Raw genomic sequence first — 42,008 nt, 5'->3', positions numbered from 1 at the left:
CAGTCCTCCTGGTTGTCAAACATTCCCACCATCAGGGCGTTGGTAATAATTACTCTGGGGGCTTCCGGCTTGGACGGGAAAAGGCCTACAGGATGGCCGGATTGCATCACCAGTGTCTGGTGGTCGGTCATTGTCTCAAGATATTTTTTAATTAACCTGTACTGCAGCCAGTTCTGGCAGACGCTGCCGGTCTCACCGTAAGTCACCAGCTCATAGGGATAAAGAGCCACTTCGAAGTCCAGGTTATTGTCAATCATTACCTGAAAGGCTTTCCCTTCGGGGCAGTTTCCTTTATATTCATCTATCGGCCGGGCATAGATACGGCCTTCCGGGCGAAAGCGGTAGGCGTAGACCCTGCCTCTGGTCAGCAGCTCATTTAGAAATTCCGGCGCCAGTTGTTCATGCAGTTCTTCCGGCACGTAACGCAATGCGTTTTTTAAGGCTACTTTGGTTTGTTCAGGTGTCAGGCGAAAACCCCTGTCAGGGGCTCTTCTGATGCCTGCAACGAATTCGGGCATTGTGGGGAGAACATTATCCAGCTTCACCGTCATGGCCCCCGCTATATCCTTGTTGCTCAGCATTTGCTATCTCTCCCATCGTTTAATTAATTTGCCTCGATCAACTTTACTCAGGAATATACACACCTCCTGAAAAAATACGGCTACCATTCAACCATGTAAATTAATTTTTTCTGCACCAGGGTCTGGATACCGGCATAAAGGTGGCTCGCTTCGGACATTATTCTGTCCCTCTCCGCCTTTGCCTGCTGTGCAAAGACAGGGTCCTTGATCCCTTCCAGATTTATCGCAACATTAAACATGGCGCCGGTTATGCCGCTGTAGGCCATAAGTGAGGCCACTCCGGCGTCGCTCAGCGCATTGGGGTTGCCTATAGCCACAACCTCCATACACAATACTAAAACCTGCAGGCATTCTTCGGCTACCATCAGCGGGTGGTTGGCTGCACCTTTCAGTGCTTCTTGAATTGCCGCAGCCCTTTGCTCTTTTTCAGCCTCTGTTTGTTTGGGCAGCCGGTAAGCCTGCATTACCAGGCTAAAAGCTGCGGTATCCTCATCCACATGCCGGTTTAGTTTTTCCATAAGGTCACCGGCCTGCCCCTGTATTCCCCGCATGCCTTCGTTATCTCCTTCGGTCCCGGTCAGCCGCGCCACCATGGCAACCAGCGCTGCAGCCAGTGAACCGGCCAGGGCGGAAACGCTGCCGCCACCGGGGGCGGGGGATTTTGAGGCCAGTTCAGCTAAAAAGCCTTTTACGGTCATCTCCATCAACATTTGCCAAGTCATCCTTTCTTATTGATCCAGCAGTCGTTTTTCCAACACCTGGTTAAGACTAAAGCCCTCCAGGCGCAGGTAAAAATCCGCTGCGTCAAGCAGCGCTTCCATGGGCAAAAGACCGACAATTTCACTGCCGATCACATTTACTCCGTAACGGGCGGCTTCAGTTTTAACGGTTTCAAATACCCGGTGCAGGGATACTTCCTTGTAGTTGCATACATTAATCGTAACCTGGGCGACCTGACGGTCTTCCAGCATCACTCCCAGCGCTTTAATGCTCGGGTACCCTCCGCTGCTGCCCCGGATTGATTTGGCAATAGCCTTGGCTATGGCCACGTCTGCAGTGCCGAGGTTAATGTTATACGCCACCAGGGGCGGGCGGGCCCCAACGGCAGTGGCGCCGGCGGTCGGGTGCAGGTGCGGCGGGCCGAAGTCGGGCTGCCGCTCAGGCCGGGTTATTGCTGTTTTTAGTCCTTCATATTCTCCCTTGCGCACCGCGGACAGGTTTTTCCGTTCCGGGCGGGTTGACGCAGCCTCATACAGATAAACGGGAATACCTAGTTTATACCCAATTTCCCGGCCCAGTTCCCGAGCCAGTTCCACACATTCCTCCATGGTTGATTCTCCGATGGGAATAAAGGGAATCACATCAGTGGCCCCGATACGCGGGTGCGCCCCTTGATGCTCCTCCATATTGATTAATTCCGCAGCCCTGGCGGCCGCCAGAAAGGCTGCGTTTTTGACCGGACCGGGCTCCCCCAGAAAGGTGACCACCGCCCGGTTGTGGCTGGCATCCGTTGATGCGTCAAGTACTCTGACACCTTCCACGCCCTTGATTGTATCAAGTATTTGGGCCACTACCTCAGGGCGGCGGCCTTCACTGAAATTCGGTACGCATTCCACCAGTTTAGCCATTGCATTTACCTCCTATAACAACTTGACCTGCTTTAACTACAGTTTCAACCAGGTTTGTGCCAAAACGATACATTAAATACCGGTAATCGGGAGCGTCAAACACTACCAGGTCGGCCTTTTTACCTTTTTCCAGACTGCCTACCTCCGCAGCTCGGCCGATGGCATGGGCAGAGTTGATAGTGACCGCCGAAATTACTTCGGCCGGATTCATTTTCAATTGACGGCAAGCAATACCCATAACAATTTGCATTGAATTAACCGGGCTGCTTCCGGGGTTAAAGTCACTGGCCAGGGCTACAGCTACTCCGCTATCGATCATTGCGCGGGCCGGGGCATATTTTTTGCCCATTAAGCAAAAAGTAGTAGCCGGCAGAAGTACGGCAACTGTTTTAGATTGCCCCAGCAGCCTGATACTCTTATCCGATGCCTCCATCAAGTGATCGGCAGATGTTGCTTTCAGTTCCACGGCAAGCTCTGCACCACCTAGAGACACAATTTCGTCGGCATGTATTTTTAACTTCAGCCCCAGCTTGCGTGCCTCCAGCAGGATCTGCCGGGTCTGTTCCACCGAGAAAACTCCTTCCTCGCAAAAAACATCACAGAATTCAGCCAATCCCTCCCGGGCCACCCGGGGCAACATTTCAGCCATAACCAGACGCACAAACCCGTCAGGTTCACCTTTGTATTCGGCAGGTATGGCGTGAGCACCCAGGAAAGTCGCCACCAGATCAACAGGGTGGGTAGTGTTTAATTCCTGAATTGCTTTAAGTGTCTTTATTTCATCCTCCACCGTTAAGCCATAACCGCTCTTGGCCTCGGCGGTAGTTGTTCCCTGAGCCAGCATTTGATCAAGGTATTTCCTGCCGGCTTGAACCAGTTCCTCACGACCGGCAGCCCTGGTGGCCCTAACGGTATCAAGAATACCGCCACCCCGGGCCAGTATCTCCAGGTACCCCATCCCGGCAATCTTCATTTCCAACTCGTGCTCCCTGGACCCGGCAAACACCAGGTGAGTATGAGGATCAACCAGCCCCGGTAAAACCACCTTGCCGTCGGCATTTATGATTTTGCAGGAATCATCAATTTCAAGCTGCTCTTCCACTTCGGCTGTTGGCCCTATTGCAATAATCACTCCATCACTAACAGCCACCGCGCCGTCACTGATGATTCCTATTTCCGTCAGTTCCTGGCCGCGTTTGGGGTGCACGGAATGCCCCGCCACTGTTACTAATTGACCGGCGTGGCGAACAAGCAAATCCGCTTTTTTCCCACTCATATAAAGCACATCCCTTCAGACCTAAAAAATAAAAAGGAGTAGCGCAAGAATTAACACTCTCGCCTCTACTCCCTCATACCTAATTTCTCTGAGTAGCTTATTTAACAGCTATAGCATATTAATTTTTATAAATTTTATCACGTAATCTAAATTATTGCAATGAGTATCAAGCATGCGGAGGGAACCACCGGAGCGCCAGTTAAAAGTAATGTGAAAGCTTATAAAAATAGGTAGCCTTACACAAAAAGTTTTGGTTAAACCGGATTGATACCCAAGCCGATGACTTCATGTTCAAAACCTTTGATGGGAGCCCCCATATTTCCGTACAAGGCGACTGCTATCCATTCCCCGTCCTCGTAATCACCCGGTATTCTGGGCCCCCGGACAATGCTGAACACAAGTCCGACACTTCTTAAAACATTACCCAGACCAAGCTGCCCCCGGCAGATAGCGTTATAGGCTTCAAGAACAGAGTGGTAGATGGCGTGTTCTTCCCGATAAAGAGCTTTTACCAGACCTTCTTTTTTAGCAGCGGTTTCCACGGCGGCAAATATTTTAGTTGAATCCATAGAGCCGACTTTACCTTTATATAATTTATAACCAAGATCAGCACCAATTTGATATATTTCTTTTTCATCTTCCGCAGAACTTAATGCCAGTAAAGAGGCGATTTTACCGAGCTTCATTGATCCGTTCATCTCACAAGCCTCCCCTTTTCTCAAACAAAAAAGACAAACTCAAAATTGAGCTTGCCCCCTTTTATCTAGTAACTTTAGGCAAGTTATTGCTCTTTATCATGTTCATAGTCTATTAAATCCTAGCACAAATAATTCTACACATAAGCTTAAAATCCTGGTTTTCTTGCTTAAAAAATATTTACTAAGTTAATTTGTAACCCCAGCAGCAACGAGGATGTTAAAACCCCATCTTGACCATACGCTTCAACGAGATTCCAGTTTTTCTCTCCGGGGGAAAAAACCTCTATAACTTTGGCATCCGGGTCAACAATCCAGAATTCTTTAACACCGTGGGTATAATACATCTTACTTTTCCCCACTCTGTCCCGGCTGGTAGTGGACGGTGACAGTATTTCTATCACTAAATCCGGCGCGCCTTTGATGTTATCTTCGGCAATAATATCCAAACGGCTGGCAGAAATAAAAAGTATATCGGGCTGTGGTTTTTCTGTTTCACTTAGCACGACATCAGTGGGCGCGTATAATAACTCCCCCAAATCATTTTTGTCAATAAAATTGGCCAAGATTTTATATAATCTACCGCTTATCCGCTGATGGCCGGTTTTGGGAGATGGAACCAATATCAACTCACCCCCGATTAGCTCATATTGATTGTCGTCATTGATTTTCAAGTAATCTTCATAAGTATATAGCTTGTTAGGAGTTTCTTGCATATCACCAAGTCTCCTTTTTACTTTTCTTCTAAAGCCAGCCTAATCACATTATAACCTAAATAGCTAACTATTAAAACTCAAGGTGCTCTGTGCTGTTCAGCAGTTTCAAACGGTAACGTTCCTTGTCCCGGCACAGGTCACGGCAAAGGATATTGAGGCAGGCGTAATCCTGGCAAATTTGAAAGATGTTATTTAGCGGCATACCCAGCAGATGACTGATAATAGCGCGGTTAACCCCGGCATGACCGACAAAAAGCAAATCCCCGTCAGTCCCGGCCACCAAACGATTAAACGCCGCCATAATCCGATCGCTAAAATCGGCGAAACTTTCACCGCCCGTTGGAACGTACCCGGCCAGGTTCGCACCGCGCCTGGCAAATTCAACAGGAAAATTCCGGCGTATTTCCTCAAAACTGCGCCCTTCCCATTCACCCAGGCTAATTTCCCGCAAATCAACGCTCGCCACAGGGGAAATCTGGTGCGCCAGGGCGATTATTTTTGCTGTAATAAATGACCGGTTCAGATCACTGCAGTATATCCCTGCCAGTTTGACCCCGGCCAGCCGGTCCCTCAGTTTCATGGTTTGCTCTATCCCGGTGCTTGTCAGCGGCAAGTCAACCTGCCCGATGTAACGTTTGCTTTTGCCGGTATCAATTTCACCGTGCCGCACCAGATAAATCATCATGTAATCCCGCACCCACTCTCTTTTTCCCCTCTCTGCCGCCACTCTTCAAGCCATTGGTCCAATTGAACGCCCAACTCCTGTTCCACCCGCTGCTTGATCGATTCAGCAAGGCTCCGGCGCGCCCGCACCGCTTGTTGAATTTCAGGCTCGCCGGCAAAACACTGCATCGAACGGCTAAATCTCTCCGTCAGGGTAACCGGCTTATCGCCGCGCAAAAGCTTGTCCGCCAGGTAAACCAGCTCTTTTTCACCAATCCCGGCGCCGGGCTCCAAACCATCCCCCATGTGGCAGGCTATAATTCGGGCCACCCCGGAAAACCCCATGTTGGTGATCAGTTCCGCTCCCGCCGCGGCATGGCCCGGCAAGCCCTTTGCCACGTCATGCAGCAATCCCGCTGCGGCAATCATTTCCAGCTGCAGAGCATACCCGAACTGATTCAGCTCTGAAGCCAACCCACAAGCCAGCGCCGCCACGGCCCGGCTATGAACAATCACCCCGGGCGGAGTGCCGGCCAGACGCAAAACAGCCTCGCATTCCAGCCTGTCCGGCAGATCAATGGAAGCTGCCCGCTGCAACAAGTTGCGGTAATCTTCAGGTGTATCCATATCCAATACAACTCCCCGGTCGGGCACCTCAACATTAAGGGCATCATCCTCGTGCCGGGCAAGAATCTGCCGCAAGCCGCCACCCGCTGAATAGTTTAAGATTTCGTCTTTATATCCGGATGAAATAACAGGCGGATGGCCCCGCTCACCCTCAAAACAGGGGTAAATAATCCCCGCCCGGCTCTTTTGCCGGGCATCGATCAATAATTTGATGGTTTGCGGCCTAACCAGGGGGTAATCAGCGGGCAGCAGCAAGAAAGCTTCCACCTGGGGCGGAAGACTGTTTACGCCGGCTTGTATGGAAGAAAACATGCCCTGAGCGTATCCGGCGTTAAACACCTCCTGCACCTTAAGTTCCGTCAGCGCAGGCCGCAGATCACCGGCCCGGTGGCCAACCACCACCAGCACCCGGCGTAAACCGGCGGTAAAAAATGTGTTAACAGTTCTGGCAATCACCGTGGTCTCCCCCAGCGGCAAAAGCGGCTTAAACACGTTCATGCGGGAGGAATAGCCTGCCGCCGGTACCAGCGCAGCCAGGCCGCTCATTGCACATGTTCCGCCCTGACTTTAATCAGTTCCGCCATAATGCTCACGGCAATCTCTTCCGGGGTTTCAGCGTTGATGGACAAGCCGATGGGGCTGTGCACCCGGGCCAGTTCTGAGCGGCTGAAACCTTCGTTCTCCAAAGCTTCGTAGATGGTGTCCCTTTTCCTTTTACTGCCGATCATGCCAATATAGCAAGCTTTTGCGCGCAACGCCCGGGCTAAAACCGTTTTATCATGGGCGTGGCCGCGGGTGACAATAACCACATAACTGTCCTCGTCAACGCCAAGTTCTGCAAGCTCTTGATCAAAAGACGGCAGCACCTCAACCCTGTCAGCCAGAGGAAAACGTGCTTTGTTGGCAAACTCGGCCCTGTCGTCAAGCACCACCGTAACGAAATCTACCGTTTTAGCCAATCTGGCCACCTGAAGTGATACGTGACCGGCGCCGAAAATATAGACCGTGCCGTAATCGCTGATTTGTTCCACCAGATAACTGCGCCCACCCGCCACCACAACCTGCGGATAGCGGCTATTGGCCGCACGCAGCAGTTCATCCAGCACGGCAGGCTCAAGTATAAAAGTAGCCGCCCTTCGCCCACCTTCCACCACCAGGCACTGCCGGCCGGCGAAAGCGGCAGCGTCTCCATCAGGCACGGGGCTGACCAGCACGGCCTTTCGCCTTGCTGCCACGGCGTCGCCCAGTGCACGGTAAATATCGTGCAAAATAGCTTCTTCAGCGCTGATATAATCCAGCAGCACCTTGAGATGACCGCCGCAAATCATGTCCATTTGACCGGCTATCTCACTATTCAGGTTAAACTCCCTGACCAGCGCATTTTGTGTTTTCATAACCTGGGGAGCCATTTCAATAACCCTGGCTTCCACAAGACCGCCGCCAATTGTGCCGATTATGGAGCCGTCCCTGCGAACAATCATTTTAGATCCGGCCGTGCGCGGAGTTGAACCGTAATTGGCAAGAATAGTGGCCAAAACAAAACTTTCGCCCTGTTCCAGCAAACGTAAAATATCCTGATAAATCTTAATCATCTATTATCACACTCCCGATTGGCTTAAAGCCGGTTCTCGCTTATCGATAATCGTCCTTTTGGCAGTTCCGGTCAAATAATCACCCTGCCATTCCAGCACATTCAGGTTAAATTCAATTTTTTTCCGCCGCACTCGCCTGACAACTCCGCTGTATTCAACTACACGTCTGGCCGCTTTCAACGCATCCGGCGGCGAAACCATTCGATTCGTTTTGATTTCCAACTGCAGCAGGTTTCCCGGTCCTATGACCGCCCGGAAATCCAACAGGCCCGGCAGCGCGAAAAGAGCTTCATCCAGATCCGCCATGGACAGGTATTCTCCGTGCCCCAGCATTATCCTGCCCTGCAGCCGTTCCCGCACCGGGGTCATCCTGGCCAGCACCGTTCCGCACGGGCAGGGTTCGGGGATAAACCTGGCCAGATCGCCGGTCCTGTATCTTATCAACGGCATTCCCCGCCGGGTCAGGGTGGTAAACACCACTTCCCCCGCCTCACCTTCCGGCGCGGGTGCACCGGTAACCGGATTGATGATTTCAAAGTACAAATCCGCCTCCCGCAGATGATACCCGGCCACAGCCTCACATTCCACGCCTCCGCCCAAGCCCATCTCGGTCATGCCGTAATGGTTGAAAACCCGGCAGCCCCAGGTATTCCGGAGCGTTTCTTTGATAGCGTCCGGCACATGGTCGGTGGTTAATAATACGTTTCTAGCCGGAGGCCGCTGATCGCTAAAATTACTGTCCCCGCAGCAGCGGGCCAGGGCCAGCACCTGGGTTGGCGCGCCTACTATGGCGGTAACTTTTTGCTCAAAAATCAAGCGCAAAGTGGCCGGCGCATCAAGTACCGGCCCATGCGTAATGCTTGCCGCCCCCAGCCTTTGCAGCGCCGCAGACAACAAATCGCCGACACTGCCGGGGCTCCGTCCGGGCAGGAGAATCAGCACCCGGTCGCCCGCACCCACCAGGGTGCTCATGCCATGGGCAAAAAAGTCTATAATAAGTTCCTGTTCACCGCCGGTAAAAAAAATACGCTTTGGCTCACCGCTGGTACCGGAGCTTTGCAGGGTAACCACCCGGCTGATTTCACTTTGTGATACACATACAAACCGCGCGCCCTGCCGCCGCAGGTCCCCGGCGGTGGTAAACGGCACTCTGCCCAGGTCATTAAGTGATTGTATTTCCACATCCTGCAAATGCTTGCGATAAAAGGCGCTCCTGCTGCGGGCCCAGGAGAAGGTTTCCTTTAATTTGGCCAGTTGGTATTTTTTTATTTCTTCCCTGCTAAGCCTGGTCTGTCCGTCACCCCGACCAGTATCTTTACCCCTTATTTTTTGTTTGACCCAGTCCTCCAGCGGAGTAATGCGCAATGCTATTGCCTCCCTGTTCTTTTCCTGAAAAAAGTTTTCACGTTACTTATATCTGGCGCTCCGGTGGTTCCCTCCGTGCGCTGCGCAATTTTCCTTGTAGTTCGTGATTTACTTATATATAACGCTTGCAACAGACACCCTGACGTTGCTTTACGCCCTTACGGGGTCAAGCTTTGGGGATTTGACGGGCTATTGTCCGCATCCAGTGCTCCGCTTACTCCGGAAAGCCACCGGATCACCTTCCCTACGGTGTCTTTTTTTCATCCTCTAATGGTGCCGCGACAGCGGCATGGGGTCTGTATAAAGAGCGTCCCCTTTGATCCGTCAGGTTATAGGCGCAAAAGGGGATCAGCATCCCTTCGGGACTGATCACATGAATACAGCAATCGCGCAGGCGCTCCAGGTCTAAATTCCAGGCATCCTGAAAGGCCATGCCGGAAATGGTGAAAGTATGGGTGCGCAGGCGGGCCAGAAAATTGTCCAACTCCTCCCAGCCGGGCGTGGTTTCAGCCGGAGCCGCGCTACAGGAGCAGGCCTCAGCCGGTTTGGCCCAGTGACGGGCCACAAAATCCCGGGTCTTGGCAGCGCCCAGAGCGGCTATCTGGGGTTTGCAAGAGCATTGGGCGGGATCATGCTTGGTCCAGGGAGACAGGCTGCCATCCTGCATCAGCACGAAATTGCCGTGGAAGGAGCAAAAAGCGTTTTCACAGCCCGGGGGCTCGAAATTATGCGCCTTGACCAGCCCCCGGGTCTGCATTTCAATGGCATTGATAATCTCCGGTATCGTTATTCTGTCCTTGTCCGCGGGCACACCGGGATAGCGGCCGAAGTAGCTTACCGGCTGAAAATGCACCCCGCGCACAGCCGGCGCATGTTCCACGGCAAATTTAATAATTTCACCTATCTGCTGGTCATTTACCCCCGGCACCAGCGTTGGCACCAGCACCACCCCGATATCGTCGGCGGCGCATTGTTCAATGGCCTTGATCTTCTCTTCAAGCAGCGGGCGCCCCCGCAGCGCGGCATGAACTTCATCAGTAACGCCGTCAAATTGCATAAATGCGGAAGCCAGCCCGGCTTCCTTCAGCTTAACCACAAAATTCGGGTCGCGCGCCAGCCGCAAGCCATTGGTATTAATCTGGATAAATTTAAACCCCAGCGAGACGCCCAGCGCGATTATCTCCGGCAAATCGTCCCTGAGCGTGGGCTCGCCGCCTGACAGCTGGATATTAAACGGTCCGCCCGCCGCCAATATTTTTTCATACCAACCCTTGATTACCTGAAAATCAGGATCGGGCAATTGGCTGCCGCCCGCCCCGGCAAAACAAAAGCTGCATTGCAGATTGCAGCGCTGTGTAATTTCCAGCAGAGCGGTACAGGTGTGCTGGCGGTGCGCTTCGCAAAGGCCGCAGTCAAAGGGGCATCCTTTATCGATACCGGTAAAACAAACCGGCGGCTGTGACGGTATTTTGGGCCGGACCCAGGATTCATACGCAGGCTGACCGCGCCAGACAACCGTTTCAAAATGACCGTGCTCCGGGCAGTCCTTGACCAGGAAAACATCGTTTCCCCGCTTTACCCGCCAGGCCGGGATTCTACCAAGACACCGGGGGCAAATGCTTTCGGTGACCATAACTACTTCCCCGGCAGTTGTTTCAGGGGCTCCCCCAATGGAGGCTCCGCATTTACAGATATCGTTCATTCGCGCCCACCTGCCGGATCAATCCCGTTGGCTTCTAAAATTTCCTGTATTTTATCATAAGTGGCCGCAACAATATTGCCGCATTTGACTGATACTTGTTTATGTTCCAGATCATCGCCCAAAATCTGTGCACATTCAAAGTTTCCCTGCATGTGCTCGCCAAACCACTCCACCAGTTCGTTAACCATAGATTCGAACCGGTCATGTTCCTTCTCGCCGGGTTTGCCGCGGCCGGCGTACAGCCCGAGCAAACAAACCCCGCCCACCAGGGCACCGCAGGTCTTGCCGGAAAAGCCCAGCCCCCCGGCCAGACCGTTCATGGCCCTGACCAGCTCCGGGTTGGTTTGGCCCTGCGCTTCCAAACCCATCAACATCAGCACTTGAGCACAGGAAAATCCTTGCTGGGCCAGCTCAAACATGCGAAAAACACTGTCGTTCATGGCAAACTCCTTTCCAAATTAGGGGACGGCACTTTGAGCCAGCACCAGGCAGTAGCCCGGCCTGGCGGCAGCAACCGCCTCGCTCACCCCGGCCGATTGAACTTGCCCCGCGGTTACGCAGCCCCAGAAGGCGGCCAGGGAACCATGCTCCCAGATCAGCCGGGCCGTAAATTCCTTCAGCTGCGGAGTGTGGTCTTCCCAAAGAACCGGCGTAAAGCCCCGGTCCTTTAGTTTTTCCCACAGGGCCTCCCGGGTCAGGGCGCCCGTGAAGCAGCAATGCAGCGGCAGCAGGCGCAATCCGGCCGCCCCGGCCGGATTGCGCAGGTAAACATCGCTAATCACCAGCCACCCGTCCTGTCGTAGTACCCGGTGCATTTCACCCAGGGCGCGGTCTACATCATCCATTAAAGATAACGTGCACTCGGCAAAGATACCATCCATTGCCCCATCGGCAAAAGGCAATGCTTCCCCCCGCCCCCCGACCAGGGCCAGTGACGGGTTTCTCCGCCTGCCGGCGGCCAGCAGCACCTCCGAAGGGTCCACCCCCACCGCGTCATAACCGCGATTAACCAGGTATTCCACCGTCATACCGGCGCCGCAGCCCACATCCAATATTTTGGCCCGGCCCGCCAGGCCGCAGCGGTGCAAAGCCCGCTCCGTCAGTTTCATGCCGCCCGGTCTGAGCACATCGCCGGTGGGGCCGCGGACAGCGCCCTGCTCGTAAACCCGGCACACCTCCGATGTCCGGGCGTTAATATCAAACCGTGTCCCCGGCGCCATTTACTTGTCCTCCAAGGCTTTTTCCACTTCCAGCATTTTGCCCAGGGCCAAATCTTCTGTAATCAAAACCAGCCCGCACTTTTTGCACTTTAACAGTTGAACCGGAAAGCTGCTGCCCAGATAAGAGACCGTAGCCTTGCCCGGCTCCATTGGAATGCCGCATTTAGAACATTCGAAAACATTTGCTGCTGGCGTATCTTTGCCGGCCATCCTTTTCACATCCTTAATTATTACCTTCTACTACCATCCGGTGCGAATAAGCATTGTGGACAACAAAACCGTCCCCCTGCGGAGTGTATTCCACCCAGTAAGTAACGCTTACCGGCCTGTGATAGGCCAGAATGTGACCGTTATTGCGGTTGATGACTTTATTGCCTGTCTGTTCGGCATGTTCAATCACTTTCTGGATATCTTCCAGCAGGATCAGACGTTCCTCCATAACCTCGCTCACTTCATTAGGAATACGCAATTTGATTGTTGCATAAGTTTCTTTTGCTTCTTCCACCTGATCACCCCAAACATCTTTGATCAGTTTATTTTTAAGCCTGGCTCTGTTTTCACGCCTCTGGGAGTAACCAGGCCCTTTTTTTGCCACTGAAGCGTTGTCTGCCTTGCCATAAATCAAATCCAGGAGATGGTAGGTTTTTTTGCCCCTGGCGGCAAAATTGTCCCGGCACATGGCGCAGTAGGCAACATAGTCGGCGGGACTTTCGCTGATGCGCCGTCTGATCATGTCATCTGCCAGCTTCCGGTTGGCAAACTGCACCATCCCTCCGTACCCGCAGCATTCCGTTGTCTCGCGGCTGGTGGGCAATTCTTCAATTGCGCAGCCCAGCTTGTGCAATATACTCCGGACACTGGTGTGAATCTGCCGCTCATGCCTGGTGGTGCAGGCATCATGCACGGCAACCGGCAGTAACGTTTGAGGCCTGCCGGCCCCGGGCAGCCCCAGCTGGTCGTATAATTCCCAAAGAGATACCAGTTCAATCTCGGGCAGGTATTTTTTAAACATCTGGTAGCAGGTCGAGCAGGCCAGAATCAGGCGCGGCCTGCCCATTTCTTGCCACTGGTCGATAATCTCCCGCAAACCCGCCTGGAACAGCTCGGTTCGCCCGGACCATTCCGCCGGGGCGCCGCAGCACCGCAGCATCAGGCCGACCCCGCCGGCAACCTTCTCCGTTAAATAAGCATAAGCCTTGACCACATTATCGGGCGCGGAAGCGGTCAACTGGCAACCCGGAAAGAAAAGATGGCTGCTGGTCTCGTGCCCCGGCTGGTGGCGGGTCATCACGCACAGCTCGCTGTTGCTGAAATCCATGTCGCGAATGGGGAAATCATGGGCGGAAGGCGGCATCTTTCCTTTTTTGACCATTTCCCGGCGGGCCTCCAGGCACAGCTCTCCCATGTGGAAGCTTTCCGGGCAAACTTCCTGGCAGAGGCCGCACAGACTGCAGGAATTAATCAAAGTGTTGGCCTCGTGCCGTCCCATGATCATTTTCAAGTTATGATTGATCTGGCGGACATATTGTTTAGGGTAGCTTTTAAAGTGGTCCAGGTAGGTGCAGGCCTTGACGCACTCCAGGCACTGGCACTGGAGGCAGCGTCCGGCCTCCCGGATGGCTTCCTCCCGGGTGAAACCTTGCACGGGATCACCTGCCGCAACGGCAGGCAGCGGCTCTACCCCCCGCGTGCTGGTAAAAAGCCGAGTTTGGTAAGGCCCCTCGTTCTCCCGGACAGCGGTCAGTGAAACCTGCTGCAGGTAGCGGTCGATGGATATGGCGGCCCGCCTGCCGTCGGAAAGAGACCCGATGGGAGAATACGCCGGAGCATGGCGCAGCCCGCCCCCGGCAAAAACACCTTCCCGGCCGGTGGCAAAAGTAACCGGGTCAATCCAAATCCGCCCTTCTTGATCCAACTGCAGGTCGATAGAATTCGTAGCATCCGTGGAATTTTTACCGGTGCCAAGGTAAACGGCGGCAAATTCCCGGCATAAATCCGGAAGGGAAAGCGCCTGCCCCACAGCGGTGTTAAACCTGATTTCCACGTCCAGGTCATTCAGCACAGCGGTTTCCGCCGCGATAATTTCCCTCGGCAAAACCTCCTCCGATATTTCCCAAAGGCTGCCTCCCAGGCGATCTGTGGCCTCGAAAACAACCACGGGATAACCTTTCCCGGCCAGGCTAAAGGCTGCCGTCAAGCCACTCAGCCCCCCGCCGACCACGGCCACCCGCCGGTCTTTTTTAGGCGGGGCGGTAAGCGGGACTGGCGGGGAGGAACTCAGCCGCACACAGGATTGCTCCAGGGCGGCGATGGAGATGGCGTCCCCCGCCTCACCCCGTTTGCAGGCGGCCTGGCAGGGATGGTCGCAGATACGGCCGATGATTCCGGGGAAGGGAACGTTTTTCCTGTAAATATTGAAGGCATCGTTAAACTTACCGGCCTGCATTGCCGCCACGAAACTTCTAACGTCCACATGAACGGGACAGGCCGTAGAACAGGCCGGGGGGTGCTCCTGGGTACATTTTTCTTCAAATTCAACTATTCGTCGATGATCCATATTACCCCACCCATTTCTATGTTTGATAAAACAAAAGTAACCTAAAACGAACATTTTGACGGTAGATGGTTTGTGGTTACCACCAACCACTATTAGCCAGCCGCCAAAACGTTCGTTTTAGGCAAAATCCACTTCAGTACAATATTAATCTATCAAAATTAATCTAATAAAGCTACAACCTTTTAATTCCTAGAAAGCAGGGTTTTTAACGGGCCGTTTGACCACCGGGATTTCTTTCCCCTGCAATCCGGCCAGCACTTTCTCCGGCAGGGCCGGGAGCTGGGTGATGCGCACGCCGCAGGCGTTGTAAATGGCGTTGCCGATAGCGGCATGCGGCGAAGTCAGGGGCAGTTCTCCCACGCCGGCGGCGCCGTGCGGTCCCATCTTACGGGATTTGTTTACATAGATGATCTCCAGATCATCCGGAACATCCTTGATGTACGGGATACCGCAGGCTTTCATGCTGGTGTGCTTTTTCAGGTCTTCGAAATCTTCGGTCAGCGCCAGGCCGATACCCTGGGCCAAGCCGCCGTAAATTTGCCCGTCGAGCACAGTCTGGTTGATAACTTCTCCGACGTCGGCAGCCAGAGTCATCTTGACCACCCTGGTTTTACCGGTCTTGGTATCGACTTCCACTTCCGCCAGGAAAACGCCGTACATGTAAACGGCAAAGGGTTTGCCCTGGCCTTTTTCATCGCAGGCGGTGCAGTTATCCGCAGCTGTGCTCCATTTGCCTTCATATTTAAGCGGTATATTGGCGGCCACTGCCTCGTCATAGGTCATATAGGTCCCGTCGGCCTTCTTCAGTGCCTCCACCAGCTGCTCACAGCCGTTCACCGCAGCGTTGCCGACAACCACCTGGGAGCGGCTGCCGCCGGCCGGGCCACCGGCCGGGGCCAGGTTCATGTCGTTCATGACCAGCTTAATTTGCTCCGGCTTGATGCCCATCTTGCGCAAGACTTCATGGGAGGTGGCCAAGAGACCCATGTCCGCGCCCTGGCCGTGGTCCTGCCAGTTGGTGCTCACCTGGATCCTGCCGTCGGCCAGCAGTTCCACCCACACTTCAGCGCCGTCCACGCCGTCCAGGCCGCAGCCGTAAACGCCGACGGACAAACCGACACCGCGCTTTTTCTCAGGCGTGGAGAGTTTTTTGGCCTGTTCCAGGGCAGCCTGGTACTTGGGCCGGATCGCTTCAATCATATCGGTCATGGAGTATACCTCGGGCTCGTGGCCGGAGGGGTTAGTGTCGCCGGGGCGGTAGGCGTTAATGTAACGCAGCTCCAGCGGGTCCATATTCAGTTTCTCAGCCAGAACGTCCATCAGCGTTTCAGAAGCAAATAAGCTCTGGGGCGAGCCGTAACCCCGAAAGGCGGAGCCCCAGCCGTGGTTGGTGCAGACCGTGTAGCCGGCGCCCTTGATATTGGGAATGCTGTAGCCCGCGCCAATGAACTGGGCGCCCCGCAAGGTCAGCAGGTCACCGAACTCGGAGTAGGGGCCGTGGTCCACCGCCCAGTTGCTTTCCATGGCTATAATCTTGCCGTCCTTATTGGCGCCGTACTTCAGGTCCATAAAGAACGGCGACCGTTTGCCGGTGTATATAATCTGCTGGTAGTAATCGAAGTTCAAGAAGCAGGGCTTGCCGGTGGCCATAGTCGCGGCGCCCACCAGCGCTTCAATGGTGGGGCTGAACTTGTAGCCGAAGGTGCCGCCTATGCCCGGGAACTGGGACAGAAACAGGTTTTTGCCGGCCTCCAGGCCAAGTCCTTCAGCAATCATTAAAGCATGCAGGTCCAGACCGATACTCTTGGACATAATTTGCAGGTTGTCGTTTTCATCATAGTAAGCCGCGGCCACGTCCGGCTCAATGGGCAGGTGAGGCTGGCGGCCGACAAATAAATCTTCCATGGACACTACAACATCCGCTTTTTCCATCAGCGGCGCGGTGTCTTCGCCTTTTTCAATCGGCTGCTTGTAATAAACGTTGGGAGTGCCGGGGTGAATCTCGATGGCGTCGGGGGCCATGGCGGCCGGAGCGCTCATGTAAGCCGGCAGCACTTCCAATTCGAAATTGACTTTTTCCACCGCGGCCTGAGCGTGTGCTTCCGTATCGGCGCAAACAATGGCTATGGCGTCACCGAACTGGAAGACCTTTTCATCGCACAGGATCGGACGGTCATAGCTGTCCCCCTTGTTGCTCGGGAAGTTCAAACCGTTGACGCGGTTTTTGCCCTTGACGTCCTTGTGGGTGACAACTTTATAAACGCCGGGCATTTTTTCAGCTTCAGTCGTATCTATAGACAGAATCTTGGCGTGGGATACCTGGGCCTGAACCAGCTTGAGCTGCAAAGTGCCGGGCGGCATTTTGAGGCCGAGGTCAGCGCCGTAATCAATGGTGCCGGTAACCTTGCCCACAGCCGAAGGACGCGGGTAGTCTGTGCCCAGGATTTTCCCGTCGGCCGGCATTTTAAAGCTCAGGTCCTCCACGGTGATTTCGCCGCGCATCAGTCGGGCGGCGTCCATCACCGCGTCCACGATGGGCTTGTACCCCGTGCAGCGGCACACATTCTTATGTTTTTGGAACCAGTCACGCACTTCTTCCCTGGTGGGATTGAGATTTTCGTCCAGCAGTGCCTTGGCGGAGACAATAAAGCCGGAGGCGCAAAAGCCGCACTGGGCGGCGCCGTGTTTAACCCAGGACAACTGCAGGGCGTGCAGGTTGGTGGGGGTGCCGACGCCTTCAATGGTGGTGATGATGGCATCGTCGGGAACCTTTTTCATTTTGGTGGCGCAAGATAAGGTAACCTTACCGTTCATAATGACCGAGCAGGCACCACACTGGGCCTTGCCGCAACCGACCTTGGTACCGGTCAGGTGCAGCTGCCCGCGGAGGACATCCACCAGTTTGGTTTCCGGGTCGACAACCAGAGTTACATTGGCGCCATTAATGTTGACTTTTTTCTTAATCATTCGTTCATCTCCTTTAGATTAAATGTTTATTTTAAATTTAATTGCCTTTACCGAAGCTGCAATCCGGGAAACGGCATTCACGGCAGTTGGAGCAAAGCCCGCCATAGCCCAGAGCAGCAATATCCCTACGCGTTATTTTCTCACCGGCCAAAACCCGCGGTGCTATTAGGTCAAAAACACTGTTTCTGTGGTACATCACACACCCGGGCAAGCCCATCACAGGCAGTTCGTCAATGTAAGCCATCATAAACATGGCTCCCGGTAAAATGGGCGCCCCGTAGCTGACAATCCGCCCCCCGGCTGCAACCACACCCGCCGGAGTTACATCATCGGGATCGACCGACATGCCGCCGGTAACCATGATCATATCTACCCCCTCTCCAATAAGTTCTTTAATTGCAGCCACAATCATCTCTATACTGTCGGAAACCAGAATTTGCCTCGCTACTTCACTGCCCCATTCCACCAGTTTACCTGCCACCACCGGCCCAAACTTGTCCTTGATACGCCCGTGGTAAACTTCGCTGCCGGTGGTAACCAGCCCGACCCGCATGGTCTTGAGGGGTTTTATTTGTAGCAGGGGATAATACTCACGGCACATGTTTTCAACGTTTATCACAATTTTTTCATCTATAACCAATGGAATGCTGCGTGTTCCGGCCACAACTTTGTTCTTTTTTACCAGCTGATTCGAATGCAAGGTAGCGAACATTACCTGTTCCTGATCGTTAATCGAAAACAAAACCTCTTTATTTATTTTCAGCAGACCGTCCTCTGCAGCTACAATGTTCACCTTCCCCTCACAGGGTTCCGTTAAGATGAGACCATGACCGGCAGCCGCACTGGCCATGCGTATGGCTGCCTCATTTTCGTGCAGGATTCCTTCACGCATTTCCCAAACGTAAAGGTGTTCCTTGCCAATATCCAGCAGCCGGGGAATGTCCTCCGGCATGACAACATGCCCCTTTTTAAATAAAGGTTTTTTAACTTGGCCCGGTATAATCTGTGTTAGGTCGTGGCAAAGCACCATCCCCACCGCTTCCTGAACCGGTACAGCCTTCATGCTTCCAGCCCCTTTCTCAATCAAGGTGCGTTAAATGAGCTCATTAAATGCGCCTTACATTAGTGCTTTACGCCATGGGGACGGTTCCATCGTCCCCGTGGCTCCGCTAACTTTTAAATTAGTTCTGGTATTAACCTGGAACAAAAAAAAACCGGGGTGCGGTAAAAAATACAGCACCCCGATCCTCTAAGACCAAGTTACATACTGTACTCCTTTCCACACTGGGAGGCGTGACAGTTTCCCATCACACCCTATCGGCTGGGTCATCATAGTTTTGCCTTAGATAAACCAACTCGGAGTAATACACATGTATATTGTTCATCAATAATATATAGCAAGATATATGCTAATCTTCTAACAAAACGTGTAATGTTAACAGAGATAGTAAAACAGTATTTATTGTCAATAAAATAATGTGACTTAAGCTATCTAATATGTTCGAATTTTGCCCATACTAATGCCCCGTTTTAGAACAGTTGCCCCTAAATGGAACAAAAATATACAGATGCTTATTGGCGCATGCAGCTATAAATTCCTTCTAGTTATAACCTTATTGTGGACAATTAAATATTTTTTTATAAATTTTCCATCATTAAATAATTCCTTTATTAAATTGGAACACATCAGGATAATTCGCTCTGTCCCATCCATAACTAAATTAAAGCGAACCTTGCCCTTAATTGGCTTCCAAAGAAGGTCAAGACACAAATCAGCGGTACACAAAACATCTTTTTTGTACAACCCACCAATAGGCCAAGGACTCCGAAATGATGACGAAAGATGTAGGGCGGTTTGGAAGAATTGTCGGATTCCTGGTGTAGCTTTTTAACCCCCGGCATCCTTTCTGCTTTCTTGGCTATTTTAATTCCGTCGCCGATAAGCAGGAAGGCGTCACCAATAGTAATCGCCGGGCATTGTGATTGTACATCTGCAACCAGCGCCGCTGAATCCGTTTCAATTTCCACGAGGATGCTCTGAAAAAGTTCAGGTAAGTAGCGTAGAAGGAAGGCTTTATGCCGAGCCAGCGAATCATTGAGGTAACTCCGTAACCATCATTACGTACTATAAATCCAATGACCGTGATCACAAACCAGGAAAACGATGCATGCCGGTTAAAACACGAGCGGAACTCCAGCAGAAGATTGCTTACTTCCTGGATCATAGCCGAAGTCCATTTCTTAACGAAAAAGTGTTGGGGGCAGTTCGAACAAATATTTGTTCCGATTTAACTTTCTTGACCAAAGCAGAGACAACGGAGTTACGTTCCAAATCAACTTAAAAATCTCTTTTGGCAATATCAATGATTTAGGATATATGCAGAGGTCTGCCTGCCGCCCTAAGTATATCCTCTACCAACTCTATTCTTGACGTACGTTTTAACTTTGCAGTATCTTTACTTTGCAACTCTGATACTTCTTGATTGTTTAGAACTTTAAACCCAGTAAGCAGAAACGTAAACGTAAACCCAAGAAGGGAAAGAAAGGTGAAAAAGCTCCTACCACTACGCCTGGCCGTATTAAGCGCTTACCCAAATGGATGCTGCGTCATTTGGATACGCATAAAAATTTACCAATGGATCGCCTGTTCCATTTCTTCCAATCTCAATTTCTTGCGGTATCAGCCAGGCTCGGTTTACTCGGGGATATAGGCGCGTTTAGTATCGCCAGTGACCGGCACTCCTGTCATCACCGCAGCCTATCCCCGCAGTAAACTGTGTTGTGATTGTCACGCCCAAGGTCTTGCGAAATGCAACCATCCCCGTTTCTATTCCCAGCCTGACTGTAATACCGGCTGGGATAGTGCACGTGAACGTTATTTTAAACGGCTACCACCTGTATATGCTGACTGACGCCAACAGTCATTATGATTTGCCGTTGTATCCCCGCCTGCACCCTGCTTCCCGACACGATGCAGTTAGTTTTGTCGTCAGTTCGGTTGAGTTCTCGCAACGTTTTAACTTGGGCATGGTGGATAAGTTCCTGCTTGATGCCGCCCATGATGCCGGACCTATTTATGATCTGTTACTTCACCAGAATATTGAGCCGTTTATTGATCTCAATGTGCGCGGTAAGAAGAACACTGAAACCAACTGTGATATTCAGAACTTTTGGTATTAATGCGTAATATTTTGCTCAATATTGGTTTCACCTCCCGTTTTAGGCCTTACCGTCAACACTACAGGTTCCCATTAAATGCTTTAATGTAAAGGTCTTTCATATCCTGTAAGCTGGGCACCCGGGGATTACAGAAAACGCAAATGTCATTAATGGCACTTTGGGCTAAATCGTTTAATTTAGTGTTAAATTCCTCTTCACCAATTCCTCTGCCTTGAATGGTTTGCGGCTGGCCTATATCTTTTTGCAGCTGGAAAATGGCTTCAATTAACTTATCAACTGCATCTTTCTCACCGTCAAATTTTAAATTAAGTGCGTTAGCTATTTCCATATATTTATCTGACACGGCAATGGAGTTAAATTTAATGCCATAAGGCAGCATTAAAGAGTTGGCATCCCCGTGTGGAACTCCAAACTGTGACCCCAGTTGGTGGGCCACGGAGTGTACAATGCCCAGGAAGGAATTAGTGAAGGCCATACCTGCCATAAGTGAGGCAGTGTGCATATCCTCCCTGGCTATTTGGTTACGACCATCGGCATAGGCTTTGGGAAGGCTTCTAAAAACCATTTGGATGGCCCTTATGGCAAGTGCCCGGTCGATTTCTGTGGCAGCTATAGATGTGTAAGACTCAATGGCGTGGGTTAAAACATCCATGCCTGTGGCGGCAGTCACCCGGGGCGACATACTTGCAGCCAGTTCAGGGTCGGTTATGGCAATATCCGGTGTTATTTCGTTGCTGGCTATGACATCCTTAACAGCAGGATTGGCGTTACGGTTGGTTATTACGGCGGCACAGGTAACTTCCGAGCCCGTACCGCTGGTTGTGGCGATGGCAATAAAGCGGGCCTTATTTCTGAGCTTGGGTGTTTCTGCAAAAGCTTTCTCCCAACTGATATCCGGGTATTCGTAAAATACCCACATAGCTTTAGCGGCATCCATTGAGGAGCCCCCACCCAATGATATAATCCAGTCGGGGCCAAAAGCGTGCATCAGTTTAACGCCTGCTGCGACTGTCTCCCGAGAAGGATCAGGCTCAACATCCACGAAAGTTTGTGTTTCAAGACCAGCCTCTTGAAGATAATCTTTAACTTTATTAACTATTCCAACTTCATCCATGGTTTTGTCTGAAACAATAAATGCTTTGCTGCCATCTACTTGTTTTAGATAATCTAATGCCCCCCACCCGAAGACAATGTTCTTTGGTACTCTAAAAGTTTTCATTAGCAAACCTCCTTTTTAAATTTGGTATAATTTACTAAGTGCAATTTTGGTGCCAACTAGATAGGTAAGGGGGTTCTGTGAAACATTTTAAAAACTGAATTTTTCTTACTCAATCTGTATTTAAACGTGATAAATAATTAGGTTGGGAAATCCTACAGTATAAGATTTCAGTATAAGATTTTCACTATAATGTTCCTTTTTTAGGGGGTTCTTTTGATATACATGATCTTCATTGCATCGTCTGCAAAACACCTGTATCAACAATGTGTTTCATCTTTGATGCAGTACAACAAAAACCAACTGACCGGTGGTAATGGTATAGGAAAACAAATTTAATCCAAATGATTTTAAACCATGAAAATTATGAAATACGGGATGGAGAAATTATGCAAATAAAATAGTAAAAGTTGAAGATTAAATGGTAAGTCGGCTGAGGTGGTAATGAACCTTAACAGATTTTTAAGGGCATGGAATCAATTATTAAAGGAAATTAGGAACATTTGACGAATATGTATTAGCAACCAATGCTAGTTTACAGCGTAATTCTTGTTGAAAATTATCCGGTATTCAAGAGTTTCATCTTTGTTCTACGATGAGACCGGTAAGCAATGAAATTACGTCTCATATGATACATTAATTCTGACAGTGCTTTACGCATCTTCTCGGGATCTTGGGTTAAAGCTGCTCCAACTAGACGATAGGCTTGCGGCATAGTGAGGAGAGGAGTTTTTTTAAACCTTAATCATATCTCGGCGAGAAAGAGATGGGTATGAACACAAAAAGCATATGCCGATGCCAGGCATTCCAAGAACGTCGGCACTACTCATTAACGGGGGTTTTGTCGGAAATGTTGGCGGTACCCCAATAGATCACCTAAAACCCGTATCTACAGGCCGTACTATATTATATTTATTTAGTTTTCTATGTAACGTGGCACGGCCGATACCCAGTAACCTTGCTGCTCCCGAAGCATTCCACTTGGTTTGTTCCAGTGCATTTAGAATGGTAGCGCGTTCTGTCTTTTCTGTATGCAGTGTTAGAGTTTCTCTACTTGTTGCAGCTTGCATTATTTCTGTATTCTTTAACTCCTTTGGCAGTAATTCATAGGTTATCATTGGCCCGTCTGTCAGAGCAACCATGCTTTCAATACTATTTTCCAATTCCCGAACATTCCCTGGCCAGTGATAGCTTAAAAAATATTTGTAAATGTCTTCGTTGATTTGAACCTCTTGTTTTTTAAAGGTGTAACGGAATTTATCTAAAAAATAAGGCACAAGGTCGTAAATATCCTCAAGCCGCTCCCGAAGTGGGCTTATTTCGATACAAATTACCTTAAGTCGGTAGTACAAATCTAATCGGAATTGTTTTTTTTCAACCATTTCCGAACAATTTCGATTAGTGGCTGCTATCACCCGAACATCCACCGGCCGTGCTTTTCCTTCACCAATACGGTATACCTCCCGGGTCTGCAAGACCCGCAGCAATACTGATTGGACAGAAAAGGGCATGTCCCCAATTTCGTCTAGAAATATGGTGCCTCCATGGGCCAGCTCGAATTTACCTGCCTGGCCGCCACGCCGGGCTCCGCTAAAGGCGCCCTCTGCATAACCGAATAATTCACTTTCGATAAGAGTGCTGGGAATGGCCGCACAGTTTATGGCTATGAAGGGCTTATTCCGGCGAGCACTCTGATTATGAATAATACGAGCGATATTTTCTTTGCCGGTACCACTTTCTCCTTGAATAAATATTGTTGAGTCGGTTCTGGAAGCCTTGATTGCTAATTTTAATATTGCACGGGTTTGCGGGCTGCGACCAATCCAACCGCTTTCATATACCCATTTTTCAGTCCCGCTATTATTAGACTCAATTTTTTTGAGGATCGGCGTAATCCTGCCGGCAATAACTTCTGAAAAATGTTTACCAATCATATCCTTACTATCATATCCCAGTTTTAAAGCTTCGGCCTTGTTTACGTCAATGATAAATCCATTTTCATTAAGTGAGGCTATGCCGGTCGATATTATATCTTCAACTGCTCTTTTACTTTGTTGGTTGTTACAATACTTTCTTTCAAAGTCGTTTATTAGTAAATTTTGCTCGATCATCCTTGCCCCCATTATGGCCAGGGTCAACATTTGATCGCTATTCTGGAACGAAGCGCTGGATATGTCTAAGACCCCGGCAATAGTTTTATCCGGGTAAAAGATGGGAGCACCCCAGCAATTTAAAAACTGAATCGGCTGGACATAATGTTGCCATCCTGGAATAACGATGGGGGACTTTTCAAATAAAATAGTTCCCACAGTACTTGTTCCCTTTATGTCTTCCCGCCAGTTGGAACCTGATGAAAGAGAGATTTTTTGCACTTTATTTAAAAAAGTCGGGTCACCCATAGTTATGAGTATAACACCATCTTTATCACTTACCAGCACCAGGTGCTCTGAGTCCTTAAGGAAATTAATAATGTATTGCAAAACTATCTTGCTTATACGCACAAAATCTTCATGGGCCTGAAGAAGCTCATTAAACCGATTAGATGGTAAAATATCGTAATTACTAATTTGTTGGTGGTTTATCTGCCGATCTCTGCATCGTTTCCAGGAAAGATAAATTGGGGGGCTAAGTTGTTTAATAACATTTTCCTCATTGCCGTTTATAAAGTTTTTCCACACGGCGTTATTCATAATATCTTCCTTTCCCAGTAATTAGAAATCTGCAAAGAAAAAGCTTCTGGCTAATATCATAATAAACAAAACATAAAAAGGAATTATAAAAAATATTTAAAAATATTTGACGTATTGATTAAAAATCTTTTTTGAGCTGACTGAAATTTCAGCTATTTCTGGTAAGATTTTAATTTGGACAAAATAACATATGTTACTATTAAGACTTCTCTTTCAAAGAGTAACTGTAGAAAGCACCAGGCAATTATACGGGTTGACCATAGCCAGCGAGAGGGAAAAACACCGGTTGTATGAGCAATGGCAGCCACTGGGCCCTGTTGGAATAATCACAGCTTTTAATCTTCCGGTCGCGGTGTGGTCCTGGAACGCTCTAATTGCCGCTGTCGCCGGTGACGCAATGATTTGGAAACCCTCCAGCGTTACCCCGTTGACTGCAATAGCCGTACAGAAAATCGTTGATAAAGTTATTAAAGAGCAGGGAGTGCCTGAAGGCATTTTTAATTTATTAGTAAGTCAAGGCTCTACAGTAGGACAGCATCCGGTATTAACCTGGAACAAAAAAAACCGGGGTGCGGCAAAAAATACAGCACCCCGATCCTCTCAGACCAAGTTACATACTGTACTCCTTTCCACACTGGGAGGCGTGACAGTTTCCCACCACACCCTATCGGCTGGTTCATCATAGCTTGGCCTTAAACAAACCAATCGGAGTAATACACATGTATATGTTCATCAATAACATATAGCAAGATATATGCTAATCTTATAACGAAACGTGTAATGTTAACAGAGATAGTAAAACAGTATTTATTGTCAATAAAATAATGCGACTTAAGCTATTAATATGTTCGAATTTTGCCCATACTAATGCACTTTTTTGGAACAACTGATTCTAAATGGAACAAAATATGCAGCAGGCTTATTGGCGCATGTAGTTACAATTCCATCTATTTATAACCTTTTCTAACCTTATTGTGGACAATTAAATATTTTTTTATAAATTTTCCATCATTGAAATAATTCCTTTATCAAATAATGTCGAATCAGGATAAGCCATGGTCGAACCGGGGTTTGCCGTCAAATGAAATTAATTTAATATTTTTTATCAAAGATGAAGGAATTTAATAAATAGGCAAGAAATAAATATTTAACGTAAAATCACTAAAATTTAATACCTCCGAGCCATATATCCTAAAGTTATAGCTATGGATACACGGCCATTAGGGTGCGTTTGGAAACGATCGTGCCTCCCAGTGTGGAAAGGAGGGTTGACAATCAACAAACAAAGCTAGTATTCGCGTTGATACTTGATTTAAATTTGTTTTGTTAACCGGCATTTTCTGCCGGTTTTTTTAGTGAGCCAAGGTTTTTTTTTAGCCCGATGCGGTATTACATGGTCCTACCAATTTTCAACACAGCCATATAGCTATTCCATTTAGCTATGATTTAAGGACAGGTTAATATCAAACAAGGTTGCAAAAAAAATTAAAAGAGGTGTTTGAAAATGATGAATAACAATCTAACAATTTTGCATGAATTTGGCATTGAAGATCAACATGCCGGTGTGTATTGTGGTGAATGGCTACAGAATCAAAATGCACCTTTAATAGAATCGGTATCACCAGTCACCGGGGATACAATTGCCTCGGTTTACCAGGCAACGAAAGAAGATTACGAATTAGTCATTAATAAGGCGCAGCTGGCATTTAACATATGGAGAAATGTACCAGCGCCAAAGAGAGGCGAGATCGTTCGCCTGATAGGAATTGAATTACGTAAATACAAACATTTGTTAGGCCAGCTTGTAACGTTGGAAATGGGTAAATTGCTGGCTGAAGGAGAAGGCGAAGTACAGGAAATGATTGACATTGCAGACTTCGCTGTAGGGTTGTCCCGGCAATTATACGGGTTAACCATAGCCAGTGAGAGGGAAAAACACCGGTTATATGAGCAATGGCAGCCACTGGGCCCTGTTGGAATTATAACAGCTTTTAATTTTCCTGTCGCAGTGTGGTCTTGGAACGCTCTGATTGCCGCTATTGCCGGTGACGTAATGATTTGGAAACCTTCCAGCGTTACCCCGTTAACTGCCATAGCTGTACAGAAAATCGTGAATAAAGTTGTGAAAGAGCAGGGACTGCCTGAAGGCATTTTTAATTTATTAATAAGTCAAGGCTCTACAGTAGGACAGGAGATGCTGCAGGACAAAAGAATTCCTTTAATCAGCTTTACCGGCAGCATTCCCACGGGCCGGCGGGTTGCGGAACAAGTGGCGGGCCGCCTTGGCAAAACAATACTTGAACTTGGTGGCAATAACGCCATTATTATAACGGAAAATGCCAATTTAGACCTGGCTATTCGAGCTGTATTATTTGGAGCTGTAGGCACCTCGGGACAGAGATGTACTACCACACGGCGCTTAATTATTCATGACTCTATCTATGACACCTTTATCAGTAAATTAACTGCTGCCTACAAACAGGTTAAAATCGGCAACCCGTTTAACCAGGATACTGTTATGGGACCGTTGGTTAATAAAACTGCAGTTGACGACATGATGGCGGCCCTGGAGAATCTAAAACGCCAAGGAGGCAAAGTCCTCTATGGCGGAGAGATTTTGCAAGGTGAAGAGTATCAGAGCGGGTGCTATGTTACACCGTGCATTGCAGAAGCTGAAAACCACTACGACATTGTTCAAAAAGAAACCTTTGCTCCAATATTATATGTTATGAAATATGCGTCGTTGGAAGAAGCTTTGAATGCTCATAACAATGTGCCGCAGGGGCTATCCTCGGCTATTTTCTCATCAAACATGTACGAAATAGAGCATTTTTTAGGTCCTGAAGGATCCGATTGCGGTATCGCCAACGTTAATATCGGCACTTCCGGCGCGGAAATCGGCGGAGCCTTTGGCGGTGAAAAGGAAACCGGCGGTGGTCGTGAATCCGGCTCCGATGCCTGGAAAGCATATATGAGAAGACAAACGGTTACAATCAACTGGGGCTCAAGCCTACCCTTGGCGCAAGGAATTACGTTCGGCGAATTTTAATTGACCAAATGACATAAAAATAATTATCGGAAAAAAGCCTTTACATTATACAAAGTCCGTATATTGTAAAGGCTTTTTAGATGGCATCTATTTTCAATTTTCTGATGGTGCCGCCACCAAAATTCCCTCAAATTAAGTTTGGATGCATTTTCCCAATAGCCTCCATGGCCTCCAGCGCCCGGTCTATATCTTCGTTGGTATTGAACCGGCCGGGACTGAAACGTACGGCGCCATTAGTGTCCGTCCCCAGGTCGGCGTGCACCAGGGGGGCGCAATGCAACCCGGTCCTGACCGCGATCCCGTAGTCGCCATCTAAAATAGCGCCCACATCCTCGGCTGCCAACCCCCTGACCGTGCAAGTGAGTACCGGCACATCATGCTCCGCGGGCATCGGGCTGTGAATTACCACCCGGGAAATTGAGCTTAGACCTGCATACAGTCGCTTGATCATGGCCATCTCCTTTTGATGGCCGCGTTCCAGGCTTTCATTTACCAGGTAGTCGAGCCCGGCTGAAAGGCCGAAAACGCCAAGAAGATTCAGCGTACCGGCTTCAAGCCTGTCAGGGAACGTCTGCGTATGCATGAGATTGCGCGAATCAATGCCTGTTCCGCCAAACCGGGTGGATTTGATTTCCAGTTGGGGAGAAAGAACCAGGCCGCCGATACCGCTCGGTCCCAGAAGAGCCTTATGGCCGGTAAAAGCAACGGCACTTACGTTCCATTTCCCCATATCAACAGGAACGTGTCCCGCGCTCTGGGCCGTATCTATCAACAGCGGAACTCCGCGTTCGGCGCATACACGGGCTATATCGGACACCGGCTGTACGGTTCCCAGGACGTTGGAGGCGTGGCTGCAGATTACCAGCCTGGTGTTGGGTCTTATAGTCTTGGCTACTTCACCCGGTTCGATATGTCCGTACTCATTGAAGCCAACCAGATCATATTTAATCCCGCTTTGCTGTGCCAGGTGGAATAGCGGCCGGAGTACGGAGTTGTGCTCCAGCCGCGTGGCAACTACGTGATCACCCGGGGCAACCAGTCCCTGAATGGCCAGGTTTAGGGCATCTGTTGCATTGGCCGTGAAAATGACCCGGTCCGGGTCGGGAGCCCCAAAAAAACGGGCCAGCTTCTGTCTGGTTTGCCAAACGAGCTCAGCAGCTTCCATCGCCAGATCATAACTGCCCCGGCCGGGTGAAACTCCCAGACGGGTATAGGTCTCCACCATCCAGTCAATTACTTTTTGAGGCTTAGGGAATGATGTCGCCGCATTATCCAAATAAATTAATTTGTTGTCCATGGCCTCCACCTACAAACAGGCTTTTGGATTGGGTAAGCCGGCAATACGGCGGGCACCGCGTTTAATCCCACCGGGAAAAAGCGCCTCAATGGCCAGCATACTCATTTCCGTACCCTGCACCAACTGGCGGTTTAACGGAGCCCTGCCGTTTTGGAAATAAAAATCGCGTAGAAACCTGATTACTTTCCAGTGTTCAGCGCTGAGACACGCAAGGCCGCACTCACGGGCCAGGGCCTCGGCGATATCTTCACGCCAGTCGCCGGGATGCCAGAAGAAATCTTCTTCATCAAACAGTACTTGATGCCCGGCAATCAAACGATATTTGCGACCGGTTCCGGCAGGCTGATTAGAGCTGCTCATTGACGTGCTGTTATCCTCAACCACGTTGTTGCAAAGCCGCCTTGATCTTTTCCGGTGTTGCCGGCAAGTCGCAGATCCAAACGCCGATAGCGTCCTTAATAGCGCTAATGATCGCCGGGGCGGTGGGAACCATGGTCATCTCGCCGACTCCCGTAGAGCCCTTCCCGGTACCCCGCAGCCTTGGTGTTTCCCTGATAATCGACTCCATTTCAAAGGCAGTTCTAATACTGGGGAACTTAAACGTTATCCAGTCCTTGGTTTGGCCTGCAATATATTGCTCGCGCAGGGCAAAGCCGGCACCCATATCCGCCCCGCCTTCAAGCTGTCCCTCGAAGTTTTTCGGGTTAATCACCGGTCCGCTGTCCACCGCGGTGGTCATCTTGAGCACCTTAACCTCGCCCGTTTCGGTATTCACTTCCACCTCGGCCAATTGTAACGCATGCACCACAGATTCAAAGGAGGGTCCCTGGCCGGTCTCAGGATCCAGCGGTCCGGCTTCCAGTGTGGTCTTGGTTCCGGTATACCGGACCGGGCGCCCGGTTGCTATGAGTTCCTGATACGTGGCCGCACCGGCGTCTCTCATGGCCTGCTTCAGCTGCTCAACGGCGTTTACCAGAGCTCCTCCCACCATATAAGTCATCCGGCTGCCGGCGGCGGGTCCGGTAGCGGTAGTCTGGTCCGTATTCTTGGTCATTAACCGGATTTTGTCCAGAGGCAAGCCCAGGCCGTCGGCAGCCAACTGGGTAAGCATTGAATCGTTGCCCTCACCGGGGTCGGCAACAGCGGCGTAGATGGTCACTCCGTCGTCGGGATCAAGCTCTATGGCAACAATGGCCTGATCACCGGGCCCTCCGATACCAAATGCGCCGGCACCCAGTCCAACACCTCGCCGAACTACTCCCTTTTTGTGCTCCCGGGATTCAAGGAGACTGCGTTCATAGTGAGGACGCATGGCTGCACAAAGTTCGGGGAAAGGCCACTGTTCCACCACACTGCCGGTGGATTTGGACTGCCCGGGCTGCAGCGAGTTGAGTATCCGCATTTCCAACGGGTCCAGGCCCAACTTATCCGCCAGCATATTGACAGCACACTCAAGGGCGAAATGAGCTTGCGGAGGGCCGGCCCCCCGCGCCGCAGATCCCCAGGGATTGTTGGTGTAAACCAGTTTGCTGACAGCGTGAAGATGGGGTATATTGTACGCGCCCGAAAGCATCTGCATGGCCCGGTTGATAATAACATCACCATTGGAGTGATAGGCGCCGTTATCCACTACTATATCAATATCATAGGCAGTAATGCGCCCTTCGCTGTCTGCGCCAAGCTTCACCTTCATGTCGAAGGGATGGCGCTTCGGCGTCATCAGCATGGACTCGGCTATACCGGGGATGTAACGAACCGGTCGTTTGAAGTGCAGAGCGGCTCCCGCGGCAATGCCCTCGGACGAGATTTCCAATTTCATGCCGAACTGCCCGCCCGTGTAGGCTTCCTCGTAGCGCATATTCTCCCAGCCAAGGGCCTCTTGCAGCATATCCAGGTGCTTGTGGATATTAATGCTGCGTCCAATTACCACGAGCTGGGCATCCTCACCCCCGCCTTCAAAATAGGCTACACACGCCTCCGGCTCGAGCGGGGCCTGGTGGTTGATCTGAGTGGTGAAGTGGCTTTCAATAACTGTTGCTGATTCAGCCAGTGCCTTTGCCGCGTCACCCTTGATCTGGGGTTGGATAAAGCACAGGTTGGGTCTGTCGTCGTACAGTTGAAGTGCTCCTTCGGCCATCGCCTCTCCCGGCGAACTCAACACCGGAAGCAGTTCATACTCCACTTCCACCGCTTTGGCCGCCTCTACCGCCTGCTGCCGGGTTAGCGCCGCGATAACCGCCACAGCATCGCCGATATAGCGAACTTTATCTTCGCAAAGAACAGGACGGTCGGCGACAGAGTATTTCAAACGGTTGGTGCCCAAAATATCCTTTGCCGTCATAACGCCGATCACACCCGGCATTTGCTCGGCGGCGGCAAAGTCTATCTTTTTAATCAAAGCATGGGGATGCGGGCTGCGCACAGTAGCCAGCTCCAATGCTCCGGGAACGATAATGTCCGCCGTAAATTGCGCTGTGCCGCATGCTTTGGCCAGTCCCGAGGGGCGGGGGTGCGAAACGCCGTACTTGGGGCCGTCAGGATCAGGGCGGACATCATCAGGTGAAATTTCATTGCGGATAAACCGGCCAGCCAGTTTGACGGCATCAATGATTTTGGCGTAACCCGTACAGCGGCACAGGTTGTGGCGCAGAGCTTTTTTGATCTCTTCCGTGTCTGGATCAGGATTAACATCCAGCAGCGCTTTGGCGGACATGATGATGCCGGGTGTGCAGAAACCGCACTGCACGGCCCCCGCCAACACCATGGCTTCCTGAATCAGATGTGGGTTTTCCGGTGTGCCCAGACCCTCCACGGTGATCACCTCGGCCCCATCCAGTTTGGCCACTTTCAGCAAGCAGGATCTGACCGCCTTGCCATTTACGATGACCGTGCAAGCGCCGCATTGGCCTGCCTTGTCGCATGATTGCTTGGCTCCGGTCAAATGAAGAACGTCCCGGAGCAGGTCAAGCAGTGTTAAACTCGGATCGGCCACCACCTGCTGTAATCTTCCGTTAACTTTAAGCTTTATTTTCATTATGATTTCCCTCCGATGTACATTAAAAGCCTCTCGGCAAGCTAAAGCTTCCTCTCAATTTGCTTTGATCAAGCACTGTGACTTGTTTGCAACTATTTCAATAATCCCAAGGATTACAGGAAGGTAAAAGTATTATCGATACCTCTTGCCTTTCTTCAACCGGGGGGTGTCCGGCAGGCAGATCTATTAATGCGTTATAATTGATTAATGACCGCAACATGCTTGATTTTTGCCCCGGTCCAAAAGACACCTGCCATTTATTTTGGTGCCAGAAAGCATTTCCCCTGACAAACCTGCGCGGGCCGCCTTTTTTAAGCAAGGTGTTTTTACACACGGCCACAAGGCGCACCGGCTCCGGATTGAGGCCCTGCAGGGCTCGTAAAGAGGGGGTGGCCAGCAAATGATACCCAGTAGCACAGGCGGCGGGATTGCCCGATAAAGCAATGATCAGCTTGGATTTAAGAACTGCGGCGCCGCTGTGGCTGCCAGGTTTAATCTTTATCCCCCAAAACAGCGGCCGTGCCCCTGTCAGTCTTATGGCATTAAGGGCTTGATCACAAACCCCTGAGGCCGCCCCTCCGGTCGTCAGCACCACATCCGCCTGGCGCAGCAGTTTTTCCAGCCGGTACTTAACCTGTACCGGCTCCATATCGCCAACTGTTTCCACCGCCGTCACCTCAGCCCCGTCCTGCTCAACCAAAGCGGCCAGAAAGATACCGTTGCTGTCCCTGGTTTGACCGGGGGCCGGCACTTGATGATAGGGCACGATCTCTCTCCCCAGGCTCAGCACAGCTACTTTGGGTCTTTGAAAAACTTTGATCTGACTTACACCATAGGCAGCCAGCGCACCGATCAACCCCGGACTCAAAATCGTACCCCGCTTGGCCATAATATCACCGGAATGGAAATCCTCCCCGGGTTGTTTAAGGTTATCGCCCTGGTTAACCTTACTCAAACAGGTAACATACCCCCCTTTGAGCTCAGTAAATTCCTGGGCTATAACAGCCCGGGCGCCAGAGGGTACCGGGCCGCCGGTAACCACACCGGCAGCCTGTCCCGGTTTCAGGGAAAATCCCGGATAATCACCCGGCCGGAGACTCTCCTTTAATAGATAATGTTTATCATCAGCACCATTGCCAGTTGAAACGGCATAGCCATCCACTGCAGATTGTAAAAAGGGGGGTAAATCGTGCAGGGCATGGATATCCTGGCAGCAAACCCGGCCTAATGCTGTTTCCGGAGAAATAGACCGGCCGGGTAAAGCAATAATGTTGTTCACGAGCAGTTCCCGGGCTTCTTCAAGCAGTATATTGGTCAGCATCTTTTATTTAACCCCGTACATATCGGTTGACTTGCCAAAAGAACAGGCCGGAAAACGACAAACCTCACAATCCTCACAAAAACCTCCGTGCCCCATGCCGGCAATATCCCCCCGGCACAGGCGGTCCCCGGCAAAAATGCGGGGCAGCACCAGATCAAATACAGTGGTCTTATTGAACATAACACAGCCGGGAAGGCCGCAAACCGTCACATGACCCAGGTAAGCCATCATAAACATAGATCCGGGCAGCACCGGTGCGCCGTAAAACACAACCTCGGCCCCGGTCCCCCTGATGCCGGTCGGGGTAACATCATCGGGGTCGACCGACATACCCCCGGTAACCAGCACCAGTTGTGCCCCTTCACTAATAAAATTACGTATTTCCATGGCAATAACCTCAGGGTCATCGGGTACAATTACCTGGCCCAGTACCCTGGCACCGAAAAAGGAAGTTTTTTGTTTCAAAACGCTGCAAAAGCCATCTTTAATGCGCCCGGTATAGACCTCGCTGCCTGTGGTAACAATACCCACCCAGAGCGGCTGAAAAGGTTTCACTGTAATCAACGGCCCGGGCCGGCTGCAAATGCCTTCAGCATGCTCTAAAATGCTTCTCTGGATAGCCAGTGGTATAATCCTGGTCCCCGCAACCTTTTGTCCTTCGACAACCAACCGGTTGTTATGCAGGGTGGACATAATCACGCCGTCCAGGTTATTCAGCATGGTTAACCTGTCAACCTGAACTTTAAGCAAACCGTTATAGGCAGCCCGTAAGTCAACTCTGCCCTGATTGGGCTCGCCCCAGCTTAATCCCGGACCCGCAGCATGCCTGGCCAGACGCAGCGCGGACTCGTCTTCATGCACCAGGTCATCGTCGGGCTCCCAGACAAAAACGTGCTCTTTGCCCAAATCCTGCAGCCTTGGCACATCGCCCGGTGTTATCACATGTCCTCTTTGATAGGCCCGGCCTTTTTCATGACCGGGAACAATGCGCGTTATATCGTGGCAAAGCTCCATACCCACTGCCTTAGTAACGGGGACTTTGCGCATTTAAACTGCCTCCCGTATTTTTTCAATTTTAATGGCGCAAACCTTATACTCACCGGTTTTGGTTACCGGGTCCACAGCGGCGCTGGTCAAAGCATTGGTGGGAGTTTCCCCGTAATGGAACGACATCCAGATCATACCGGGGGGAACCCGGTCGGTCACTCTGACTTTGGTGGCAACCTCGCCACGCCGGGAGGTTACCTTTGCCGTATCACCGGTAATAAAACCCAACCGGGCGGCGTCTTCCGGGTTAACCTCGGCATATTCCTCCGACCACATGCTTTTAATGGCGGCCGAGTAAGGTGTGGTTACGTTATAGTGATACAATATCCGGCCCGTCGACAACAGATAGGGATATTCCTGGTCGGGCATTTCCGCAGGAGGAATATGTTCGATGGATTGGAATAGACCCTTGCCCCGCACGAATGCATTGGCGTGCAAATAAGGTGTCCCCGGGTGATCGGCGGTCGGGCACGGCCACTGCAGGCCTTTGGCATCAATTCTGGCATAGCTTATCCCGCCATACGATGGAGTCAGTGACGCCATTTCCCGGAAAATTTCCTCGGCGCTGCTGTAGCCCATTGGATACCCCATCTTTTCACCAAGGGCCATGATGGCCTGCCAGTTGGCTTTGCCCGGCAGCGGCTCAACTGCTTTTCTAACCCGCTGCACCCGGCGCTCGGTATTGGTAAAAGTGCCGTCTGTTTCCGCAAAACTGGCGGCGGGCAGGATTACATCGGCGTATTCCGCGGTTTCCGTCAGGAACAGCTCGTGCACCACCAGGAACTCCATTTTTTCCAGTCCTGAACGGATATGATTGCTGTTGGGGTCCGTCAGCACGGGGTTTTCACCCAAAATATACATCGCCTTGATCTCGCCGGCGTTAGCCTGATCAAACATTTCCGGAATCATCAATCCAAGCTCACCGGATAAAGCAACGCCCCAGGCCTGTTCAAATTTTTCCTGCGCCACCGGGTCAATCACCCGCTGATAGCCCGGATACACGTTGGGCAGCGCCCCCATATCGCAGGCCCCCTGAACGTTATTTTGCCCGCGGATCGGGTTGACCCCGGTACCGGGACGCCCCATATGCCCGGTCAGCATAGCCAGGTTGGCAACGCTCATCACGTTATTGGTTCCGCAAACATGCTCGGTAATGCCCAGGGTATAAAAAGCCATGGCTTTATCCGTACCGGCATAAAGGCGGGCCACCGCGTACAGGTCTTCAACCGGTATGCCGGTCAGTTCCGATACATACTCGGGCGTGTATTTTTCAACTGTCTCTTTAAGAGCGGCGAAGTTCTCGGTTCGCTCTTCCACAAACACCTGATCATACAACTTTTCGGCAATGATGATATTCATCAGCCCGTTGAGAAATGGAATATCGGTGCCCGGTTTAATGCGCAGCCAATAATCGGCTTCCTCCGCCAGTTCGATACGCCGCGGGTCCACCACAATAAGCTTGGCGCCCTTGCGTGCCGCCTGCCGCATTTTATAACCGATCACCGGGTGAGCTTCGGTTGTGTTGGTGCCAATCAAGAATAATAACTCAGCCTGTTCAATTTCCGAAATTGAATTGGTCATTGCGCCGCTGCCGAAAGAAGTGGCCAGACCGGCCACTGTGGGCGCGTGTCAGGTACGGGCACAATGGTCTACGTTGTTTGTGCCCATCACCACCCTCGTAAATTTTTGCAACAGGTAGTTCTCTTCATTGGTGCACCGTGCGGAACTTAGACTGGCAAATGAATCGGGACCATATTTTGCTTTAATTTCACCCAGCCTGTCCGCTATTAAATCCAGTGCCTCGTCCCAAGACGCAGGTTCAAATTTTCCTTCGCGTTTGATTAAAGGAGTGGTCAGCCGGCGATCATTATAAATAAAGTCCCAGCCAAACCTCCCCTTAATACACAGGGCGCGGCCGTTTACAGCACCTTCCGGGCTGGATACGACGCCAACCACTTTATCATCTTTAACGCACAGATCGAAACTACAGCCGGTTCCGCAAAACGGGCAAGTCGTTCTAACTTTTCGGCTCTCCCAATACCTTACTTTGCCCTGCATTTGTTTTTCCGTCAGTGCTCCCGTGGGACATACGGAAACACAATTTCCACAAAAAACACAATCGGATTCCACAAACGGCACATCGTAAAAGGTTGTCGCCTTGGTGTCAAAACCACGGTAAGCAAAATCCAGGTTGTTTTTGCCGGTTATTTCGGCACAGGCGCGGATACATTTACCGCATAAAATACATTTGTTGGGGTCGCGAACAATAAAGGGGTTGCTGTCATCCACCGCGTAATTATGCCTTTCCCCCTGCATAGTGCTTTGCTTGACTCCGTACTCATAGCAGTATTGCGCCAGTTTACAGTTACCCATTTTTTCGCACGTCAGACAATCCTGCGGGTGGTTGGCAATTAACAGCTCCAGAATGGTGCGCCTTGCCTCTACTACCGCCGGTGAATGGGTTTGCACAACCATGCCCGGTGTAACAGTTGTTACACACGAGGCCGGCAGATTTCGCATCCCCTGGATTTCCACCACACACAGCCGGCACGCCCCGAACGGGCTCAGGTCCGGTTCGTAGCAAAGCCTGGGGATGTGGATGCCCGCTTGTTCGGCGGCGTTTAATACCGTCGTGCCCGCCGGAACTTCAATTGCTCTGCCGTCGATACTCAGCTTGACCATTTCCAAAATTCCATCACTCCTCTCTAATTTGGTGAATAGGCATTTTTATAATTATTAACAAAAAATCCCAGGCATGGCGGGGATTTTTTGAACAGTAATCTCAAGATTAAATACCAGCAAAATGCGGCACGGATACCTGCTAATAAAGAAGACTTGGTTCAGGTGGGGTTTTGACCCCACCTGAACCTTAGTCGCACTTATTTCGAGTTTATCGCCGCTTAACTCCCGCCTATAGAGGCGGGAGTCTTAGCGGCGGTTAACGAGATGAACCACAAGCAACATCTTTTCACCTTAAGATCAAGCTCCTTTCCAACCACGGGAGGCAAAGTTGTTTCCCACTTTACCCAACGGCCTGCCTGCCATGGCTAAAAGCTTTAGGCAGAGAGGCTCGGAGCACAGTATGATATTTTTATGCTAATATCCTTTCCACATGACTGTATATGCTTAACTGCAGCCCGCGGGCAAAGCCTACCACGGTTATGCCCAACTGATCGCTTAGTTCTACCGCAAGCTCGGTGGGAGCTGCACGGGAAACTACTACAGGAATATTGCTTCGTGCTGCTTTGATCAGAATTTCCGATGATACACGCCCGCTTAATAACAAGCACTTATCACCGGTGGTAATTTCATTTAAAAACACATGCCCCAGAACCTTGTCAACAGCGTTATGACGCCCTATATCTTCATACATTAGCAGCATTTCACCGTTGTCGGCCAATGCGGCACTGTGCACCCCCCCGGTAAGCCGGTACGTATCCGACCGATCATCCAGTTCACGCATCATGTTCAACAGATGAATTGCTTTGAACCGGCACTCCGATTGTACAGGGCGGAGCTGTTGAACATCATTGGCAAAATACATGGTTGCCTGCTCATCACCATAGTAACCGGCCATGTGACGGCGTAAATAGCTTTCCGTTTGAGGTGTGGGCAAATAAGTTTCCACCCTGATCACACCGGCTGCTTCGTTACAGGTTATTTCCTTAATATTTGAAGGTTTTTGCAGTAAACCTTCACTAAGCAAAAAACCCACAGCCAGCACTTCATAACCATCGGGAGAACAAATAAGTGTTGTTAACTCCCTGTCATTATAAAAAATTGTTAACGGTTGATCCTTAACAACTACATTATTGACAACCTGCATCTCATCATTGCTGTATAAAACCAGATTTACCTTTTTATAAAATGCTTTCATAATAATTAGGGTATAGCTCCTTTGTTCAATGCTGTTAAAACCACTTGATTTCTAAAATGCCAACTGATACAGGCATAATCCTGCTTTTCCAAATAAAAAAACAGACACCCAGAACGGCACAGGGGCACAGTGGTGTCTGTTTAAGTATAAACAGCTTAACACTGCACTCCTTTCCACAACGGGAGGCATAACCGTTTCCAGTGATACCCTAACGGCCAAATTACCATAACTGCTGTTTTAGGCAAAGCGGCTCGGAGCACATGATATCGTTATTCATTTTTTAAAAAGCAATCCGGCAACTTATTAGATTTAATTTGACAACATTCAGTAAATTCCTGCTGCAGGCAACTAAAACTTCTTTAAGTTTTATCTGCTGGGTAAAAAGGTTATCGTAACTTTTCCAAATGTCATGGTCCTAACCGCCTGGTTGAATGTTTTGCGTTGATTTAACCAACGTGGTTCTTCAGGTTAATAATCTAATATGATACCAATGTTGTCAAGCGGGTCAGTTTGCCCATTAGTGGCAATATTTACCTGAATTGAATACTATATTATAAAATTACCGGGAGTGATTATTATGAATGATTGGCTGCAAAATGTAAAAATGGCAATGAAGATTGAGCTGAGGGAGATAGCTATGCTGGCCCAACTGGCTGAACAGGTGCCCAGCGCAGCCATGCGCAGGGAAGTTATCCAACAAATCCAGGAAGAAGCCGGGGAGGCCAGTTTTTGGAACACGGTATATGCATGTTTTTGTCAAGATGAAGCGCATGATCCCAATTGCGGACCGGGATATCCACCGGTATATCCCCCTGGATATTGCCCCGGCTATCCTGGCCATGGCCCCGGTTGCGACTGTGGACCGGGATATTCCCCATGGAACCTTGATGCTCAAAAACCCAAAAGACCGGAACCCGAAGCTATTACACCTAAGGCCCGGGAACCTGAAGCTCAACAACCCGAAGCTCCGGTACCTGAAGTTGAAGAAACTAAAGTTAAACAACCCAAAACCGGTAAGTAGAATGAGTTACCCCAAAGGAGGTCAGTTATATGCCTTGGCACCATCTAGTTAATCAACTCATCCAGTGTGAGCAGCAGGAAATAGAACTGTACCAGAGAATTGCTTGCCACGCTCCCACTGAATGTCTGCGCAAGATTATCATGAATATGATCGAGGAAGAAAAGCACCAGATCAAACGTTGGCGGGAATTCCTGAAAAAAAATGATTGTTGATCGGTAGATCACTTGGTTAGTCTACTTGAATTTTAGGCTCAAAAATAAAGCAAATAGAGGTTATGCAGGCAAAAACCTGTATAACCTCTTGACTTTTATAACTCTCCGACCGCCTGTTCCAATCTTTCCAGCGCTTGCTGCAATACACTGCGAGGGCAGGCCAGGTTGAACCGCTGAAAACCCTCGCCACCGGGCCCGAAGGCGTACCCGTCATCCAGGGCTAAACGGGCCTTGGAACGCATAAAATCCTGCAGCTCAAGGGTATTCAAACCCAAGTTTCTCATATCCACCCAGGCAAGATAGGTTCCTTCCGACTTAACCACTTTAAGCCCGGGAATTTTATTTTTAATGTAATCCGTAAAAAAACTCACATTAGCCCTTAAATACGACAGTAATTGGCGGAGGTACTCATCACCAGAGCGAAAGGCAGCCTCAAGGGCGATATAGCCGAAGGGATTGCCGCTGTTATGGCCGGCTCTGGCCTTAATATACTCCCTGCGCCAGTGATCATTGGGGATAACAGCGAAAGAAGTGGCCAATCCAGCCAAATTAAATGTTTTACTGGCGGACATAAAAGTTATGGTCTGCTGCTCAAGCTCCCGGGATATCGTTGAGGTAACAGTATGTTTAACGTCGCCAACAAGCAATTCACAATGAATTTCATCAGAAACAAGCATACAGTTGTTGTTAATGCAAATTTCACCCAAAACAGCTAACTCTTCCGTTGACCATACTCTGCCGATAGGGTTATGAGGACTGCATAAAATAAGCATCTTTACCCGGGGAACGCGTACCGGGAAAGTTGTAACAGGTTTAAAAAGCTCCTCCAGGTTGTTAAAATTCATGGTATACCGCTCACCGTCAAAGGCTAGACGGTTGTAGAGAATCTGGCAGCCGTTATCTTTAATTGCGTTATAAAACGGGTAATATACCGGCGGCTGCACCACCACCTCATCTCCGGAACGGGTAAAAGCCGCAACTGCCGCATACAAGCCGTTAACCACCCCGGCGGTAAAAACTATCCATTCTTTTTTAATTTTCCAGCCATAATTTCTGTCCAGCCTTTCAACTATAGCCTCATACAGCGAATCCGGTGGAAAAGAGTAGCCGTATAAAGGGTATTCAGCCCGTTCTTTGATAGCCTTAATCACCGGTTCCGGGCAGGGAAAATCCATGTCCGCCACCCACAGATCAATTAAATCATCCCTGCCGAATAATTGGTTATTCTTATCCCATTTCATGCTATTGGTATTTTTTCTGTTAATAATTTGATCGAAGTTGTACTGCACTCTTCATTACCACCAATTCATCGTTTTTATTTTCATTTTAGCATAATAATTTTAACATAATAATCAAACCTCTTCTTTTTAAAGTTATCTGCATGCATGTAAATTTTTATTAAAAAATAGAGGAATTTGTCGTATATCCATCGAAAAAGTAGAAAAATTTTTTTACATATGAAAAAATAGGCAAAGCGGATGAAAATCCGTGACATCAAAAAGAAAGAGGGAGTACATATGTTTAACAGTATTAAAGCTAGACTGGCCGTAATTATTCTACTGGCAACTTTGGCCATTATATTATCCATGACCTGGTTTAACTATAACCGAATGTCGGCAGTTCTAAACGAACAAATTGTCTTTTCGGCCCAAAATGGCGCCGCTGATAATGCCGAGATAATTACCAACTGGCTGCAGGGTATTCAAAACGTAGTAGTTACCTTGTCCAAGGTGCCCGATATCCAGAGCATGGACTGGGAAAAACAATTTTTAGTATTGATGGGTTCGGGAGGTAATGGTAACGGCATCGAAATGTTTATGGTGGCGGACACCTCCGGTTATGCCCATATCACCCAAGCCACCTTGGGGGTAACAGAAGTTTATATTGAAAATCAGAAATATTTTCAGGAAGTTTTGCAAACCGGACAACCTGTAATATCCGATCCCATATTAAATGAGGCCTCCTCTCAAACAGTCATTGCCGTGGCCGCTCCTATCTATGCTTTCGATGATGCCACTAAAATAGTCGGTGTAATCGTGGCCACCGTAAACACTACGTATATTAATATCCTGGTGGAGAAAATGAAAATCGGTGATTATGGTTACGGGTTTATTGTCAGTGATAACATGAATATTATTGCGCACCCGGATCAAAAGTGGGTAAATAACACAAAAATTTGGGAATCAAATGCCACTTTTGAAGCACTGGGCCAAAAAATGGCAAAAGGGGAAGCGGGATACGGCCACTATAGCTTTGACGGTGTTGATAAAGAACTGGCCTATGCGCCCATAAAATTAACAGGCTGGTCCATTGCTCAAACTGCCGATACCGCCGATGTCATGGCGCCGCTGGCCAAGTCCCAAAAATTTGCGATCATCATAGCATTGGCAGCCGTTGCGATCATGCTGCTGCTATCGTTTATCATTGCCAATTATATCTCCAAGCCGATTAAAGCTTTATGCAATATGGCCGGAG

At 49.9% G+C, this 42,008-nt stretch carries 32 protein-coding genes, 2 pseudogenes and 5 riboswitches (1 of these 39 cut by a window edge); of the genes and pseudogenes, 6 read left to right on the top strand and 28 right to left on the bottom strand.

What is annotated here, in order from left to right; all coding sequences use genetic code 11:
* The 18 genes and pseudogenes from BM056_RS06560 to BM056_RS06475 all read right to left on the bottom strand — a co-directional run.
* Nucleotides 1-581, bottom strand: a pseudogene (locus BM056_RS06560) (urocanate hydratase); the annotation flags it as partial.
* 80 nt (nt 582-661) lie between these two features.
* Entirely contained in the window at nt 662-1,303 is a 642-nt protein-coding gene (locus BM056_RS06555; RefSeq protein WP_092469910.1) for a cyclodeaminase/cyclohydrolase family protein, read from the bottom strand.
* Between the two features lie 6 nt (nt 1,304-1,309).
* Entirely contained in the window at nt 1,310-2,209 is a 900-nt protein-coding gene (ftcD, locus tag BM056_RS06550; protein ID WP_092469908.1) for a glutamate formimidoyltransferase, read from the bottom strand.
* A complete protein-coding gene (gene hutI / locus BM056_RS06545) occupies nt 2,202-3,485 on the bottom strand; it encodes an imidazolonepropionase (protein WP_092469907.1) in 1,284 nt (427 codons plus the stop codon). Before hutI ends, ftcD begins: the two co-directional genes overlap by 8 nt.
* Before the next feature lie 254 nt (nt 3,486-3,739).
* A complete protein-coding gene (hutP, locus tag BM056_RS06540; protein WP_092469905.1) occupies nt 3,740-4,183 on the bottom strand; it encodes a histidine utilization transcription antiterminator HutP in 444 nt (147 codons plus the stop codon).
* 167 nt (nt 4,184-4,350) lie between these two features.
* Complete coding sequence (locus tag BM056_RS06535; protein ID WP_092469903.1) at nt 4,351-4,896, bottom strand: Uma2 family endonuclease; 546 nt, start codon at nt 4,894-4,896, stop codon at nt 4,351-4,353.
* A gap of 70 nt (nt 4,897-4,966) precedes the next feature.
* Nucleotides 4,967-5,623 (bottom strand): alpha-ribazole phosphatase, encoded by a 657-nt coding sequence (cobC, locus tag BM056_RS06530; RefSeq protein WP_238456330.1) that lies wholly within the window; start codon nt 5,621-5,623, stop codon nt 4,967-4,969.
* A complete protein-coding gene (locus BM056_RS06525) occupies nt 5,578-6,732 on the bottom strand; it encodes a DVU_1551 family NTP transferase (protein ID WP_092469899.1) in 1,155 nt (384 codons plus the stop codon). The genes cobC and BM056_RS06525 overlap by 46 nt, the downstream gene beginning before the upstream one ends.
* Nucleotides 6,729-7,778, bottom strand: a complete 1,050-nt coding sequence (locus BM056_RS06520; protein ID WP_092469897.1) for an XdhC family aldehyde oxidoreductase maturation factor — start codon at nt 7,776-7,778, stop codon at nt 6,729-6,731. The genes BM056_RS06525 and BM056_RS06520 overlap by 4 nt, the downstream gene beginning before the upstream one ends.
* 6 nt (nt 7,779-7,784) lie before the next feature.
* Nucleotides 7,785-9,143 carry a DVU_1553 family AMP-dependent CoA ligase gene (locus BM056_RS06515; RefSeq protein ID WP_092469895.1) on the bottom strand — a complete coding sequence of 453 codons (1,359 nt, stop codon included), beginning with the start codon at nt 9,141-9,143 and terminating at the stop codon, nt 7,785-7,787.
* 244 nt (nt 9,144-9,387) lie between these two features.
* Nucleotides 9,388-10,776 carry a radical SAM (seleno)protein TrsS gene (gene trsS / locus BM056_RS06510; protein ID WP_207648151.1) on the bottom strand — a complete coding sequence of 463 codons (1,389 nt, stop codon included), beginning with the start codon at nt 10,774-10,776 and terminating at the stop codon, nt 9,388-9,390.
* Nucleotides 10,777-10,841: 65 nt separating this feature from the next.
* Nucleotides 10,842-11,285, bottom strand: a complete 444-nt coding sequence (locus BM056_RS06505; RefSeq protein ID WP_092469891.1) for a DVU_1555 family C-GCAxxG-C-C protein — start codon at nt 11,283-11,285, stop codon at nt 10,842-10,844.
* A gap of 18 nt (nt 11,286-11,303) precedes the next feature.
* Nucleotides 11,304-12,065, bottom strand: a complete 762-nt coding sequence (gene trsM, locus BM056_RS06500) for a DVU_1556 family methyltransferase (protein WP_092469889.1) — start codon at nt 12,063-12,065, stop codon at nt 11,304-11,306.
* Complete coding sequence (locus tag BM056_RS06495; RefSeq protein ID WP_092469887.1) at nt 12,066-12,275, bottom strand: DVU_1557 family redox protein; 210 nt, start codon at nt 12,273-12,275, stop codon at nt 12,066-12,068.
* Between the two features lie 13 nt (nt 12,276-12,288).
* Nucleotides 12,289-14,622, bottom strand: a complete 2,334-nt coding sequence (locus BM056_RS06490) for a pyridine nucleotide-disulfide oxidoreductase/dicluster-binding protein (protein WP_092469885.1) — start codon at nt 14,620-14,622, stop codon at nt 12,289-12,291.
* 189 nt (nt 14,623-14,811) lie between these two features.
* A complete protein-coding gene (locus BM056_RS06485) occupies nt 14,812-17,589 on the bottom strand; it encodes a molybdopterin-dependent aldehyde oxidoreductase (RefSeq protein WP_092469883.1) in 2,778 nt (925 codons plus the stop codon).
* Nucleotides 17,590-17,626: 37 nt separating this feature from the next.
* On the bottom strand, nt 17,627-18,652 hold the full coding sequence (locus BM056_RS06480; RefSeq protein ID WP_092469881.1) for a molybdopterin-binding protein: 1,026 nt from the start codon (nt 18,650-18,652) through the stop codon (nt 17,627-17,629).
* A 193-nt stretch (nt 18,653-18,845) separates the two neighbouring features.
* Nucleotides 18,846-18,963: riboswitch (molybdenum cofactor riboswitch) on the bottom strand.
* A 342-nt stretch (nt 18,964-19,305) separates the two neighbouring features.
* Nucleotides 19,306-19,617: a hypothetical protein gene (locus tag BM056_RS06475; RefSeq protein WP_092469879.1), complete on the bottom strand. Its 312-nt coding sequence runs from the start codon at nt 19,615-19,617 to the stop codon at nt 19,306-19,308.
* 774 nt (nt 19,618-20,391) lie between these two features.
* On the opposite strand from BM056_RS06475, the gene BM056_RS06470 reads away from it, so the two are divergent.
* Nucleotides 20,392-20,769: a hypothetical protein gene (locus tag BM056_RS06470; RefSeq protein WP_131820736.1), complete on the top strand. Its 378-nt coding sequence runs from the start codon at nt 20,392-20,394 to the stop codon at nt 20,767-20,769.
* A 58-nt stretch (nt 20,770-20,827) separates the two neighbouring features.
* Here BM056_RS06470 and BM056_RS06465 read toward each other — a convergent pair whose 3' ends face one another.
* Nucleotides 20,828-21,988 carry an iron-containing alcohol dehydrogenase gene (locus BM056_RS06465; protein WP_092469875.1) on the bottom strand — a complete coding sequence of 387 codons (1,161 nt, stop codon included), beginning with the start codon at nt 21,986-21,988 and terminating at the stop codon, nt 20,828-20,830.
* Between the two features lie 869 nt (nt 21,989-22,857).
* Nucleotides 22,858-24,675, bottom strand: coding sequence for a sigma-54-dependent Fis family transcriptional regulator (locus tag BM056_RS06460; protein WP_092469873.1), 1,818 nt, complete (start codon nt 24,673-24,675; stop codon nt 22,858-22,860).
* A 190-nt stretch (nt 24,676-24,865) separates the two neighbouring features.
* Here BM056_RS06460 and BM056_RS27595 point away from each other — a divergent pair.
* Together BM056_RS27595 and amaB are read left to right on the top strand one after the other, a co-directional pair.
* A pseudogene (locus BM056_RS27595) lies at nt 24,866-25,201 on the top strand (aldehyde dehydrogenase family protein); the annotation flags it as partial.
* An 80-nt stretch (nt 25,202-25,281) separates the two neighbouring features.
* Nucleotides 25,282-25,398: riboswitch (molybdenum cofactor riboswitch) on the bottom strand.
* Nucleotides 25,399-25,838: 440 nt separating this feature from the next.
* A riboswitch (molybdenum cofactor riboswitch) is annotated at nt 25,839-25,957 on the top strand.
* Between the two features lie 222 nt (nt 25,958-26,179).
* Nucleotides 26,180-27,724 (top strand): L-piperidine-6-carboxylate dehydrogenase, encoded by a 1,545-nt coding sequence (gene amaB, locus BM056_RS06450; RefSeq protein WP_207648148.1) that lies wholly within the window; start codon nt 26,180-26,182, stop codon nt 27,722-27,724.
* 127 nt (nt 27,725-27,851) lie between these two features.
* Here the strand turns inward: amaB and BM056_RS06445 are convergent, their stop codons facing one another.
* The 7 genes from BM056_RS06445 to fdhD all read right to left on the bottom strand — a co-directional run bounded on the left by BM056_RS06445 (nt 27,852) and on the right by fdhD (nt 38,300).
* Nucleotides 27,852-29,021, bottom strand: a complete 1,170-nt coding sequence (locus BM056_RS06445) for an aminotransferase class V-fold PLP-dependent enzyme (RefSeq protein ID WP_092469871.1) — start codon at nt 29,019-29,021, stop codon at nt 27,852-27,854.
* Between the two features lie 9 nt (nt 29,022-29,030).
* The gene (locus BM056_RS06440; protein WP_092469869.1) at nt 29,031-29,405 is read right to left on the bottom strand and encodes a TusE/DsrC/DsvC family sulfur relay protein; all 375 of its coding nucleotides are present in this window, start codon (nt 29,403-29,405) and stop codon (nt 29,031-29,033) included.
* Nucleotides 29,398-32,055, bottom strand: a complete 2,658-nt coding sequence (locus BM056_RS06435) for a molybdopterin-dependent oxidoreductase (RefSeq protein WP_207648147.1) — start codon at nt 32,053-32,055, stop codon at nt 29,398-29,400. The genes BM056_RS06440 and BM056_RS06435 overlap by 8 nt, the downstream gene beginning before the upstream one ends.
* A 97-nt stretch (nt 32,056-32,152) precedes the next feature.
* Nucleotides 32,153-33,376: a molybdopterin molybdotransferase MoeA gene (locus tag BM056_RS06430; protein WP_092469864.1), complete on the bottom strand. Its 1,224-nt coding sequence runs from the start codon at nt 33,374-33,376 to the stop codon at nt 32,153-32,155.
* 3 nt (nt 33,377-33,379) lie between these two features.
* Nucleotides 33,380-34,423, bottom strand: a complete 1,044-nt coding sequence (locus BM056_RS06425) for a molybdopterin-binding protein (protein ID WP_092469862.1) — start codon at nt 34,421-34,423, stop codon at nt 33,380-33,382.
* Nucleotides 34,424-37,111, bottom strand: coding sequence for a formate dehydrogenase subunit alpha (gene fdhF / locus BM056_RS06420; RefSeq protein WP_092469860.1), 2,688 nt, complete (start codon nt 37,109-37,111; stop codon nt 34,424-34,426).
* A gap of 280 nt (nt 37,112-37,391) precedes the next feature.
* Nucleotides 37,392-37,511, bottom strand: a riboswitch (molybdenum cofactor riboswitch).
* A 3-nt stretch (nt 37,512-37,514) separates the two neighbouring features.
* The gene (gene fdhD / locus BM056_RS06415) at nt 37,515-38,300 is read right to left on the bottom strand and encodes a formate dehydrogenase accessory sulfurtransferase FdhD (protein WP_092469858.1); all 786 of its coding nucleotides are present in this window, start codon (nt 38,298-38,300) and stop codon (nt 37,515-37,517) included.
* Between the two features lie 150 nt (nt 38,301-38,450).
* A riboswitch (molybdenum cofactor riboswitch) is annotated at nt 38,451-38,568 on the bottom strand.
* A 309-nt stretch (nt 38,569-38,877) separates the two neighbouring features.
* On the opposite strand from fdhD, the gene BM056_RS06410 reads away from it, so the two are divergent.
* Together BM056_RS06410 and BM056_RS06405 are read left to right on the top strand one after the other, a co-directional pair.
* Entirely contained in the window at nt 38,878-39,321 is a 444-nt protein-coding gene (locus BM056_RS06410) for a hypothetical protein (RefSeq protein ID WP_092469856.1), read from the top strand.
* Nucleotides 39,322-39,350: 29 nt separating this feature from the next.
* Nucleotides 39,351-39,533, top strand: a complete 183-nt coding sequence (locus tag BM056_RS06405) for a hypothetical protein (protein WP_092469854.1) — start codon at nt 39,351-39,353, stop codon at nt 39,531-39,533.
* 95 nt (nt 39,534-39,628) lie between these two features.
* On the opposite strand, the gene BM056_RS06400 is transcribed toward BM056_RS06405, so the two are convergent.
* Entirely contained in the window at nt 39,629-40,822 is a 1,194-nt protein-coding gene (locus BM056_RS06400; protein WP_092469852.1) for a MalY/PatB family protein, read from the bottom strand.
* 228 nt (nt 40,823-41,050) lie between these two features.
* On the opposite strand from BM056_RS06400, the gene BM056_RS06395 reads away from it, so the two are divergent.
* Nucleotides 41,051-42,008: the beginning of a methyl-accepting chemotaxis protein gene (locus BM056_RS06395; protein WP_165613409.1), read on the top strand. Its footprint extends 1,073 nt past the window's final position; only the first 958 of its 2,031 coding nucleotides appear in the window; the start codon lies at nt 41,051-41,053; its stop codon lies off the right edge, out of view.

Origin of the sequence: Desulfotruncus arcticus DSM 17038, assembly GCF_900113335.1 — a bacterium.
Classification (GTDB): Bacteria; Bacillota; Desulfotomaculia; order Desulfotomaculales; family Desulfallaceae; genus Desulfotruncus; species Desulfotruncus arcticus.
The sequence above is the reverse complement of the archived record's forward strand: the minus strand, read 5'-3'. Positions and strand labels throughout refer to the sequence as shown.

Excerpts from the sequence above, each read along its gene's own strand:
- BM056_RS06555 (WP_092469910.1), bottom strand. The coding sequence starts at position 1,303 with ATGACTTGGCAAATGTTGATGGAGATGACCGTAAAAGGCTTTTTAGCT.
- ftcD (WP_092469908.1), bottom strand. The coding sequence starts at position 2,209 with ATGGCTAAACTGGTGGAATGCGTACCGAATTTCAGTGAAGGCCGCCGC.
- hutI (WP_092469907.1), bottom strand. The coding sequence starts at position 3,485 with ATGAGTGGGAAAAAAGCGGATTTGCTTGTTCGCCACGCCGGTCAATTA.
- hutP (WP_092469905.1), bottom strand. The coding sequence starts at position 4,183 with ATGAACGGATCAATGAAGCTCGGTAAAATCGCCTCTTTACTGGCATTA.
- BM056_RS06535 (WP_092469903.1), bottom strand. The coding sequence starts at position 4,896 with ATGCAAGAAACTCCTAACAAGCTATATACTTATGAAGATTACTTGAAA.
- BM056_RS06525 (WP_092469899.1), bottom strand. The coding sequence starts at position 6,732 with ATGAGCGGCCTGGCTGCGCTGGTACCGGCGGCAGGCTATTCCTCCCGC.
- BM056_RS06520 (WP_092469897.1), bottom strand. The coding sequence starts at position 7,778 with ATGATTAAGATTTATCAGGATATTTTACGTTTGCTGGAACAGGGCGAA.
- trsS (WP_207648151.1), bottom strand. The coding sequence starts at position 10,776 with ATGGTCACCGAAAGCATTTGCCCCCGGTGTCTTGGTAGAATCCCGGCC.
- BM056_RS06505 (WP_092469891.1), bottom strand. The coding sequence starts at position 11,285 with ATGAACGACAGTGTTTTTCGCATGTTTGAGCTGGCCCAGCAAGGATTT.
- trsM (WP_092469889.1), bottom strand. The coding sequence starts at position 12,065 with ATGGCGCCGGGGACACGGTTTGATATTAACGCCCGGACATCGGAGGTG.
- BM056_RS06495 (WP_092469887.1), bottom strand. The coding sequence starts at position 12,275 with ATGGCCGGCAAAGATACGCCAGCAGCAAATGTTTTCGAATGTTCTAAA.
- BM056_RS06490 (WP_092469885.1), bottom strand. The coding sequence starts at position 14,622 with ATGGATCATCGACGAATAGTTGAATTTGAAGAAAAATGTACCCAGGAG.
- BM056_RS06485 (WP_092469883.1), bottom strand. The coding sequence starts at position 17,589 with ATGATTAAGAAAAAAGTCAACATTAATGGCGCCAATGTAACTCTGGTT.
- BM056_RS06480 (WP_092469881.1), bottom strand. The coding sequence starts at position 18,652 with ATGAAGGCTGTACCGGTTCAGGAAGCGGTGGGGATGGTGCTTTGCCAC.
- BM056_RS06465 (WP_092469875.1), bottom strand. The coding sequence starts at position 21,988 with ATGAAAACTTTTAGAGTACCAAAGAACATTGTCTTCGGGTGGGGGGCA.
- BM056_RS06460 (WP_092469873.1), bottom strand. The coding sequence starts at position 24,675 with ATGAATAACGCCGTGTGGAAAAACTTTATAAACGGCAATGAGGAAAAT.
- amaB (WP_207648148.1), top strand. The coding sequence starts at position 26,180 with ATGATGAATAACAATCTAACAATTTTGCATGAATTTGGCATTGAAGAT.
- BM056_RS06445 (WP_092469871.1), bottom strand. The coding sequence starts at position 29,021 with ATGGACAACAAATTAATTTATTTGGATAATGCGGCGACATCATTCCCT.
- BM056_RS06435 (WP_207648147.1), bottom strand. The coding sequence starts at position 32,055 with ATGAAAATAAAGCTTAAAGTTAACGGAAGATTACAGCAGGTGGTGGCC.
- BM056_RS06430 (WP_092469864.1), bottom strand. The coding sequence starts at position 33,376 with ATGCTGACCAATATACTGCTTGAAGAAGCCCGGGAACTGCTCGTGAAC.
- BM056_RS06425 (WP_092469862.1), bottom strand. The coding sequence starts at position 34,423 with ATGCGCAAAGTCCCCGTTACTAAGGCAGTGGGTATGGAGCTTTGCCAC.
- fdhD (WP_092469858.1), bottom strand. The coding sequence starts at position 38,300 with ATGAAAGCATTTTATAAAAAGGTAAATCTGGTTTTATACAGCAATGAT.
- BM056_RS06410 (WP_092469856.1), top strand. The coding sequence starts at position 38,878 with ATGAATGATTGGCTGCAAAATGTAAAAATGGCAATGAAGATTGAGCTG.
- BM056_RS06405 (WP_092469854.1), top strand. The coding sequence starts at position 39,351 with ATGCCTTGGCACCATCTAGTTAATCAACTCATCCAGTGTGAGCAGCAG.